Source organism: Ornithinibacillus californiensis (assembly GCF_001038485.1).
In the GTDB taxonomy this organism is placed as follows: domain Bacteria; phylum Bacillota; class Bacilli; order Bacillales; family Amphibacillaceae; genus Ornithinibacillus; species Ornithinibacillus californiensis.
Genome location: NZ_LDUE01000021.1, coordinates 57,672 through 115,342, shown reverse-complemented (window position 1 = coordinate 115,342; position 57,671 = coordinate 57,672). Strand labels below are relative to the sequence as shown.

The window sequence follows — 57,671 nt, the reverse complement described above, 5'->3', positions numbered from 1 at the left end:
GTTGATGTTACCAATGGTGTATTCACATATAAGAAAATTATTCACAAACCAACGGTCGCTCTAAAAGAAGGAGCAACGGAAAAGGAATATGAATTGCTCAAGAAATTAGTTCATAAAGCAGAAAAGTCTTGTATGATTTCTCGCGCATTAGAAGGCAATGTGGAGTTAGAGCTGGAAGAAAATATTTTATAAATATTTGGGGGACACTACGTATCAATCGTAGTGTCCCTTCTAGGTTACAATTTGTCACTTTCGTTGGGTTTCCTCCCTTGACACATGATAAAAAGCATTGTATCTTATTAAAGTCATAGTATTTTTATCGGAATAATATATTTTAATAGCGGTACAATGATGGAATGCATATAGTAGTAAAAAATAACAGGGGGAATTAACATGAACTGGATGGTCATTTTAAATATTATCGCTCTACTTGCGATAATCGGTTTATTAATTACAATGCAACGCAAGCATGTTTCCTTTACGAAACGAGTATTTACAGGTTTAGGTTTAGGTATTGTGCTAGGTGCAGTTCTACAATGGATCTATGGAAGTGGATCGGAAACATTAGTAGAAACTACAGGATGGTACAATATTGTTGGTCGTGGCTATATTAGCTTCTTAATGATGATTGTCGTTCCGCTAGTAATGGTATCTATTATCCAAGCAATTACTAACTTGGAAAAAACAGCTCAGCTTGGTAAAATGGCAGGCTGGATTATTGGTATTTTAATCGCAACTACAATGGTTGCTGCATTAATTGGTGTCGGGGCTGCAACTCTATTTGATTTAAATGCAGAACAAATTACTGCAGGGGAAGCAGAACAAGCACGTGCTGAATCATTAGAGGAAAGATATTCTACAAGTGTAGAAAATGTTTCCACACCGCAACGTATATTAAACTTTATTCCATCAAATATTTTCTTAGATATGACAGGAGCGCGTTCAACATCCGTTATCGCGGTTGTAATCTTCTCTATTTTTGTAGGGATTGCAGTAATTGGATTACGTAGAAAGAATCCAGAACAAGCTGAAACCTTTACAAAAATGGTTAACGCAGTGTACGGCGTTGTCATGCGTATCGTTACGTTAGTTCTACGTTTAACACCGTATGGTATTTTAGCCCTGATGGCAAATACGGTTGCAAGCACAGACTTTGCTGGAATCTTAGAGCTTGGTAAATTTGTATTAGCTTCTTATGTTGCTTTAGGTGTGATGTTTATCATTCAACTAATCTTAGTAGGCGTATTCGGTTTAAACCCAATGACCTACTTAAGAAAAGTAATCCCTGTATTAAGCTTTGCATTCACATCTCGTTCTAGTGCCGGAACGATTCCTTTGAATATCTCAGCACAGAAAAATGCTGTCGGTGTAGAAGAGGGTGTTGCAAATATGTCTGCATCCTTTGGTGCGACAATGGGTCAAAATGGTTGTGCAGGAATCTACCCAGCAATGTTAGCAGTTATGATTGCACCATCTGTAGGTATAGATCCATTAACTTGGGAATTCTTAGTTCCACTAGTACTAATCATTGGATTTAGTTCATTTGGTATTGCTGGTGTTGGTGGTGGAGCAACATTTGCTGCACTAATCGTTCTTTCGTCTATGGGGTTACCAGTTGGTTTAGCTGGTCTTTTAATCTCAATTGAAGCGTTTATTGATATGGGACGTACCGCATTGAATGTTAATGGTGCAATGGTTTCCGGTACACTAACTTCTCGTATTTTAGGTACGTTTAACTCGAAAATATTTAACGATAAAACTGCTATTGAAGAAGGTAGTTCTATATAAAAGCAAAAAGCCGTTCCTGACTGCCAGGAACGGCTTTTTTTGTTGAAAAGTAGTAGGGATTTTAGCTTTAACATCAAACTTGTTGCTCTGTACCTTTTTTAGCCCACACTAAAATTAGAATAGCGCTAATCCAAGAGATTATTGGAATAGTAAATATTAGATAATAATAGCCCGAATTACTAATTCCAAATATTTTTGCTTCTACATCCACAAAGTTTATAGCCCAAGTCGATGTACCGATAATTAAAGTATTTATAAGGAAGGTAGCTATAATACTAAGTAACTTTTGATTGGTCTTATTGAATATCCATACCGATAATAAAGTCGAGATAAACAGTGAGGATAGAATGATTGTGAAATACATGAAAACAGCCCCTTTATTTTTCATTAAACTATCTTACTAATTGTTATAGTTAATCTAACAAGTTACTGATGTTAATCTCATGAAGTTGTTTCTCACCGTTTTCTATCCATTCAATTTGTATTAATTGATTCTGAAGGATTTCTTTTAATTCGTGCTTACTTAAGTCTTCATATTTAAATAGAACATAGTGATAAGCGGTATTTTCGCCTTGATGATATCCTGCTCGGTAGGAGCGGATTTTTCCATCATATTGGTCGACTTCCATAACAAGATTTGGAATAGTAATCTCGATACTATTCATGAGCCAATTCTTCTCTACATCCACGTTGACTTCTAATTTCCGTAGTTTATCAGTAGTGAGGTTATTTTCTTGAATAAACTCCTGTTGTATGGACTCAGTTAATTCCGCTTCACTAATTTCAGACAAAGTTACAGTTGCATGGAATGTTGGGTTTGCGGTTACGTTCACTATAAACAGAATACTGTAAATGAGAGTGGAAAATAGCAAAATAGAAAAAATGATTTTACTTCTAGATATGGTAAACATAAATATCCCCCCAAACATCCAGCTAACTCCATCTTACTAAAGTATAGGGAATATTCAAATAGTTTCATCGGATTAAATTCATGACTAAATCCAAATTTTGGTCCATAGCAGCAGTATCGTAATCTTGAAATGGACAACCGATACGCTGAACGCGCTCTACTACGTTTTCTATCGTAAACATTTCAGGTCTTAGATCCTCGGTAACTTCCTCCCAGTATAGTGGAGTAGCGACAGTTCCATCCGTAGTTTTTCTAGTGGAGTATGGCGCGATTAATGTTTTATCCTTACCATGTTGTACATAATCAATATACAACCTACCTTGGCGTTTATTCTTCATTCGTTCTGTTGTGAACAAATCTGGATGCTGGTTTTCAACGGTATAAGCAATTGCCTGTGTAAACACTCCCGTATCCTCATAAGTCATACTTCCTTCTGGGATTGGAATGTGAATTTGAAGCCCTTTATTTCCAGACGTTTTAACGAGTGATCGTAGTTGAAGATCATCTAGTAACTGTTTGATGATAAGTCCAGCTGTTATTGCCCATGAAAATTCATCTCTGCCTGGTGGGTCAAGGTCAAAGACAATTTCCTTAGGTTGATTGCTGTTCACATGTTGAAATGGGACATGGAATTCAAGTGCCCCATGATTGGCAAACCAGAGCAACGTTTCAATGGAATCACAAACGATTAGCTTTTCTTCCCCCTTACCAATTCCTTTGATAAATTCTGGTGCATAAGAGGGGAGGTGCTTTTGAAAAAATGACTCTTCGTTCACACCATCTGGACAACGGATGGTCGTTAATGCACGGTTATTTAAGAATGGTAGCATATAAGGAGAAATCTCCCGAATGTAGGCTAAGAAATTTCCCTTTGTTAATGGAACATCTGGCCAATACAACTTATCGGTATTGGCAAAATCGATAATCTCTGGCAGCATTGCTAAATCTAACTGAAGCCGTTCTTTCGTGCATTCCTCTGGTTTGAGCTCGGGCGCTATTCGCTCAAATTCTGGCTCTCTTAGCTCTCCTTGGTAAATATCCAACGTATGAATAGCTGCGCATATAGCTGGTGGAAGTGAGTAATGAACGCCTTTCTTTTCACCATTAGCAATAAACAGTTTCTTGACCGTGTCAAAATCATCATCATTTAGGCCATGCTTACATTTTCCGATAGTATATTGTTCTTGTTCATCATACACTTGAACAGTAAAATAACCATTTTTACTGTCATATGCTGTCAAAAATCCATGAATTAATCGCCAGTTTTTAATTTTGTACCAGTCTTGATGGGCTTTTCCCGCACGATAAGAGCTTTTCTTTCGTTTGGCAATCATTCCTTCACCTTTATGGTCGAAGATAATCTTCCACAATTCATCCGCATTTTCAAAAGCTTCAATATATCCAATGCGATTCCACAAATCACGACGAATTTCTGCTTTGTCGAAGAATGATGTTAATTGCTTTTTTCGTTCCTCAAACGGCTTTTTGGACAAGTCTTTCCCGGATAATTGTAAAAGATCAAATGCCAGTAAGGTTGCTGGTCGGTTCGTTGCTGCTTTTTGGATGGAATCTTTATTTTTTAATCGGCCTCGCTTTTGAATACTAGAGAAATTTGATTGATATCGGTTATTTAATATAACGAGTTCACTATCGATGGTGACCGGTAGAAGTTTCTTTATGGATTCGGATTTTTCTCGACAGAAGGCTACGATTTCTGGGAATTGAGGCGTCAAATCGTTTTTATTTTTACTAATCAGCTTTATTTCCCTATTTTTCTCCCAATGGAGTACACAGCGGAACCCGTCATATTTGACTTCATACAGCCATTCTTTTCCTAATGGTATATCCTTACTGGCGATAGGCTTCATTACATCCATTATGTACAACTCCCTTCACCTATAAGATGGGTGAAAAACAGGTAAATTAATCAGGTATGGATTAAAAATTGTTAAGTTCGACAAACTATGGAAAAAGGGAGGTATCGTAATGCATACGATGTGGAAGGGTACCATTAGCTTCGGACTTGTAAATATCCCGGTTAAAATGCATGCAGCTACCGAGAATAAAGACGTTTCCTTAAGACAGCTCCATAAGGAATGTAAATCACCAATTAAATATGAAAAAGTATGCCCGGTTTGTGAAAAAGAAATTGGAACAGATGACATTGTAAAAGGATATGAGTACGCGAAAAATAAATTTGTCATCTTAGATGATGAGGATCTTGCTGAATTAAAGAAGGAGCAAGAGGACCGGGCTGTCGAAATCATTGATTTTGTAAAATTAGAGGACATTGACCCGATTTATTTTGAAAAAAGCTATTATTTGTCACCGAATGACGGTGGTGGTAAAGCATATGGCTTATTACGTGCTGCCCTTGAGGAAAGTGGTAAAATTGGCGTTGCTAAAATGATGATACGTTCTAAAGAGCAGCTTGCGGTTATTCGTATTTATAAAAATACGTTAATCGTCGAAACCATCCACTATCCAGATGAGGTGAGAGATGTAGCTGAGGTTCCGAATATACCAGAGAATGTGGAGATTGCGAAAAAGGAATTAGATACAGCAAAAATGTTAATTGACCAATTAACAACGGAATTTGATCCAGAAAAATATAAGGATGAATATCGTACAGCACTATTAGATCTAATTGAAGAAAAGAAAAATGCAGATCAAACAGCAACGGCAAAAGATAAACCTAAAGCAGATAATGTAACAGACTTAATGGGAGCATTACAAGCATCGTTAGAAAGAGCGAAAAAGGACAAACCAAAACCATCCCAACCGAAGAAGAGGAAAACGGCAGCTAAGAAGAAAGCAGCACAGTAAGCGAAATTTATAAACGATTACTCCAGTGATTAGAGTTTGTTTCTAATCACTTTTTTATTTGATAAATTACGTTAATTACCCAATCAACCCAAATACATACATTACAGTCCAGTATCAATCTTTCAATGCCTTTACATGTCGTTAACAACCACACTAAATCGTGTGGGACAATGCGTATTACTATTCCGAAGTGGGTAGAAAAGTAATACCACCGAAATTTAATGTAAAGGAATGAGCATCTTGGAGCGTAACGCATATTTTGATAATGCAAAAGTACTGTTAATTTTCTTAGTGGTATTCGGGCATGCAATCCAGCCGTTTATTGATGGCTCTGTTGGAATGCATACGTTATACACATGGATATACACGTTTCATATGCCAGCATTTATATTCTTAGCGGGCTTTTTCGCAAAAGGATTTGGAAATAAAGGATACATTTTAAAGTTAGCTAGAAAGCTATTACTGCCATATATAATTTTTCAATTAATTTACTCTTCCTATTATTACTTTATCGGGAAATCCAATTGGCTAACTGATATCTTTTATCCGCATTGGTCTTTATGGTTCTTAATTAGCTTATTTTGTTGGCATATTCTATTAATTTTATTTAAAAGATTTCCTGCCTATGCTAGTCTGACACTCGCAGTATTGCTAGGTATCTCTGTCGGTTATTTAGCAGCGGTAGGGCACTCGTTTAGCTTATCTAGGACATTTGTATTCTTTCCATTCTTCCTACTAGGTTATTGGTTAAAAGAAGAGCATTTAATGTTAGTTAAGCGTAGAACTGCAAAATTCATTTCAATAGGTGTTATGGGAATAATCGCTATTGCCATTTATATAGCTCCCGAGATTAATACGGGTTGGTTACTTGCCTCTAAATCGTATTTTGATCTAGGTATGCAAGAGTTTGGTGGGGTTGCTAGACTGCTTGTTTATGTCACGTCAACCTTAATGGCAGCAAGTGTACTTGCGTGGGTTCCGAGAAAACATTATAGTTTTACAAAATTAGGAGAAAGAACTCTATATGTTTATTTATTACACGGGTTTATTATCCAGTATTTCCGAGCGTATGATGTGTTTGAGGTTCTAACTCCATTTGACATCATTGGTCTTGCTGGTGTTTCTTTTATCATCGTTCTCTTGTTGTCCAGTAAACCAGTAATAACCTTTAGCCAACCATTTATTGAATGTAGATTTAGTTATTTGAAAAAGTTGGTAATGACTTCACGTAAAAGTGAAACTATTTCTTAAAAACATTCGTATATATAAGTAGCCCCCCTTTTTCTAGAAAGTATAAAAAAACCAAACCTGTGCCCCAGGTTTGGTTTTTTGCTTTCAGTTAGAAAATGATATGTGCAATTAGAACAATGATTGGTAGTGTAATGATTGTTCTTAGTAGGAAGATGATTGCTAAGTCTTTGAAGGATACTGGGACTTTGGATCCTAGTAAAAGTCCTCCAACTTCTGACATGTATATTAGCTGTGTTACGGATAGGGCGGCAATGATGAATCGCGTAATTTCTGCTTCAATCGATGCGCCGATTACTGCTGGTAGAAACATGTCTGCAAAACCTATGAGAATCGTTTCCGATGCCTCTGCTGCATATGGAACTTGCATTAGCTCTAGAATTGGAATAAATGGCATGCCTAACCATTGAAATACCGGTGTGTACTCGGCAATAATTAGTGCAACTAAACCAAATGCCATTACGACTGGCGCCACACCCATCCACATATCTAGTACGTTTTGGCTTCCTTCCTTCATAAACTGATAAAAGCTAGTTTCGCGTTTTGCTCGGTTAATCGCTTTTTCATAACCGAACGTGAAAGAATTATGACCCTCAGGAATTTCTTCCTTAATCCCAGTAGCCTGTTCATTTACATACGTATCGGCTTTCCGGGAAAGAGGTGGGATTCTAGGCATAATTAACGCAGCAACTAACCCAGCAATAAGAACTGTTACATAAAACGGGACGAACATAGACCCTAATCCAACCTCTGTAATGACCACCAATGAAAAGGTGATCGATACGACAGAGAAGGTTGTACCGATGACTGCTGCCTCACGTTTTGTATAATAGCCTTCTTCATATTGTTTACTTGTCAGTAACACACCGATTGTTCCATCACCGACCCATGATGCAAGTGCATCAATGGAAGATCTTCCTGGAAGCTTGAATAACGGGCGCATTAGTTTGGTTGTTAACGTGCCAAACAGTTCCATTAAGCCAAAGTTCATTAAAAGAGGAAGGAAAATACCAGCAAATAAGAAAACGGCGAAAAGGACATGTAATAGGCTATCTAATAATAATTGACCCGTGTCTTCACCATGAATTGCTTCTGGTCCAATTTTAAAATAAACCATAATGGCAAACACTGCAGCGAGTACTCTAGTAATCGTCCAAAACCAATTGACATAGAGTAGCTTTTGGAAAAATGGTGTTTTTGCTAATCCATGATAGCCAATTACTCTGGCTACTAGTGTTAGTAGAGCAGTAATTGTGATTATAATCATCATAATAAGAGACAACTGACTAGCAAGTTCAACTTGTACCCAATTTGCCAAAAGTGCTATTGGAATAGTAAAACCATCATCGGTTGAAACAGGAATAATAAATAGTAATATACCTAATAAAGAGGGAATAATAAATTTCAACTGTTCCCCAAATGTGTAAGAATTTCTCATGATAAGCCACCTTGTACATGTTTGTTATTAGTATGTAGAAAAATCTACATTTGAATCACTGTTAATTAGTATAATTATTGTATATATATTTGTCAAAGTGTATTTTTATTAACTTCATAGAATAATAGAGGTCATGATCTTCTGTTTGTATAGTACTTACTTAGAAAATGGTACTTTAATAATATGGGGATAGTAATTATTAACTAATTATATAGAAAAATGTTGTGTATATATTCTAAAAATTGTACTATATAGATGATACATAGAAAGAGGGGGAATAGGGCTGTATGAAAAACTACTTGCAAATGCATAAAGAAATACAAGAGAAGTTAGATCGAAAGCTTACCGTAAATGAAGTAACGTTTTTGCAATGGGTTTTTAGTCGCTATCTAGAAGAAAAAAAGGAGCAAACTGCCTAACTTTTTCTTACATAATATAAATATTCCCTAGGATAAAAGCGAAGTCTTGAGTGTTCAAGGCTTTTTTGTTTGTGATTATACAACTCGTACAAAAAACGTAAAAGACTTTCCTTTATAATACATATTCTTTTCGGTATGATAGAAAAAGACGACAATAGTAAAGAGGAGTGTCATAGGTGGCAGTTGAAAATGATAGAATTCTGCAGAAATTGATGCGTGAGCTACAACAAGCTAAACAAAACCAGCATAGCCAAGCGGATATGCTAAAACATATTGAAAATATAAGGTTACTATGTGACTTATTTCTACCAGCCGAGGATCAGCCTGCAGGTACAACAGAAGAGGCAACTAAAATTAGTGATGCAGAATTAAAAGCGATGATAGGTGAGTCAAAATCACCTAACCCACCGCAACAAACAACATTTAAAAAATCTATTGAGCTAGACGATGAAGAAGGAACTGGAGATTCTATTTTTGACTTCTAAGAGGGAGAGGATAAGGTTATGAAGATATTTCTAATACTTGGCGTAATTAATGGGTTTCTTGCGGTTGCACTCGGTGCATTTGGTGCCCATGGACTTGAAGGGAAGCTAACAGAAAAAGCACTAGGAACCTGGGAAAAGGCTGTTACATATCAAATGTTCCATACGGTTGCTTTATTAGCTACAGGAATAATTGGCTTGAAAATCCAGGCTAGTAGCTTGTCATGGGCTGGTTGGTTATTCTTTATCGGGATCATTCTATTTTCTGGAAGTCTTTATATCTATTCAACTACAATGATAAAAACATTTGCGATGATAACACCACTTGGTGGCGTGGCATTTTTAATTGGCTGGGTTTTACTCGGTTATACTATTATGAAGTTTTTATAAGAAGATCAGTAGAAAAGTAGCCAGTAAAATTAACAGTACGGACCGAAGTATTTGTTTTGCTCCATGGGCTTGGTTGCGCATATTCATAGCAATCAGGCCATCGAATATGAGACTTGCTGCAACTAAGTAAAGACATAGAATAATGAGCAAGAAAACTCCTTGTATTAAGGCGATAAGGCCAAAGACAAGTGCTAGCCCAATCGCAACAAGTTCACCTCGAATGAATTTTTCATATGGATGTCGCATAAAATCGCCTCAATCATTTCATTATGTAAAGGTAATTCTTAAATGTCTTAGTTAGTGCATAAAACCCGCCCCGGAAATATACTTCGCTTTCCGCGGGCGGCTGGTAAGCCTCCTCAGAGCTAAAGCTCTTGCGGGGTCTTACCTATGCCTATCCTCCCGCAGGAGTCTCCGTATATTTCCGGGGCTAATGTTGTATTCCTATCTTTTATTAGTTAAGTCAAGCCTCAAGCTTACATTATCTTGGATTGTATGTTGCCATGTTTGGATTGCTTCCGTATGGGTACTCGTAATTTAATTCTTCATCAAAGGTCACATAATCAAGGTAAACCATCAATAGTAAGTAACGCTTCCCTGTTTGCGGATCGCTAAGTATGATATGATCTCTACCAGCAGCTTCCACGACTCCTCGGAATATTTTTGCATTCCATTCAGAATTATTCTCAAACGTCATATAAACAGTAGCAACTTTTCCACGATTTAATCGCAATATATTCTCAATATACGATTGTTCGGATGGAAGCATTCCTGGAACATCAATAAATGGTGATTGTTGCTGTTGTTGCTGCTGAGCAGGCTGTTGCCCTTGTGGGAATCCAAATTGGCGATAATTAAATGGGTAATATGCTGGAGAGGATTGCGGGAAGTAGTAATACGGTTGTTGCCCGAAATTTGCATTGTGCTGTGACTTTCCTTGGTTGTCTGTCATTTTATATACCTCCTAAAAATAATAATCTAAAATACCGTTGGACAGTCTGAAGCAGTGGGGGAGTAGAAACAATGTGCTTTAAACCTGCCACTATTCCATTGATCGTACCATTGAGCAGGACATGTTCCTTCAGGTCTGAAAAACCATAGTGAGTTAGTCGCAGGATGGAATCGTTCCCCTTTTATCGTCCGACGAGCTAATCGCTTTTCTGAATCTCTAGCTCGCTGATAAAAATAGCCCTTTATAGTAGCTTCAAAGCCACCGGGTCTTTGAAATACCATATCATTAATACTACGTATATCTTTAAAATCTAAGCAGTCAGCTCTGACGCGGTTAACGCCTGTATTTCCGACCATTAGCATTCCTAGTTCGCCATCACCTTCCGCTTCAGCTCGGATTAATCGTGCGAGCAAATCAACATCCTTTTCGTTATGCGCTATTACCATTCGTACACCTCACTTTATCCAAGGTCTACTATGATTATATGTATGAGTGGGCGGAAAGTGATATGACTAGAGAAATTAATTAGGAAAAAATTTGTATCTGGTAGAAATAAAGGGGGACCCAGTGAAAGAAATTTAGTGGGTTTACATAATCTTTAGCAAGGAAACTAGAATCTTTAGCGTTTTATCATCAAACTTTAGCGATCACGTGGGAATCTTTAGCGATTTTTGACAAAACTTTAGTTTTTCATGCAATGTTGCATGAATAAGCATAAAAAAAGACTTCCTGTCGAAACAGAAAGTCTTCTACATTCGATTTAAACTTCCATAAACTTAGCAATTTCTTCTTTCTTCAATAGATTGCCGACAAAGAACTCACCAAACTCACCATAACGAGAGCTTACTTCATCAAAGCGCATTTCATAGACAATTTTCTTGAATTGAAGCGGCTCGTGAGCGAATAGGGTAACGCCCCATTCCCAGTCATCTAGACCGATAGAACCAGTAATGATTTGTTTTACTTTACCTGCATATTTACGGCCAGTTTTACTGTGCTCATAAAGTAATTTACCACGCACATCTTTTTCTAACGTATACCAGTTTTCTTCGCCAACACGACGTCGATCCATAGGATAGAAGCAAGCATGCTCCCATTTCGGTAAAATAGGTTTTAGACGAGCTTGCGTTTCTGGTAATGTTTCTGGATCAATTCCATCTTTTGCTGGGCGATATTTGGAAAGCTCAACAACAGAAACATAAGAATGCGCAGGAGTTAAGAACTCTGCAAATTTTGATTTGTTTAGTTCAGTTTCTAGTTCATTTAGTTCATCCATAGTAGGACGTAAGAACATGAACATTAAATCAGCTTTTTGTCCGACAATTTTGTACATCGCATGTGAACCATTTTTTGCTTCTTCAACAGCATCCCATTTTGCAATTAGCGCTTCAAAGCTTGCGATCGCTTCTTTTTGTTCTTCCGGTGTTACAGTCTTCCAGAAGTTCCAATCTATCGTACGGAAATCATGTAAGCTATACCAACCATCCATTGTTTCGACAGCTTCTACCATATGTATCTCTCCTTAAAAGTAATATCATTAACATAAGTTTACTATATCACAATTGAATTTCATAATCATGAAAGAGGTCTCCTCGCACAAATGAACAGAAATGTTGATATACCAAGGGTTTAGGGTGGGAATGGTTGGTTTGTCACCATATTGTCAATTCTAATAAGGTGTCGTTCTTTTTCATTACGCTACGAATTGTACTATCATAATAGTAGTAAACATTATAATCTGTGTAATTTTTCATCGTATTGATACATATTAAAGACATACAATAATTGGAGGTTTATAAATGAGTAATTTATTTGATGAGGTAAGATCCCAAGTTTCCGGCAAAAATAAATCGATAGTATTTCCAGAAGGGCTAGATGAGCGAATTCTAGAAGCTGCTAGTAAATTAGGAAAAGAAGGCGTATTAAATCCTATTATAGTTGGAAGTATGGAAGCTGTTCAGCAAAAAGCTGATGAAATTAATGTCGATTTAAGTGGGGTTACTTTGCTAGACCCTACTAGCTATGAAAAGTTTGACGAAATGGTTCAGCAATTTGTGGAACGACGTAACGGGAAAGCTACAGAAGAAGATGCTCGTCAATTGTTGTTGGATGAAAATTATTTTGGAACGATGCTAGTTTATATGAATGAAGCGGATGGATTAGTTAGTGGTGCTGCCCATTCAACTGCTGACACTGTTCGCCCAGCCCTGCAAATTATTAAGACAAAAGAGGGCGTGAAGCGAACATCAGGTGTGTTTATCATGGTACGTGACGATGAAAAATATGTCTTTGCGGATTGTGCGATAAATATTGCCCCAGATCATGAGACTCTCGCGGAAATTGCGATTGAATCTGCTGCTACAGCTAAATTATTTGGGGTGGACCCTAAAGTTGCTATGTTGAGCTTTTCTACCAAAGGCTCGGCAAAATCGGCTGAAACAGAAAAAGTAGTAGATGCACTGCAAATAGCGAAAGAGAAAGATACTTCCCTTGTAATTGATGGGGAATTTCAATTTGATGCTGCCTTTGTTCCAAGCGTTGCAGCAAAGAAAGCACCAGATGCTGTCATACAAGGCGATGCAAATGTATTTATCTTTCCAAGTCTAGAAGCGGGCAACATTGGTTATAAAATTGCCCAACGATTAGGTGGCTTTGAAGCAGTGGGCCCAATTTTACAAGGTTTGAATAAGCCAGTTAATGATTTGTCACGTGGATGTAGTGCGGAGGATGTATATAATTTAGCGTTGATTACTGCAGCACAGGCTGTGAAGTAATAGGAGGAAGCTTGCAATGGAAGTCTATTGCAGGCTTTTTTTATTAAAGGAACACTTGTTCTTATTTTGGTTATGTGTTAATCTGTTATTAGATATTCCTCTTCGTATTTTCCTCTACTAAAACCACAAAGGATGTGTAAAAATGTCTGTACTTTCTCTTATAAGAGAAGAGTTCAATTCTTACACACACCACGATCAACTGTTCAAAGAATTAATTCGAAACTTTTTTAAGGAATTTCTTGAAGTGTTTTTCCCTGAAGTCTATGAATACTTAGATTTCCATTCTGTAAAACCATTATCAGAAGAAGTATTTACTGATTTGCATGAAGGTGATGCGAGAAGATTGGATATAGTTATAGAGACAAAAATTAAGGGCCAAGATAGTTTAGTAATAATACATATTGAGCCCCAAAGTTCGAAACAAAATCATTTTCACGAGAGAATGTATCTATATTTTAGCCTCCTATATAATAAGTATCGAAAGCCCATTATTCCTATTGCAATCTATACCTATGAAGAAACGTTAGAACCGAATGAGTATAAAATGGAATTTCCATATTTCAAAGTATTGACATTTCATTTTCTTACGCTACATTTAAAGAAAAAGAATTGGCGAGAATATATAAGATCCGATAATCCTGTTGCGGCGGCTTTACTAAGTAAGATGGGCTACAATGAATATGAACGAATAGAGGTAAAAAAGGAATTTCTAAAAATGCTTGTTCGAATGGAACTAACACCAGCAAAGCAAAGGTTAATATATGGATTTTTTGAACGTTACCTAAAACTAAATGAAAAGGAGGAGGAAGTATTAATGGAAGAAATTAAACAGTTGGAAGATGCGGATAAGATCTTAGAGATTCCTATTTCTTATGAGGAGAAGGGAATACAGAAAGGAATACAGAAAGGAATACAGAAAGGAATACAGAAAGGCATACAAAAAGTTGCTTTAGAGATGCTTAAAGAGGGATTTCCTATTGATACGATATCTAAACTTACCCATTTAGAAAAACATGAAATTGAGGATATGAAAAAATCCTTATAGCATTCTATTCTCTTCAGCAAGATTATTCATTCTTCTTAGCTCTGTATTTCAATTGGAAATTCAACGGTTAGGGGGACGGATCTTGATGAATAAACACTTATTTCTTTTCGGAGGCGGCTCACCTTTTACGAGTGAGTTTGCTAGGAAGTTTGTCGGGTTATCCTTGGGTGGGAACATTGCCATACTGTACTTAGACGGTGGAGAACCAATTATCCCTAGGTATACTAATCTATTAGAGCTATATGGTCAGTATACGTTTACACACATACCGCTCCCATCGACATCTGTAGAGGAAGCAAGCAATCTAGTAGAAAATAGTACGGGAATTATTATCTGTGGAGGGGATTCCATAGGATATGCTGACCATATCGTGGATACACCAATCTCTGAAGCTGTACGAGTCGCATATGAAAAAGGAATTCCAATAGCAGGATTTTCCGCAGGTGCATTAATAAGTCCTGAGATTTGCGTTATCTCTGCTCGAGATAGTGGACGGATGGAATACCTGAAGAGAAAAGGCTTAGGTCTTATTCAAGATACATTAATTGCAGTACACTTTTCGCAATGGAACGAACAGGACCATTTGAAACAAATTACTGCTGAAATATCTACTACCTACAATTATGGAATTGATGAGAATACGGGACTTTACGTGAAAAACGGTATACTTGAGGAAATTGAAGGTGGCGGTGTCTACACGATCAAAAAAGGAAGCTTAATCCAAATTCATTAAGCTTCCTCCTGCATTTCTTTGAGGCTTTCATTTCTCTTCAACATCTGTTCATACCTTTTTTCAAACACATCTAGTTCATCTTCAGAGAACGGAATTTCGACTACCTCACCTAATTCCTGCAAAGTAGATAAGACGCGGTGTTTCATGTCATTTACTGTCATTGGATGTCCTGTAAGCTTCGACAAGGATGCCATTACATTTGGATTAACATTAGGATAGGTGAATTTCGTTTCTTCTTTTTTCTTACTAATATCATAAAATTGGCGTATTAACGAAGCACGCTCATAGCTATTTCCTTCTATATCTAGATAAATCTGTATTGCTGCTCCATCTCGAACTCTTCTCTGCGAAATGCCAGCAAATTTCTTTCCATCTATACTCAAATCATAATCACCAGGACAATAGGATTCGACAATCTCATAAGCCTCGATTTTATTTGTCACATCACGGAGCATATGTTGGACAAAGCTTACCATGACCTCGTAGCATTCATGAATGGATAAATGTTTTACACCAGGAAGAACGAGTGAGAGATTTAATACACCATCATCTAGCGCTACAGCAAGCCCTCCAGAGTTCCGAACAATAACATGGTATCCATGACTTGCTAATAGCCTCACACCCTCATCAATATAGGGGAGACGGGCATCTGGTATACCTAGCACAATCGTTTTTGGATGGACCCATAAACGCATGGTCGGTGGTGACTTCTCTAAACTAACTGAAGTTGCCAGTGCATCGTCTATGGCAAAAGCTGTTAGTGCGGTATTCGACACATGGTGAAAAATATTTTCATTTGTATGGTCAATGTAGCGAAATGTCGTATGGTGTATGATTTCCTGCCAATTTTTCATCTTGTACTCCTTTGTCAATTTCCGAAATATGTCTTTTTTCGTCTGACTATCTATTATATAATATAACAAAATCGCCTGATAGAAACGAGTTGAAACATTGTGGCTTACAAAGATGAACAACTACAAGAGGAAAAGGTGTTTAAAGACCCGGTACATCGATATGTTCATGTACGTGATCGTGTAATTTGGGACTTAATTGCAACACCTGAATTCCAACGCCTCCGCCGAATTAAACAACTAGGAACGACAAATATCACTTTTCACGGGGCTGAGCATAGCCGTTTTAATCATTCTCTAGGAGTCTATGAAATTGTCCGTCGCATCATTAATAACTTCCAAGATCGTCCACATTGGAATAATGATCAGCGCTTGCTTTGCATGTGTGCGGCATTACTTCATGATTTAGGACATGGTCCATTTTCGCATTCCTTTGAAAAAGTTTTCAAGCTAGATCATGAGTATTTCACGCAGGCAATTATTTTAGGGGATACCTTCGTTAATAAAGTATTAGAACGTGTGAGTCCGGGATTTGCTCAAGAAGTAGCGGATGTTATTGCGAAGACACATTCCAATAAGCTCGTAGTTAGCTTAATCTCCAGTCAAATTGACGCGGATCGTATGGATTATTTACAGCGTGATGCGTACTTTACAGGGGTAAGCTATGGGCATTTTGATATGGAACGGATTTTACGTGTTATGCGTCCAATTGAGGACCAAGTAGTTATTAAATCTTCAGGAATGCATGCGGTGGAAGATTATATCATGAGCCGTTATCAAATGTACTGGCAAGTATATTTCCATCCAGTAACTAGAAGCGCGGAAGTTATTCTAACGAAAATACTGCACCGTGCGAAGCATTTATATGAAGCTGATTATAACTTTAAGCTAAAGCCAATTCATTTTCTGTCCTTCTTTACCGGAGATGTATCGTTAGAAGAGTACTTAAAGCTAGATGAATCTATTGTCCATTATTATTTCCAACTTTGGCAGGAAGAAGATGACAAGATTCTAAGCGACCTATGTGAGCGATTCATGAATAGACGCTTATTTAAATATGTGGAATTTAATCCGAATAAACAAATAAGTGATTTAATGAGACTCATGCAGTTATTTAAAGATGCTGGAATTGACCCGGATTATTACCTTGTGGTGGATTCATCTTCGGATTTACCGTATGACTTTTACCGTCCAGGTGAGGAAGAAGAAAGACTTCCGATACACTTACTTATGCCAAATGGTTCCTTGAAGGAGCTCTCTAGACATTCCGATATTGTAGAATCCATCTCAGGAAAAAAACGAACAGATCATAAATTATATTTCCCGAAAGACTTTTTACAGAAAATTGATGATGAAAAAATCGTACAAGAAATCACTGGAATTTTATATGGCAAGGAGAGGGAATAAATGCTTGAAAATCATGCGAAGTTAATGCGGTTTTTCTCTGAAGCAAAAGAGGTAACTGGCAGAAAGAAACTGCAAAAAATGGTCTATATTTTGCAATCATTTGGTATTCCTTTTGAGGAAAAATTTCAATTTCACTTTTACGGTCCCTACTCAGAGGAGCTTATGCTGCGAGTAGAAGAGTTATGTAACCTTGGATTTATTCATGAAGAAAAAGAAGTAAAAAGCAATTATTTTCAATATCATTATACGTTAACAAATGAAGGTACAGATTTCTTAAACCAGTTTTCGGTCGAAATGCCAAACTGCTTGGAAAGCATCGAACTATTGCAAGGTAAAAGTTCACGTTTTCTCGAATTAGTTTCTACGATGTTATATTTTAAAGATTTACCAAAGGATGACGTGGAAGCGAAAGTCCTTGCGGTAAAGCCAAAGCAAAAGTATAGCGAAGAAGAAATGGCGGAAGCATGGAATTTAATCGGTGAATTAGCGGAGAGGCTACACTAGGTTCTGTAAACGTGATTTTAGTTGGTAAGCTATGCTACAATAGTGAAACAATGTAGTTTATGTTTAGGAGGCTTACTAATGAACGGAGATAATAAGAACCGATTTACCATTATTAAAGATGATTCTAATGACGGGCATGGTGGATATGGTGTCGGTGCCATTAGTTTAGAAAACATGTCATCAGTAATTGTGGACCCAAATGAAAATAAAGCTTATATCGATATGGGTGCAATGCATGCGCGTAGTGAAGTAGAACGCCGTGTGAAATTCCAACCGGAGCGAGATAAGGTTCCTGATGGAAAATTATATTGGATCGTTTGGGTAAATGTCGCTCGTAATGAAACTGGCCCATATTATGCGGGTGTCACTGGGTGTGAAATTGTAGTGGACCGACCAAACAAAATTGCATATAAATCAATGCCAGAGCACGTCAGAAATATGGAAAAGTCACTAAAAGGTCATATCATTGTAGAACATATGGATGAACACTCTAGACATCTATTACGAGATTTCTTAAAGGAATTCAAGCCAGAATTCTGGGAGAACTCTACAGATGAATTGAAGGATTCACTAGAATAGACAGAAGAGACTAGCAGCTAGAAGGGTTGTTAGTCTTTTTATTTGTAAAGCGGAATGAAACTTCCTGATGACTTAGTCGTATGAAATACAAATGGAAGGGGGCGAAAGTGATCAAATTAATAAAAGGTTTGCTAGTCATTTCTATGCTTATTTTTTCATAAATAGAGAATAAAAAACTAATAGAGAAAGTGACAATTTAGAAAAAGTGACCAAATTGTGTCTGAATAATGAAACTTCATTTAAAATCTTGTACTTTGCCTCAGAAATTTGTAAACTAATTATTACATGGGCTTACTCATGTATTACTAGGACAAAAAAGAAGCCGACTACTGCAAACTGGACACTTGCAGAGAGTCGGCTTCTTTTGTTTGTAGGACTTTTGGAGAAGATATCAACCGAAACTTAAAGTGTTTCAACCGAAAATTCAATAGCATCAACCGATTAATCAAGGGTATCAACCAAAAAACATGATCATCAACCGAAATAACAAAACATCAACCAAAATCCAAAGACTATCAACCAAATATTTAAATTATCAACCGAAAGTTACAGAACATCGACCGAAAGCCCCGCAAACAATTAATCCCAAAACACTTCAAACCACCGCTGGAACAATCCTTTTTCCTTTTCATCTTCTTGATGGTCTAAGTCATCCCCATAAAAATGATCCGAACAGTGGAAGTCGGGTTCCGTTCCTTCCTCGAAAAACATCACAGTACTCGTTGGGCAATGTGGAGTGGCCCGTAGTCCAGTCGCAGGATCAACCGGGACTGCGACCAGTTCTGCGGGTGCTTCAAAATGTTCCTTAGGCTTTCCACGGTGAGTGCTTTCCATAAATGTCGTCCAAATTTCCTTGGAATAAGAACGTTCTGGAACGGATGTAATCGTACGGTTGTCATCATATCCCGTCCATACACCTGTTACGAGGGAGGGGCTATATCCGATCATCCAACTGTCCGAATCAGTGGAACCAGTTTTACCTGCATAGGTGCGAGTTAATCGGTTGGCTACTGAAAGACCTGTAACCGATGTATGTCCATTCAATGACTCATCAAACATTCCTGTCATCAGTTGTGTAAGGATAAAGGCATTCTGTGGATCAAGTGTGAGTTCTTCTTTGTCTTTTCGTTCATAGACGGTCTTCCCCTCCCGATCTACGATTTTTTCAATCGTATGACCATCTATTTTGTAGCCACCATTTGCTAGCATGCCATACCCAGAAACCATTTCCTCCACGGAGACGGTTGCGGTACCGAGGGCTAGGGAAGGTACTGCTGGCAATTTACTCGTAATTCCAAATCGGCGAGCAGTTTTTACTAGCGTTTCTGCACCTAGATACATATTCGTTTTTACCGCATAGATATTATCGGATAACGCTATGGCTTGGGCTAACGTAATAGGTTCATCCGCGTAATACCCATTAAAGTTACTAGGTTGATAAACGTTTCCATCGCCAATCTCAAACACAGTTGGTTTGCTCATAAGCATCGTTGTTGCCGTATATCCATTTTGTAAAGCGGCATAGTACAAGAAAGGTTTGAATGTTGATCCAGGCATACGTTTTGCTTGGATAGCTCGATTAAAGGGACTCTCGCGGTATTCACGTCCACCAACCAAGGCTCGAATCGCGCCGTTAGTCGGATCGGCTGCTATAGCACCGACCTGCATGTCACTAGAGTCATTCATCGTTTTTGTAACGCTTTCTTCTAACTTTTTTTGCATATCAATATCTAAAGTGGTGTAAATTTGATACCCGCCAGATCGAACGGATTCTTGATCGACTTCAAGTCGATTGGCAGCTTCCGTTAATACGGTATCCTGAAAGTAGGGTCCAATCGTAAGTTGTTTCCTTTCTTTTGGGTCAGCAAAAGTGAGCTGTTTGCTACTAGCTAGCTGGTACTCTTCTTCCGTAATGACATTTTTCTCCTGCAAAATTGCTAAAATTTGCTGCTGTCGGTTCGTTGCTCTTTCCAGGTCGTTCAGAGGAGAATAGTAGGTTGGACCTTTAGGTATACCTGCAAGCATGGCCGCCTCAGCTATTGTTAATTCATCTGCAGATTTATTAAAAAAGTGATGACTAGCAGCTTCAATTCCATATGCACCATGGCCATAGTATACGGTGTTTAAGTAGCCTTCCAATATCTCTTCTTTTGAGTAATACATTTCTAACCGAATCGCATAAAAGGCCTCCTTCAGCTTCCTCGACCATGTTTTTTCGTGGGAAAGATACAGATTGCGGGCATACTGCTGAGTAAGGGTACTTGCACCTTCTTTTAAGGACATTGTTTTAATGTCTTTAAGAATAGCACCTAAAATTCGTTTGATATCAAATCCGTTATGATCAAAAAAACGTTGATCTTCAATCATTAGTGTTGCATCAATAATATTGGGTGACATTTTCTCTAGCCCGACCCATGAGCGATTCTCTACACCGTGCTCTTCACCAATTACTTTACCAGTTGTACTATAATAAACTGTTTTTTGATCGTTTAATAAACTAGGTGCACCTAATAGGAAGGCAAGGAAGTAGACGAATAAAATTGCCGAGACGAAAGATAAGGTTAGTCCAAAGGTTACTTTTAGGAGTATACGTTTTATTTTTTTAGATAGAGCTAATTTCGTCATTTTTACGGACCCCATTTATTTTTGTCGTAAACTGTCTATTATTATCATTATGGGAAAAGTGGTGGCGAAATAAACTTCTAATTATATATATTGAAATCAGCCATGGATTCTAGCTATAATAGTAAAATATGAGCAAATGATGGGGCGACAAAAAATGGAAAACGAAGTAATCATCCAATTACATACTGTTATTGATGATCATGGCAACAAGGAAACTAGTAGTAGCAAGCAGGTAGGAAATTACTACAGGAAGAATAATATCGACGTATTAGCCTTTGAGGAGAAGACAGAGGATGATTTTTCGATAAAAAGTATGATCACTATTCAGCCAGGTAAGGTGAATATTAAACGATCGGGATCGGTTTCCATGAATCAACAATTTCGTTCGGAAAAAGTGACTGAGAATGTCTACACCCATCCACATGGGCATCTACACATGGAAACGTACACGAAATCTATCCGATATCAAGCACTTGAAGATGGGCAAGAGGGACAGTTGGAAATTGACTATACCGTAAAACTGAACGGACAGGATGAACGTAATCACTCGCTAGTGTTGAATTATAAAAAGGAGGACGCAGAATGAACGTTTTAGCGCAAACAGAAAATAATTTAAAAGAACAGATACGTGCTGCAGTAGTAAAAGCTGAATTGGCTCAAGAGGCAGACATGCCAGATGTGATTTTAGAAAAACCAAAGGATAAATCGCATGGGGATTTTGCGACGAATATTGCGATGCAATTAGCTCGTATAGCGAAAAAAGCACCAAGACAAATAGCTGAGGATATCGTTGCTAATTTAGATGCATCCAAAGCTTCTGTAGAAAAAGTAGATATTGCAGGACCGGGGTTTATCAACTTCTTTATGAAAAATGACTTTTTAACAGATTTAATTCCTACGATTTTAGAAGCGGATGAAGCGTATGGAAAAACGGAACATGGCAAAGGATCCAAGGTTCAAGTGGAATTTGTTTCCGTTAATCCAACTGGAAATCTACATTTAGGTCATGCTCGTGGAGCGGCTTATGGTGATGTGCTCTGTAATGTGTTAGATGCAGCTGGCTACCAAGTCGAACGTGAATATTATATTAATGATGCAGGAAATCAAATTGATAACCTAGCTTTATCTGTCAATGCTCGCTATTTACAAGCATTGGGCCAAGATGTAGAAATGCCAGAGGACGGTTACCGTGGCCAAGATATTATCGAGATTGGAAAAGAGCTAGCAGCTGAACATGGAGACAAATATGCCAATCTTTCAGAAGAAGAGCGCCTAGCACACTTTAAAGAATATGGATTAGAACACACTTTAGGGAAAATTAAACACGACCTGAATGACTTTGGTGTTCACTTTGATAATTGGTTCTCAGAGAGAAGTCTATATAAGAATGATGAAATTGCGGATGTATTAGAGAAGCTAAAAGCAGGGGACTACATTTATGAGCGTGATGGAGCAACCTGGTTCCGATCGACGGATTTCGGTGACGATAAAGACCGTGTCTTAGTAAAAAATGATGGCGCCTTTACGTACCTGACTCCGGATATTGCTTACCATCAAAATAAATTAAACCGTGGCTTTGATAAATTAATTAATGTTTGGGGCGCCGACCACCATGGATACATCCCTAGAATGAAGGCGGCAATTCAGGCATTAGGATATGAAGCGGACCGTTTAGACGTTAAGATTATTCAAATGGTAAACCTATTTGATGGTGGCGAGAAGCTACGCATGAGTAAGCGTACAGGTAATGCGGTATCACTTCGAGAGCTAATGGATGAAGTTGGTATTGATGCGGTTCGTTATTTCTTCGTAGCACGCTCAAATGATTCTCAGCTTGACTTTGATGTGGAACTAGCACGATCACAGTCTAATGACAATCCAGTTTACTATGTACAATACGCACACGCTCGTATTTGTACGATGTTGAAGCAAGCAGAAGCGAAGGGGATAGAAGTAAAACAAACTTTTGATTCATCTCTACTAACTTCTGATAAAGAATTAGATCTTTTGAAGAAAATGGGGGATTACCCACAAGTAATCGTGGATGCAGCAGAAAAGCACGCACCACAAAAAATCACCCAATATGTCTTTGATCTAGCTTCTTTACTACACAGCTTCTATAATGCAGAAAAAGTGTTAGATACCGATAAACTAGAATTAACCAATGCACGTATCGCATTGATGAAGGCAGTGCGTACGACTATCGCGAACGCACTACGATTAATTGGTGTCAATGCACCGGAGAAAATGTAAACTTGTATCTATAGTTGAAACCTAGGGAATCCTAGGTTTCTTTCTATTTATAGAACTTTTTAATCATATTATCTACTAACCATATAATTCTTAAAAAACTGGTTGACTGAATAGTCATTCATAATTTATAGTAGTAGATGAACTACTCTTTTTTATTTTCGGAAAAATGCAATCGCTATCATTTTCACATCAAAGGTTATTCTTTGCAAGAAAAATAATACATTAGGAAAAAGGGACAGTCAGGAGGAGCAGCAGATGGAAAATGTTTTCTTGTTAGTCAATACATTACTTTTTATCGCTATCGCACTGTATGCATTTTATCTATTTGGTAGAGTCATAGCAACCCGGGTAGCCTATATCAGAATAGGAAAGAAATCAGAGTTTGATGGGGATATCAAAGAAAGGGTAAATCGGATTATAAAGATCGTATTCGGTCAATCCAAACTATTAAAGGATAAAAAATCCGGTACGATCCATGTCATGATGTTCTATGGATTTATTCTTGTGCAATTTGGTGCAATAGACTTTGTTGTAAAAGGAATTTCTCCAGGAAATCACTTACCATTTGGATTTTTATATCCTGGATTTACCTTCTTCCAGGAAATCGTTACGTTAACGATACTAGTAGCGGTTATTTGGGCATTTTACCGTCGCTATATTGAAAAGCTTGTCCGACTAAAGCGTGGATTTAAAGCAGGGCTAGTACTAATTTTCATTGGTACATTGATGCTTTCGGTATTGCTAGGAAATGGTATGTCCCTAATCTGGCACGGGGAAGGGGCAACATGGACAGAACCTGTAGCGAGTCTAATTGCAACCATCTTTGGATTCTTATCGCCAACAGCAGCCATGGTCATTTTCTTTGTAGCATGGTGGATTCATAACTTAACACTACTAACATTCTTAGTATATGTACCGCAATCCAAGCACGCACACTTAATTGCGGCACCAATTAACGTGTTTTTAAGTAAGCGTGTACCAGGTAAATTGAAGAAGCTAGATTTTGATATTGATGAAGATAGTGAAGAAGAAGTTGCGTTTGGCGTAGGGAAAGTAGAAGACTTCGAGCAAGTACAAATGATCGACTTTTATGCTTGCGTTGAATGTGGTCGCTGTACGGATGTTTGTCCTGCGTCTGGCACAGGGAAGATGCTATCACCAATGGATTTAATGGTTAAAATCCGTGACCATTTAACGGAAAAAGGTGCAGCGATTACTGGGAAATCACCTTGGGTCCCTGCATATGCATTCTCGAATACACAAGGAAACCAACTTGCTAAAGGTGCTAAAAGTGAAGCTGCTGCTACAATGGAAAGCTTCAGTTTAATTGGGGATGTCATTACAGAAGAGGAAATCAGTGCATGTACGACTTGCCGTAACTGTGAAGATGCATGTCCAGTAATGAACGAGCACGTAGATAAGATTATCGACTTAAGACGCTACCTAGTGATGACAGAAGGTAAAATGGATGCAGATGTACAACGTGCTGTAATGAATATTGAGCGTCAAGGTAACCCATGGGGATTATCGAAAAAAGACCGCATCAAATGGCGTGAAATTGATGAATCTGTATACATTCCAACTGTGAAAGAATTGAAAAAAGAAGGCAAAGACTTCGAATACTTATTCTGGGTAAGCTCGATGGGTTCATTCGATGCACGCAGTCAAAAGATTGCCATTGCTTTTGCTAAACTAATGAACCAAGCTGGTATTAGCTTTGCAATTCTAGGAAATAAAGAAATGAACTCTGGTGACACAGCACGACGTATCGGAAACGAATTTTTATTCCAAGAAATTGCAGAGAAAAATATAAAAGAATTTGAGAAAAACGAAGTGAAAAAAATCGTAACCATCGATCCGCACGCATACAATATCTTTAAGAATGAATATCCAGACTTCGGTTACGAGGCAGAAGTGTTACATCACACGCAAATGCTGTATGACCTAGTCATGGAAGGCAAATTGAAGCCATCAAGAGCGATCAATGAACGATTAACATATCATGATTCTTGCTACTTAGGAAGATACAATGGCGTTTATGACCCACCACGTGAAATCCTAAGCGCTATTCCAGGACTAGAACTAGTCGAAATGGAACGCAGTAAAGAAAATGCAATGTGCTGTGGAGCAGGTGGCGGTCTGATGTGGACAGAAGAAACAACTGGAACACGAATCAACGTTGCCCGTACAGAACAAGCACTTGCCGTACAACCAACGATGATCTCCAGTGCATGTCCATTTTGCCTAACCATGCTAAGCGATGGTACAAAAGCAAAAGAGGTAGAAGAAGACATTAGCACAATGGACGTTGCAGAAATCCTTGCACTATCCGTATTTGTTGAAGAAGAAGTAAAAACAGCGTAAGTTAAATAAGAGGGGTCCTTCAAAAGCACCCCTCTTATTTCAAGAAAACACACTGAGCGAGCGTTCAATCGTATGAGGCATAATGAAAATTAACATAAATTGTTTTAAAAAGATTAATAGGTTTTAGCTGTTCTATTAGTAAATGGCTCTGAGCGGGCCGAATACACGGAGACTCCCGCGGGAGAAGTGACCAGGGTGAGACCCCGCAAGAGCTTTAGCTCGAGGAGGCTTACCGGTCACCCGCAGGAAAGCGGAGTGTATTCGGATCGCGGGCTTGGCCTCACAACAAGTCTAAATAAAATTAATGATAATGAGAAAAAGAGGAGGAAAAGTAACATGAAAAAATCTGTAATCGTATCTGGGGCTAGAACCCCTTTCGGAAAATTCGGTGGAGGGCTAAAAGCTCTAACAGCTTCCCAATTAGGTGGTAAAGCAATCAAAGCAGCACTAGAACGCGCAGGAATGGATGGCACAGAAGTTGGCGAAGTTATCATGGGGAATGTATTGCAAGGTGGCCAAGGGCAATTACCATCTCGTCAAGCATCACGTGAAGCAGGTCTTCCTTGGGATGTAAAAACGGAAACAATCAATAAAGTATGTGCTTCCGGCCTTCGTAGTGTCACTCTAGCGGATATGTTAATTCGCCTAGGAGAAGAAGATGTCATCGTCGCAGGTGGAATGGAAAGCATGAGTAACGCACCGTATTTCTTACCTGATGCACGCTGGGGGAACCGTATGGGCGATAAACGCGTTGTCGACATGATGATTCATGATGGGCTAACATGTTCCTTTACAGGGGCACACATGGGTACTTACGGGAACTCTACAGCGGATGAATTTAGTTTAACTCGTGAAGCTCAAGATGAATGGTCGTATCGTAGTCATATGCGTGCGGTGAAAGCAATCGAAGAAGGAAAATTTAATGAAGAAATCGTTGCTGTTGAAATCCCACAGCGTAAAGGCGATCCTGTTTTAATCGACAAAGATGAAGCACCAAGAAAAGATACTAGTTTAGAAGTGTTAGCAAAGCTTAGACCTGCTTTTGATAAAGACGGCACAATAACTGCTGGTAACGCACCAGGAATTAATGACGGTGCAGCGGCATTTGTTATCATGTCTGACGAAAAAGCAGCTAGCCTTGGCAAAAAGCCATTAGCAACCATTCTTGGTCATGCGGAAGTTGCTGTAGAAGCAAAAGACTTCCCGAAAACACCTGGTATCGTAATTAATGCACTATTAGAAAAAACAGGTTATACAAAAGATGATATTGATTTATACGAAATTAACGAAGCATTCGCAGCTGTATCGCTAGCTAGCTCGGTAATTGCTGATCTTGATCCGGAAAAAGTAAACGTAAACGGTGGAGCGGTTGCACTTGGACACCCAATTGGGGCAAGTGGCTCTCGTATTATCCTAACACTAATTAATGAGCTAAAACGTCGTGGTGGTGGATTAGGAATCGCTGCAATCTGTAGTGGTGGCGGTCAAGGTGATGCGGTATTGATTGAGGTAGCAGGAGAGTAATTTTATTGGTTTGGTTGATATACTGGCGCAAATGGTTGATATTCCCAAAAAACGGTTGAAGTTTCGGGAGAACGGTTGATATATAATCAAAAACGGTTGAAGTTTCTGGATAACGGTTGATATATGGTCAAAAACGGTTGAAGTTTTTGGAAAACGGTTGATATATGGCCAAAAACGGTCGATGTTTCCTGAATAACGGTTGGCGTATAACACGACACGTCAAAAAAAATTGCCAGAAAAGCCCACTATAATCTATTAACCTACCAAACTACTTTTCTGGCTCCAAGTAAACACAGGAGGTGCAACACATGAAAACTGTAATGGTAATCGGTGCCGGACAAATGGGGGCAGGAATTGCTCAAGTCTGTGCACAGTCAGGGTACCAAGTATTTTTAAATGATATGAATGAAGCGGCTTTAGAAAAAGGAATGAAAAATATTGAGAAGCTCTTATCACGTGCTGTAGATAAGGGGCGTATGACAGAAACGGAAAAGGTAGACACGCTAGCTAGATTAACGCCATCCACTTCCCTACAAGATGCGCAAAACTGTGATTTAGTTATTGAAGCAGTCGTAGAAAATATGGACGTAAAAGAGAGTGTATTCAAGCAATTAGATGAGATTACACCAGCACATGCGATTCTTGCATCCAACACTTCTTCACTTCCTATCACAGAAATTGCAAGCGCTACCAATAGACCGGAACAAGTCATTGGAATGCATTTTATGAATCCAGTTCCTGTGATGAAACTAGTAGAGATCATTCGTGGGTTACAGACTAGTGATGAAACATATCAAGCAATTGAAGCAATGACACACAAGTTGAACAAGACTCCTGTTGAAGTGAATGATTTTCCAGGCTTTGTGTCCAACCGTATTTTAATGCCAATGATTAACGAAGCGATTTATACCTTATATGAAGGGGTAGCTTCGGTGGAAGACATTGATACCGTCATGAAACTTGGAATGAATCATCCGATGGGACCATTGCAACTAGCTGATTTTATTGGACTTGATACATGTTTATATATCATGGAAGTGTTGCATGAAGGTTTTGGAGACAGCAAATACCGTCCATGTCCTCTACTGCGAAAGTATGTCAAAGCGGGCTGGCTTGGTAAAAAATCTGGACGTGGATTTTATCAGTACGACTAGTACGACACAGCGTGACATCATAGGAGAGGGGGGCAAACCATGCATTTCAAGTTCACCGACGAACAGCAAATGATGCGGAAGATGGTTCAGGACTTTGCCCAAAAGGAAGTTTTGCCTGAAATAGAAAGAATGGAACAGGAAGAACGTTTTCCGATTGAACTTGTGCGGAAGATGGGCGAACTTGGTATTATGGGGATTCCAATTCCTGAAGAGTATCAAGGAGCTGGGATGGATTATATTTCGTACATTATTGCAATTAATGAACTTTCTAAAGTAAGTGCAGCATTAGGCGTCATTTTATCCGTACACACCTCTGTTGGTACCAATCCAATTCTTTTCTTTGGTACAGAGGAACAAAAGGAAAAATATGTACCGAAACTAGCAACAGGTGAGTATCTTGGTGCATTTGCTTTAACAGAACCGCAGGCAGGATCAGATGCAAAAGGCTTGAAGACATCCGCCAAGCTAGATGGGGATCACTATATCTTAAATGGCTCGAAAGTCTTTATTACCAATGGGGAAGCAGCGGATGTATATATTACATTTGCTAGAACTGCTCCAGGTGCGAATGGGATTAGTGCTTTTATTGTTGAAAAGGGTACGGAAGGCTTTATTATCGGAAAACAAGAAAAGAAAATGGGTCTCCATGGCTCAAGTACGGTTCAGCTGACATTTGAAGGTTGTCGAATTCCAAAAGAACAACTCCTTGGTAAAGAAGGCGATGGCTTTAAAATCGCCATGGCTAACCTGAATAAAGGAAGAGTTGGTATCGCGGCACAAGCGCTAGGGATTGCAGAAGCAGCCTTAGAGCATGCGGCTAACTATGCGAAAGAGCGAGAACAATTCGGCAAACCGATTGCTCATAACCAAGGGGTATCGTTTAAACTAGCGGACATGGCAACCGAAATTGAGGCTGCAAAACTATTAGTCTATCGAGCAGCATCGATGATTGAGAAGAATATACCTTGTGTGAAAGAGGCATCCATGGCGAAGATGTTTGCTTCCAACACAGCAATGAAGGCTGCGGTCGAAGCGGTACAGATTTTCGGTGGCTACGGCTATACGGAAGAATATCCAGTGGAACGACTATTCCGAGATGCGAAGATTACGCAGATCTATGAAGGAACAAATGAAATTCAACATATTGTAATTGCGAATAATTTACTGAAATAGGGGGCTAACAAAATGAACTTTCAACTAACCGAAGAACAAGAAATGCTACGTAAAATGGTCCAAGATTTTGCGAGAAAAGAAGTAGAACCCACTGCAGCGGAGCGTGACGAAGAAGAGCGCTTTGACAGAGCAATTTTTGATAAAATGGCAGAACTAGGTCTAACAGGAATTCCTTGGCCCGAAGAGTACGGCGGCATTGGTGCAGATTATGTGAGCTACGTGATTGCTGTAGAAGAACTATCTAGAGTATGTGCTTCAACTGGGGTTACTCTATCGGCTCACCTTTCCCTAGCTAGCTGGCCAATATATAAATACGGAAATGAAGCACAGAAGAAAAACTTCCTATATCGTTTAGCAACAGGGGAAGCGCTAGGAGCATATGCGTTATCCGAGCCTGGTGCAGGAAGTGATGTAGCTTCCATGAGAACAACAGCGAAATTAGATGGCGATCATTATATCCTCAATGGAAACAAAGTATGGATTACCAATGGTGGCGTTGCCGATATTTATGTCGTATTTGCCAAAACAGATGTGGATGCGCGCCATAAAGGAATTAGTGCCTTTATAGTGGAAAAAGGAACAGAAGGCTTTTCATTCGGTAAAAAAGAGAAAAAGCTAGGCATTCGTTCTTCACCAACAACGGAGCTAATTTTTGAAAATTGCCGCGTGCCAAAGGAAAACCTACTTGGTGCGGAAGGAGAAGGCTTTAAGGTTGCGATGACGACGTTAGATGGCGGTCGTAACGGTATCGCTGCACAAGCAGTTGGTATCGCTCAAGGAGCATTAGATGCCGCTGCTGGATATGCAAAAGAGCGCGAACAGTTCGGTAAACCAATTGCCCATAACCAAGGGATTTCTTTCAAACTAGCAGATATGGCAACAGAGATTGAAGCGGCTCGTCTATTAACCTATCAAGCAGCATGGTTAGAATCAGAAGGTCTACCATATGGTAAAGCATCTGCAATGTCCAAACTATTCGCTGGAGATATAGCAATGAAAGCTACCGTTGAAGCGGTTCAAGTATATGGTGGCTACGGTTATACAAAGGATTATCCGGTAGAGCGCTATATGCGTGATGCGAAAATCACACAAATCTATGAAGGAACACAAGAAGTTCAACGACTAGTAATTGGTCGAATGGTAACGAAGTAGAAAGGGAGTCTTTAGGATGCACCAGTTAGTAGAACGGATTGCTAAGAAGGATATCCGTGCTTTGGCACGAGCAATCACATTGGTTGAAAATGATCATGAAGATAAACTGCAAATTATGCAGGATGCCTATTCCATTAAAAAGAATGGCATGTTTATCGGGCTAACTGGTTCTCCTGGGGCAGGCAAGAGCTCCCTTGTAAACCGATTAATTTCTCACATACGTGCGGAAGGGAAAACTGTTGCAGTTATTGCCGTTGATCCAACGAGTCCGTTCAGTGGGGGAGCTTTACTCGGTGACCGGGTGCGAATGAATGAACATTTTACCGATGATGGGGTATATATACGTAGCATGGCAACCCGAGGTAGTCTAGGTGGTCTTGCTCGTGCCACAAAGGATGCCATCCGAATTTGTGATGCCTTTGGTTTTGATGTGATTATTGTTGAGACTGTTGGGGTTGGACAATCGGAGCTTGATATTATGAAAATCGTTGATACGACAGCTGTTGTCTTAACACCAAATAGTGGCGATGTCCTCCAGATTTTCAAAGCTGGAATTATGGAAATTGCGGACCTTTTCGTTATTAATAAAGCAGATCTTCCAGGTGTTGGGAAACTTAGGGCGTTACTCAGGGAGCTCGTTCATATCACAAGAACCGATGAGCATGAAACCGCAATTGTAAAAACAATTACGACGGAAGATGAAGGTATTGATACGCTTTGGGAAAAATTCAAGGAGCACCACACCTATTTATACAATACCGATGACGGAAAAAAGCGTAGAGAGATGCAACATGAGTTAGAAGTGCTGGAACTTATACGTGAGGAAATTTGGCGTGATGTAAACCAGTTTGTGCAAACACATCCGGATTTTTCTAATAAACAGATCCACACAGATCCTTACAAACTTGCAAGTGACTGGTATACGAAATGGAAAAAAGAAGGGAGATAGCCGTATGAAGGAAAATAAGGTTCTATCTTCTGTGAAAGATGAGGAATTGATTAAGAAAAGGCGCGATCAAATGATCAAAGGTGCCTTAACGTTGTTTAAAGAAAAAGGATTTCACCGTACAACGACGAGAGAAATTGCCAAAGAGTCTGGATTTAGTATAGGCACCCTTTATGAATACATTCGAACGAAAGAGGATGTGCTATACCTTGTCTGTGAATCGATTCATGGCGAGGTGGAAAAACGTCTAGAAGCGGTAGTTGATCTCAATCAGCCATCAACGGAGAATCTTGAAAATGTGATTACTTCTTTCTTCCGACTAATGGATGATATGCAGGAAGAAATTTTAATTTTATACCAAGAAGTGAAATCGTTAAGTAAAGAAACGAGAAGTGCTATTTTAGACAAGGAACGAGAGATGGCGGCCATGTTAGAAAAGGCCATCATTACGTGTCTCCCGCATGCGTTACCTAAACAAGATACAACGCTACTCGCAAATAACATCTTAATTCAAGGGCATATGTGGGGCTTTCGCAGATGGATGTTACAAAAGGAATTTACGTTAGAAGAATATATCGCTAAACAGCTTACCTTCACGTTCGCTGCGCTAGGGATTGAGTATAAACCGACTAAAATGGAGGGTTAGATGATGGTACAAGTAGCACCGATTAAAACAAAGCATCCTGTTCGCTTTGTTACCGCATCAAGTCTTTTTGATGGCCATGATGCATCGATTAATATCATGCGCCGAATTTTGCAAGCAAGTGGTGCAGAGGTCATTCACCTTGGCCACAATCGTTCGGTAGAAGAAGTCGTTCATGCCGCGATTCAGGAAGATGTGCAAGGAATTGCTATCTCTTCTTATCAAGGTGGGCATGTGGAATATTTTAAATATATGGTTGATTTACTGAAAGAATTAGGCGCAGACCATATTAAAGTTTTCGGTGGTGGCGGTGGAGTTATCATTCCGCGTGAAATCAAGGAACTGCACCAGTATGGAGTAACAAGAATCTTTTCTCCAGAAGACGGTCGCAAAAATGGCCTTCAAGGTATGATTAACTTCATGCTGGAAACGTGTGACTTTTTACCACCATTAAATATCGAGCAACAGTTAGAAAAGTTACAAGCAGGAGACCGTCAAGCGATGGCGAGACTCATTACGTTTGTAGAGAATGAAGAAATCTACGAGGTAGAAAAAAATAAGGTCCTGGATGCATTAGGAAAAATTGCTAATCCAAATATTCCTGTTCTTGGAATTACCGGAACAGGTGGTGCAGGGAAGAGTTCACTAACCGATGAAGTAATTCGTCGTTTCTTAAACGAGATACCTGAGCGAAAAGTAGCGATTATTTCCATTGATCCAACGAAGCGGAAGACCGGTGGTGCATTATTAGGCGACCGTATTCGGATGAACGCTATTTTTACAGACCGTGTCTATATGCGCTCTTTAGCAACAAGAGACTCGAGAAGTGAATTATCAAAAGCAATTGAGGATGTAATTAAGGTTACACGTGCTTCCGGTTATGATCTAATCGTGGTCGAAACGAGTGGGATTGGTCAGGGTGATGCCGCGATAACGGAAATTACCGACTTATCGATGTATGTCATGACGTCTGAATTTGGGGCACCGACTCAGCTAGAGAAAATTGATATGATTGATTTCGCAGACTTTATTGTTATAAATAAATATGAACAAAAAGGTTCAGAGGATGCGTTAAATCAAGTTCGTAAACAATATGAGCGCAGTCATATGTTATTCCATCAGGATAAAACAACTTTCCCAGTGTTTGGAACGATTGCTAGCCAGTTTAACGATAGTGGTACCAATGCGTTATTTGCCGCACTAGTAGATAAATTAAATGAAAACTACAACTGGAATGAACAGGTTGATTTTGACCGACATGCGATTTCCGAAAAACAAAACTTAATTATTACGAATGAACGTCGTCACTATTTGCGCGAGATTTCCAGTCATGTTCGTAACTATCATAAATTAGCAAAAGAACAAAGTGAAATCGCTAGAAGCCTATATCAGCTTCATGGTGCACTACAGCTGGTAGATGATGAGGGAGCATTAGCACCTTTGAAGACGACGTGTACAACATATGAGGCAAAACTTTCTCCTCAAGCAAAGCAATTATTGGAGTCTTGGGATCAAACGAAAGAGAGTTATACTGGCGATACGATAACGTTTAAGGTCCGAGACAAAGAGATAAAAATGGAGCTTACAACGGAATCACTTGCTGGCTTAAAAATTCCAAAGGTTGCTTTTCCGAAGTATGTAGACTGGGGAGACCGTTTGCTATGGCAGTTGAAGGAAAACGTGCCAGGAGCATTTCCGTTTACGGCAGGTGTTTTCCCATTCAAGCGTAAAGGGGAAGACCCAACACGCCAGTTTGCAGGAGAAGGAACACCAGAACGTACGAATCGTCGTTTCCACTATTTATCTAGAAATGATGATGCGAAGCGTTTATCTACGGCGTTCGACTCGGTAACCTTATATGGCGAAGATCCAGCATATCGCCCTGATATTTATGGGAAGATAGGCGAGAGTGGGGTAAACGTTTGTACGTTAGAGGATATGAAGAAGTTGTATAGTGGTTTTGATTTAACCGATCCACTCACATCTGTTTCAATGACCATCAACGGCCCAGCACCGATTATTCTGGCAATGTTCTTTAATACAGCAATTGACCAACAAGTAGATAAGTTCGAAGCGGAAAATGGACGTAAGCCAACAGCCGAAGAATATGAAACGATTAAGGCAGAGACATTGAAGGTTGTTCGTGGAACGGTTCAGGCAGATATTTTAAAAGAAGACCAAGGTCAAAATACATGTATCTTCTCAACAGAATTTGCCCTCCGGATGATGGGGGATATTCAAGAGTACTTTATTGAGCAGCAGGTCCGTAATTATTATTCCGTATCGATTTCTGGGTATCATATTGCCGAAGCGGGAGCAAATCCTATTACACAGCTAGCATTTACCCTGGCGAATGGCTTTACGTATGTTGAGTACTATCTAAGCCGTGGCATGGATATTAATAAATTTGCACCGAACTTATCGTTCTTCTTCTCAAATGGGTTAGATCCGGAATATACGGTTATTGGCCGTGTCGCACGCCGAATCTGGGCGATTACGATGCGTGATAAATATGGTGCAAATGAGCGAAGTCAAAAATTAAAATATCATATTCAAACATCTGGTCGCTCCCTGCACGCACAAGAAATTGATTTCAATGATATTCGAACAACATTACAAGCATTAATCGCCATCCAAGATAACACGAATTCCCTTCATACGAATGCATATGACGAGGCAATCACGACTCCAACCGAGGAATCGGTACGTCGAGCGATGGCAATTCAAATGATTATTAACCGAGAATTTGGTTTAACGAAAAACGAAAACTCCCTACAAGGTTCATTTATTGTTGATGAGCTCACAGACCTTGTCGAAGAAGCAGTTTTACAAGAATTCGAACGAATCAATGACCGAGGTGGCGTCTTAGGCGCAATGGAACGCCAATACCAACGAGGGAAAATCCAAGAGGAATCACTATACTACGAAGGGAAGAAACACTCAGGTGAACTACCAATTATCGGGGTAAACACCTACCTAAATCCAAACCCACCTTCAGAAGAAGAAATAGATTCCATGGAATTAGCCCGAGCAACCAAAGAAGAAAAAGAAACACAAATACAAAACCTTAAAAAATTCCAAGCACAGCACCAAGACAAAACCGAACCAGCACTAAAGAGCCTAAAACAAGTAGCCGCAACCGGCGGAAACATCTTCCAAGAACTAATGGAAACCGTCAAAGTAGCCTCCCTAGGCCAAATCACCAACGCCCTCTACGAAGTAGGCGGACAGTATAGAAGGAATATGTAGGGGATGGGTTTTGATATTTAGTTTTTGTAAAATGTAATCGTAAAGAAATATTTTCATTACACATTAGAAGCACTGAGCGGCCCGAATACACGGAGACTCCCGCGGGATTAGTGGCCTAGGTGAGACCCCACAGATGCACCTGCGTCTGCTAGCATCGCTTCGAAGTAGGCTTCCTCGGTGCAAGGCAGCAAGGAAGATTACTCAAGTAGTTGCCTGGCTCACCAGCCCCCCGCAGGAAAGCGGAGTGTATTCGGGCCGCGGATATTGCATGAAAATTAAATATCTGAAGGAAGTCTTAATATATCTTTTGAAAAACAAAGAAAATAAATTTGATAAATCCCATATACTTTGTTTATAATGTATGATAGCTTTTAAAAACATACATATTTTAATCACCAAGAGTAACCCTACCCTAGGAGGACTCAGATTACGAATAAAAACTGTATATTAAAGAAAAGGGAGTGCGGTATTGTGAGCTTGGAAAATCTTAGCCGCGAGGAAATCAAAAAAATGTCAATGCTAGAATTGGCACAGCAAATCTTGATAGAAGAAACAAAGGCATTAGACTTTAGAGATATCTATAACAAAATTGTAGAACTAAAAGAAATTACCAAAGCACAAAATGAAGAAGCACTAGCACAGTTCTATACCGATCTAAATGTGGATGGTAGATTTATTACGCTCGGAGCAAATATGTGGGGATTAAAACGTTGGTACCCATTCGAGCAAATAGATGAAGATATCCATAACGAACCGAAGAAGAAAAAGAAAAAGGCGAAGAAGAAAGTTGCCGACGATGATTTAGATATCGATGACGACGAACTAGACCTTGATTTAGATGACGATGATATTCTAGACGATGATGATTTCGATGATCTAGATGAAGACGATGATGAAGATTTTGACGATATCGATGACGAAGATTTTGATGACTTCGATGATGATGACGACGATGTCGAAGAAGATGAATTAGAAGATCTCACTGAAATTGATGAAGATGAAATCGATGAGGATCTTGAAGAAGAAAAATAATTGCCTGCTTGACTTTTAAAGGACAGGTTAGTACAATTTGTATTGGGCTCTTTAAATTTTTTATTCAAAGCGTTTCCCCTTTATTGGGGAGGCGCTTTTTGTGTTTTATACAAGCACATATTGGGAATCTAAACATTAGTGGCAGAAAAGAAGCAAATAAAAGCTTCGTTTTCTACATAACTAACCTGAATTGGTTCTTATTCTCACGTCTTATTCCACGGAGACTTTTGTGTTTTTACGGTTCTAATATGGAATTGTGCGCACAATAAACACAAACAGTGGGCGAACTTATTTTTTTATTCATCATATATAGAAAGAGGGATTGTCGTGGCTAAATATATTTTTGTCACAGGTGGCGTTGTGTCATCTTTAGGAAAAGGCATTACAGCAGCATCAATAGGAAGATTATTAAAGAACCGTGGGTTAAAAGTTACGATTCAAAAATTCGATCCATATATTAACGTTGATCCAGGAACAATGAGCCCATATCAACATGGGGAAGTGTTTGTGACCGATGATGGCGCAGAAACGGATTTGGATTTAGGGCATTATGAACGCTTTATTGATGAAAATTTAAATAAATATAGCAATATTACTACCGGTAAGGTGTACTCCAACGTTATTCGTAAAGAACGCCGTGGGGATTATTTAGGTGGAACCGTCCAGGTTATTCCACATATTACGAATGAAATTAAGGACCAAGTTTTCCGTGCAAGTGATGCAACAGGGGCAGATGTTGTTATAACTGAAATTGGTGGAACTGTTGGGGATATTGAATCACTTCCATTCCTTGAAGCAATTCGCCAAGTGAAAAGTGATATTGGAAAGCAAAACGTGATGTATATTCATTGTACATTAGTTCCATTTATTAAAGCAGCTGGTGAATTGAAAACCAAACCAACCCAGCACAGTGTAAAAGAATTACGTTCTTTAGGTATCCAGCCGGATGCCGTTGTATTACGTACAGAACATGAAATTAGTCAAGATATGAAAGATAAAATTGCTCTATTTTGTGATATTCGTGAAGAAGCGGTTATTGAAATGCGTGATGCATCCAACCTTTATGAAATTCCTCTATCTTTACAAGAGCAACACTTAGATCAAATCGTTTGTGATCATTTCGGTCTAGATGCAGGAGCTGCAAATATGACGGAATGGAAAGAGCTAGTTGATCGTGTTGGTAACTTATCGAAGAAAGTGACCATTGGACTTGTAGGTAAATACGTGGAATTACAGGATGCATATATTTCTGTAGTTGAATCGATGAAACACGCCGGGTTTGCTTTTGATGCAGAAATCGATGTCCATTGGATTAATTCAGAGAAATTAGATGTGACGATGATACAGGAAAAACTTTCACACGTGGATGGAATTATCGTACCTGGTGGTTTCGGTGACCGAGGTATTGAAGGGAAAATTGAAGCAATACGTTATGCACGTGAAAACAATATTCCTTTCCTAGGCATATGCTTGGGTATGCAATTAGCTACAGTAGAATTTGCTCGTAACGTACTAGGATATAAAGATGCACACTCTGCAGAAATAAATCCGAATACGACACATCCTATCATCGATTTACTTCCAGAGCAAAAAGATATCGAGGACCTAGGTGGGACGCTACGACTTGGCTTATATCCATGTAAGCTTAAAGAAGGTACAAAGACTAGAGCAGCTTATGAAGGTGCGGAAATGGTGGAAGAACGTCATCGCCATCGTTATGAGTTTAATAACGAGTACCGCGAAGAAATGGAAGCAAAAGGTTTTATTTTCTCAGGTACTAGTCCAGATGGTCGTTTAGTCGAAACAATTGAAATTAATGACCATCCTTGGTTTGTTGCATGTCAATTCCATCCAGAATTTAGATCCCGTCCTACAAGGCCACAAAGCTTATTCAAAGGCTTTATTGGCGCAGCTGTAGAACAAAGTAACTAGAATGCATTAACCATCTCAGTTAGATAAATAGTAGATTAGTCGCGAATTTACCATAAAGTGGTAGGATTCGCGACTTTTTTGTTATATTCAATTTATAGTTTTATGTTTTCGACAAGTGGGTATATAGAATAATGGTTATTATAGTGAATGCTATAGAGATAGATAATTCATAGAAACAAGGTTAACTGTTCATGCCAAAAATTGGCAAAGTTGTGTTCGCTAAAAAGAAGGATTTATTGTACTTTATATCGAATAGTTAACTTGAGGGGGGATATTGTCAAAATGAGAAGAAAGATTTTAATTGTTGATGATGAAGTAGGGATTCGCTTGCTATTAGAAGATCTCTTAGAAAGTGAAGGTTATGAGGTCGTCACCGCACAAACGGGGAAAGAAGCATTAAACATGATTGAATTACATACATTTGATTTAATCATGATTGATTATAAGTTGCCTGTTATGGATGGGATAGAAGTAGTAAAACAATTAAATAAAGAAAATAAAACAATATCTACCATTTTAATGAGTGGACTAGCAGAAAATATTAAGGATGAGACAGAAGGATTACCTAATTTAATCAAGGTTCTGTCCAAGCCTTTTAATGTTCTAGAAGTAAGAGATTATATAAATCAAGTACTTGCTGAGTAGTAGAAATATTTTAAATGTAACATTAACTCGATTACCTTGCGCCCTAGTATTTGACTTTGGTATTCTTATATTGTATTGACAAACATGAATCAATCTCTTTATATAAGATGAAGGAGGAAACGATATGCCATTAGTTTCAATGAAACAAATGCTAGAGGATGCAAAGAACAATGGATATGCAGTTGGACAATTCAATATAAATAACTTGGAGTACATACAAGCAATTCTGCAAGCTGCAGAAGAGGAAAAATCACCAGTTATTTTAGGTGTGTCTGAAGGTGCAGGGAAATATATGGGTGGCTTCAAAGTAGTGGTAGCGATGGTGAAATCACTGATGGAAGAGTATGGGACAACAGTTCCAGTTGCAATCCATTTAGACCATGGTTCAAGCTTTGAAAAATGTGCCCAAGCAATTCATGCAGGTTTTACTTCTGTTATGATTGATGCATCACATTCTCCAATAGAAGAAAATATTGCTCTTACAAAGAAAGTAGTAGAGCTTGCACATATTAATGGTGTTTCTGTTGAAGCAGAAGTAGGAACAGTTGGTGGAGAAGAAGACGGCGTTATCGGCGGAATCAATTATGCAGATCCACAAGAATGTTTACGTCTCGTAGAAGAAGCGGGAGTTGATTGCTTAGCACCAGCTTTAGGCTCTGTCCATGGACCATACCAAGGAGAACCAAACCTTGGCTTCAAGGAAATGGAAGAAATTCTTAACCTAACACAAGTTCCTTTAGTACTGCACGGTGGTACTGGGATTCCTACAAAAGATATTCAAAAGGCAGTTTCACTTGGTACTGCTAAAATCAATGTAAACACAGAGAATCAAATGGCGCAGGCAAAAGCGGTACGCCAAGTGTTAAATGAGAAAACAGAACTATATGATCCTCGTAAATATCTAGGACCAGGTACAGAAGCAATTAAGCAAACTGTAATTGGTAAAATGCGCGAGTTCGGATCATCTAACAAAGCTTAATAAAAATAATGCTAAGTGCCCTCTCTGTTTAACGTGTTTCTACGTATACTATATGTAGACCGAACAGATTGGGCTATTCCTGTAAAATGCACTTAATTCAAGTCAGAGGAGGAAGTCAAAAACATGAAATTTTTTATCGACACAGCAAATATTGATGAAATTCGGTCAGCTAATGCTTTAGGTATTCTAGCTGGTGTTACAACCAACCCTAGTCTTGTGGCAAAAGAAGGCGTTTCCTTTCACGATCGCTTGAAAGAAATCACGACAGAGGTAACAGTTGGTTCTGTCAGTGCAGAAGTTATTGCTGAAGATGCTGAAGGTATGATTGAAGAAGGGTTAGAGTTAGCAAAAATCGCACCAAATATCACCATTAAAGTTCCAATGACGTTAGAAGGATTAAAAGCAGTTAAAGCGTTCAGTGATAAAGGTATTAAAACAAATGTCACATTAATTTTTAATGCAAACCAAGCCCTTCTAGCGGCGAGAGCTGGAGCTACATATGTTTCACCATTCCTTGGGAGATTGGATGATATTGGTCAAGATGGTATGCAATTAATCGCAACCATCGCTGAAATCTTTGACCGTCATGGTATTGAAACAGAAATTATTGCTGCAAGCATTAGACATCCATTACACGTTACAGATGCAGCACTTCATGGTGCACATATTGCAACGGTTCCTTATCAGGTGTTAAGTCAGCTTGTGAAACATCCACTAACCGACCAAGGTATAGAGAAATTTTTGGCAGACTGGAATAAGGCAAATCAGTAGCATGGAATCCTTTAGTCTGACCAAACTATAAGTAAGATCAACAAACCAGTTGTACTCAAGTGAACAATGAGTATAGAAATATTTTAAATAAGTGGAGAATGTTCTATGGGGGACTGTCCCTCTAGAACGTTCTCACCTCAAAAGCGGGGTTTTAACATGCAGAAAATGATAGTTGAGGGCGGTCATGTCTTAAATGGTAAGGTACGCATCAGTGGAGCCAAAAACAGTGCAGTAGCACTCTTGCCAGCAGCTATACTAGCTGACTCAGAGGTTACGATCGAAGGACTGCCTGAGATTTCAGATGTATACACTCTTAGTGATTTATTAGAAGAAATTGGTGGAAGTGTTAGCTGGGATGGTCAAACAATTCATATTAATCCAGAAAACATGATTTCCATGCCACTTCCAAATGGTAAGGTGAAAAAGCTTCGAGCATCCTATTATTTCATGGGAGCCATGCTTGGTAAGTTTAAGAAGGCTGTTATTGGCCTACCAGGTGGATGCTTTTTAGGCCCTCGCCCAATTGATCAGCACATCAAAGGTTTCGAAGCACTAGGTGCAGAAGTAACCAATGAGCAAGGGGCGATTTACCTTCGAGCAAAAGAATTAACCGGTGCACGTATTTATTTGGATGTAGTAAGTGTAGGTGCAACCATTAATATTATGCTTGCTGCAGTCCGTGCAAAGGGAAAGACCATTATTGAAAATGCTGCAAAAGAACCAGAGATTATTGATGTTGCAACCTTGTTAACCAATATGGGTGCGAAGATTAAAGGCGTTGGAACAGATGTTATTCGTATCGAAGGAGTGCCATCACTACACGGTTGCAGGCACACGATTATTCCAGATCGAATTGAAGCAGGTACCTATGCAATTGCAGCAGCTGCCGCAGGAAATGAAGTAATCATTGATAATGTGATTCCACAGCATTTAGAATCATTACTCGCTAAACTACGCGAAATGGGTGTCACCGTAGAAGACTCAGACGACCAACTATATATCGCATCAAGAAGCCCACTCAAAAGCGTTGATATTAAGACGCTTGTATATCCTGGATTTCCAACAGACCTCCAGCAACCATTTACAAGCCTACTAACAAAAGCTCACAATACCGGTGTCGTATCCGATACGATATATTCAGCAAGGCTCAAACATATCGATGAGTTAAGAAGAATGAATGCTATTATCAAAGTAGAAGGCGGTTCCGTAATCGTATCCGGACCAGTTCAACTAGAAGGCGCACGAGTAAAAGCCAGTGACCTAAGAGCAGGCGCAGCCCTCGTCATCGCAGGCCTAATGGCCAACGGCATCACAGAAATAACCGGACTCGAACACATCGACCGAGGCTACGAAAACATGACACAAAAACTAAACAACCTCGGAGCCAACGTCTGGCGAGAAGACATGACAGAAGAAGAAGTAATACAATTCCAGAATTCGTGATCTGTTTGTATATTTGTCTTTTATCTTTCTGTAAGTGTGTAAAAGGTTATTAATGGAAAGTATATAGCACTAAGCGGTCCGAATACACGGAGACTCCCGCGGGAGAAGTGGCCAGGGTGAGACCCCACAGTGCGTAGCACGAGGAGGCTCACCGGTCACCCCGCAGGAAAGCGGAGTGTATTCGGACCGCGGTCTTGGCAAGAAGAGATAATTTTAGGTTACGCTTTAATAAATAAACCTTTATTGGGATGAGGTTATTTATTATAAGGGAGATGGAGAATTTGGAAAGAAGTTTAACAATGGAAATCGTACGCGTAACAGAAGCAGCAGCACTCGCATCCGCACGCTGGATGGGAAGAGGCAAAAAAGAAGAAGCAGACGACGCTGCAACCACTGCCATGCGCGACGTATTCGACACCATTCCAATGCGAGGAAAAGTCGTTATTGGAGAAGGCGAAATGGACGAAGCACCAATGCTTTACATAGGAGAAAAACTTGGTACTGGTACAGGCCCACTAGTAGATATCGCAGTAGACCCATTAGAAGGTACCAATATCGTTGCTAGTGGAACAACAAATGCCCTTACCGTAATTGCCATTGGTGACCATGGTAAAGTACTTCATGCACCAGACATGTACATGAATAAAATTGCTGTAGGTCCAGAAGCAGTAGGGAAAATTGATATTAACGCTCCGACCATTGATAACTTAAAGGCCGTAGCAGAAGCAAAAAATAAAGATATAGAAGATTTAGTTGTAATTTTATTAGATCGTCCACGTCATCAGAAAATAATCGATGAAATTCGAGAAGCAGGCGCAAGAATTAGATTAATCCAAGATGGTGACGTAGCGGCAGCCATCAATACAGCGTTTGATGAAACAGGTATTGATTTGTTTATGGGTATCGGTGGAGCACCAGAGGGTGTTATTGCTGCGATGGCATTAAAATGCTTAGGCGGAGAAATGCAAGGACAGCTTGTCCCACAAAATGATGAAGAAATTGCCCGTTGTCATAAAATGGGTATAACGGATATCGATAAAGTGTTTTATATGGATGACTTCTGTGGTGGAGATGACGCCATCTTTGCGGCGACTGGTGTAACAGATGGTGAACTACTTAAAGGAGTTCAGTTTAAAGGCTCCAAAGCGAAAACACAGACTGTCGTTATGCGCGCAAAAAGTGGTACCGTTCGTTTTATTGACGGGGAACATAGCTTAAAGAAAAAACCAAACTTAGTCATGAAGCCAGAGTAAGCTAGATTTTCTAAATAACAGGAAAACATTGGGTTTTAATTTACCAATGTTTTCCACTCCTCATAACTGCAATAAGCTCAGGTGCATAGGTAGACATGAAATATTAGCTTCAGGAAACGCTATCTACTTTTACTCCTATCAAATTATATCTTCCAAGCCTAAAAAAAGTATTGAATAATTCAATTAAAACGTTTAACATTGTAAATGTTTAAGATAAGTATTGTTTGGTTACTATACAAAATATATGAAAACCTAAATTTAAGGCAATCCTTTTCTAGAGAGATGCCGAAAAACTTCTATTCTAGCTTCTAACTATTCTTCCCTTCAAAAAAAGATTTCACATCAGGAAGTAATATATCATTGAATAATCAGATAAGCCTTATCAACTTTTTTCTCGTTATCAAAGATTCTTTGCTGTAGCATGTAGATTTTACATAAGCAGTAATGTTTCTATCAAAATAGTAAATATGTATATGGAATAGGCGTGGTGATTTTATGGCTGAATTAACATTAAGTAAGCTACAGGAATTAACGTTAAAAGAAATTTATGCACTAGCAAGAGAATACAAAGTATCTTACTATGCAAAGCTAACAAAGAAAGAATTAATCTTCTCCATTCTAAAGGCTCAAGCAGAAAAAGATGGTTTCCTTTTCATGGATGGTGTATTAGAAATTATTCCTTCAGAAGGATTTGGTTTCTTAAGACCAATCAACTACTCACCGAGTGCAGAAGATATTTATATTTCCGCATCACAAATTCGTAGGTTCGACCTGCGTAATGGTGATAAAGTATCCGGTAAAGTTCGCCCTCCAAAGGAAAATGAACGCTACTATGGTTTACTACATGTTGACGCAGTTAATGGCGAAGACCCTGACTCCTCGAAAGAACGTGTTCACTTCCCAGCATTAACAGCATTATATCCAGATCGTATCATGAAGCTTGAAACAGAATCGAAAAGTTTATCAACACGTATTATGGATTTAATGGCTCCAGTTGGATTTGGTCAACGTGGTTTAATCGTTGCACCACCAAAAGCTGGTAAAACGATGCTATTAAAAGAAATTGCTAACAGCATCTCTGTGAATCATCCAGAAGCGAAATTAATCATTCTGTTAGTGGACGAGCGTCCTGAGGAAGTAACTGATATTGAGCGCTCGGTACATCCAGATGTTGATGTTGTAAGCTCAACCTTTGATGAAGTACCAGAAAACCATATTAAAGTATCTGAACTAGTACTAGAACGTGCGATGCGTTTAGTAGAGCACAAACGTGACGTTATCGTGTTAATGGATAGTATCACTCGTTTAGCGCGTGCATACAACTTAGTAATTCCACCAAGTGGACGTACGCTTTCAGGTGGTATTGATCCAGCAGCATTCCACCGTCCAAAGCGTTTCTTCGGTGCAGCACGTAATATCGAAGAGGGTGGAAGCTTTACCATCCTAGCAACAGCGCTAGTGGACACTGGCTCACGTATGGATGATGTTATCTATGAGGAATTTAAAGGTACAGGTAATATGGAATTACATCTAGACCGTAACTTAGCGAACCGCAGAATCTTCCCTGCAATCGATATTTTACGTTCCGGAACACGTAAAGAAGAACTTCTAGTTGATAAACAACAACTTGATAAAATGTGGGCAATCCGCAAAACGATGCAAGATTCACCAGATTTCCTAGAACGATTCCTAAGAAAACTAAAAGCATCAGAAGGCAACCAAGAATTCTTACAAAAATTAGAAGAAGAAATGCAACGTAAACGTACCGGAAGATAGGGAAATAAAGGGATATACTATAACATATAGAGTCGTAGGAAATTAGGTATATCCTCTGAGCAGCCAGTATACACGAAGACTCTTGTGGGAGGATAGGCTTAGGTGAGACCCCACAGATGCACCTGCGTCTTCAAGTATCGCTTCGAAGTGGGCTTCCTCGGTGCAAGGCAGCAAGGAAGTTTACTCAAGTAGTAGCCTGGCTCACCAGCCGCCCAGCGGCAAGGTAGACACTGCGATGGTTTTTTCGAGCAGATGTCGCCCCTGTACTGGAAGTGAAAGCGTAGTGTATACTGGCTGCGGACCACGTGGGAAAATTTAATTTTTCCTAAATAAGAAATATGTCAATAAGCTATTGCAAATAATCCCGCAGATTGTTATAATTTTTTAGTGAGTTTAGAAAAGGTGCATACCTAATTGTGGCTCTTAAAATAACTCTGTTTCCAAAGGATTCAGGGCAGAAGGAGTGAAAGACATGAAACAAGGAATTCATCCTGAGTACAGAAAAGTAGTATTTCTTGATACTAGCTCAGAATACAAATTCTTAACCGGTTCTACTAAATATTCCGAAGAAACTATCGAGTGGGAAGATGGTAACACATACCCATTAATTCGTGTAGAGATTTCTTCAGAATCTCATCCATTCTACACAGGTAAGCAAAAAGCTGATACTGTTGGTGGACGTGTAGATCGATTCAAGAAGAAATATAATATGAAATAAGTTGGTTCTTAACCGCAATATGCGATAAGACCAAGTATACACATTCGGGTGAGTATACTCATTCCGATAGGAAACAGGCAAATCGTCTATGCTTTGCCTGTTTTTTATTTATTAAAATACCAATACTAGTGATAATGACTGCACTGATAATACTTATAAAACATAAACATAAACAATCGAAGAAACGAAGGGAGATCCCAAAACATGTATGTTATGAAGCAAAGCGGCTGGCTAGAAGTAATCTGTGGCAGCATGTTTTCAGGTAAATCCGAAGAACTAATCCGGAGAGTAAGACGAGCAACCTATGCACACCAAAAGGTACAAGTATTTAAACCAGCAATTGATAATCGATATGATGATGTTTCAGTTGTATCCCACAATGGTAATTCTGTTATGGCAACCCCCGTGGATTCTTCCGCAGATATTTTAGAACAGATTCTAGACGGAGTAGAAATCGTCGGTATCGATGAAGCACAGTTCTTTGACGAAGACATTGTGTACGTAGCCGAACAGCTAGCTGATCAAGGTATCCGTGTTATCGCAGCAGGTCTAGACCAAGACTTTCGCGGCGAGCCATTCGGTCCAATGCCGGAACTGATGGCCCTAGCTGAATCCGTAACAAAGCTAAATGCAATTTGTCCGATCTGCGGATCTCCCGCAAGCCGCACTCAACGACTAATCAACGGACAACCGGCATCCTATAACGACCCAATTATTATGGTCGGTGCATCCGAATCGTACGAACCAAGATGTCGTCATCATCATGACGTTCCTAACAGCCCAACAAGCGCCGGGATGAAAAAATTCATGAATGTTGGAAAGTAAGACCGGAAAGAGAGCATCCTTTTGTTAGGGTGCTTTTTTAGTATGATAGAGCATGTAACTGTGGAGGAAGGTGGCTATAGTAATAGAGCTAATAAAGTGTACCGACAGAACACTCCTCCATAAAACTACTACCTAAAAAAAGAATTTTGACCAGAGCCCCCGTCTATACTATAATTATACTGTTAATCTTAGTGAGGTGACCGTGATGATAGATCGTCTACAAACATTGGAAGATCGTTATAATAAATTAAATGAGTTATTAAGTGATCCGGAAATTATAAGTGATACGAAAAAGTTGCGAGAGTATTCAAAGGAGCAATCAGGGCTTGAGGATGTTGTGCAAGCTTATCGTGAATATAAAGATGTGACGGAAGAGCTAAAAGATGCGAAAGAAATGCTCGAGGATGACTTAGATAAAGAGATGAGTGACATGGTTAAGTCGGAAATTTCCGAACTTACTAAGTCAAAAGAAGCGTTAGAAGAAAAAATGAAAGTTCTCCTTTTACCGAAGGATCCGAATGATGATAAGGATGTATTCGTGGAAATTCGTGGCGCTGCGGGTGGAGATGAAGCTGCCTTATTTGCAGGTGACTTATACCGCATGTATTCACGCTATGTGGAGAGCCAAGGCTGGAAGACCGAAGTGATGGACGCACATACCACTGGTGTAGGTGGTTATAAGGAAATCATTTTCATGGTAAAAGGAAATGGTGCGTATTCTAAGCTAAAGTATGAAAACGGTGCTCACCGTGTACAACGCGTACCTGAAACAGAATCTGGTGGCCGAATTCATACTTCGACAGCAACAGTAGCCGTATTACCGGAGGCAGAAGAAGTTGAAGTAGAGCTTCATGATAAGGATATCCGTGTCGATTTATTTGCATCAAGTGGTCCAGGTGGGCAAAGTGTTAACACGACAATGTCTGCTGTTCGTTTAACCCACTTACCAACAGGTATTGTTGTTTCGATGCAAGATGAAAAGTCACAAATTAAGAACAAAGAAAAGGCGATGAAAATCCTTCGTGCACGTGTGTATGATAAATTCCAGCAGGAAGCACAAGCAGAATATGATGAACATCGTAAATCAGCTGTAGGTACCGGTGACCGTTCGGAACGTATTAGAACATACAACTTCCCACAAAACCGTGTGACAGACCACCGAATTGGACTTACCATCCAAAAGCTAGACCAGATTTTAGAGGGTAAGCTGAATGAGGTAATTGATGCGCTAATTTTAGAAGAACAAGCAAATAAATTAGAACAAATCGGTGAATAATATGACAAAAAAACAATACGAAGTCCTGAAATGGGCTTCTCTTTTTTTAGAAAAAAACAACCGAGAAACGAGAGTAGCAGAACTTCTGCTTCAGCACCACCTGGGCGTGTCAAAGACACAGTTCTATGCGGATATGCGCGAAGCTACTCCTGAGAGTGTAGTTGAAACGTTCGAAGCAGACATTAAAAACCATATTGAAACAGGTGTGCCGATTCAACATTTAATCGGACATGAAATCTTTTATGGAAGAAAATTTTCCGTAAATCGGCATGTTTTAATTCCTCGTCCCGAGACGGAAGAGCTTGTCCTCCACGTCATCAATTCTGCACCAAAGGATAAACCAATTACAATTGTTGATATTGGTACTGGTAGTGGAATTATTGCGATTACACTTGCTTTGGAGCTACCAAATGCAACGGTTTATGCAATCGATATATCAAGAGAAGCCTTAGATACTGCGAAGAAAAATGCGGAGGGCTTACAGGCTAATGTAACCTTCTTACAAGGCGATTTTCTAGAACCTTTTATAAACCAGGAATTAAAAGCAGACATTATCGTATCTAATCCACCTTATATCGCTGAAGCAGATCGGCCGGAGCTTTCGGATACAGTAGTAAACCATGACCCAGAACTAGCCTTGTTTGCAGAGGATAATGGATTAGCAGCCTATAAGCAAATTGTATCCCGGTTATCAGAAGTAACAAAGCAAGGAAGCATGGTAGCATTCGAAATAGGCCATCTACAAGGAGAAGCAGTAAAAACCTTACTACAGGAAAATTTTCCTGAAAGTACGGTAATTATTTTAAAAGATATAAGCGGTAAAGACCGTATAGTTTTTGCTGAAAAGCTGTGAATAGATAAGAGCGTCCCATTTGGTGGAACGCTCTTTCTATTTCTAATTAAAAATCCCTAATATCATCCCAACCATAAACAAGTTCTAGCAACTGCTTTCCACCAATCTCAATATCTTTCTCACCAATTAACTTTGCTCCAAGTGACTCATAGAAATATTTCGAGTTGTTGTCCTTTAACACCATAACAATCATGGAATAGATCCCAACATCTACTAAATCCCTAGCAATTGGTGCCACCAACTGTTTGCCAAGACCTTTTCTTTGATGGCTTTCCAAAAGATAAATAGCATACAACTCACCCTTGTAAGGAGGGTAATTACCAGTTCGCTCTTTCCCGCCACCTGCAAATCCTACTATTTCTCCTGATTCTGTTTCTGCTACATATACGGTATGATTTGGAATCATACTGGCCCAAACATCTTCTCGCCTATCCACACTCATATTTTTTAAGTAATCATCTGGAACAATGTTTTTATAGGTAGTTCGCCAGCTGTCCACTTGTACGATGGCAATTCTCCTTGCATCTGAAGCTGTTGCTTTTCTAATTTTCAATTGCAAATCCTCCTTTATAATATAAATTAATAGATTACTAGTTTAAAAACTTTCTCCCCTGTCCATACTGTGACTAAATCAATAAACGGGGGACGGTACTGATGAAGAAATTTGGATTTATAATTATTATTCTTATTATGATAGCACTTTCTTTACCAATCAAGGGACAAGGAAGTGAAAAAAATTTTGATGACTATGAAGTAATACCGGATGACGCGATTCGCTTACGTATTTTAGCAAACAGTGATAATGAGTCCGATCAAGAGATTAAACGTAAGGTGAGAGATAATGTCAATGCAGCAATTACAGAGTGGGTTGCTGAAATTACAGATATCGAAAAAGCTAGACAATTATTAGAAGATAGAGTTCCAGAGATTGGTGAAATTGTTAAGCAAACATTGAAAGAAGAGGGAGAAAATCGTGATTTTGATGTAGCCTACAATGATAGCGTGAGTTTTCCAACAAAAATCTATGGGAATTATCTATATCCTGCAGGAGAGTATGAAGCAATCCTTATTACAATTGGCGAAGGAGAAGGATCCAATTGGTGGTGTGTCTTATTTCCACCATTATGTTTCTTAGACTTTGCGAATGGAATCAGTGTTGCAGAAGCTAGTCCAGGTGGTTTTGAAGATGAAGGAACAGAAGAAACTGGATTAAAGATTAAGTTTTTCCTATTTGAATGGTTAGGTTTGTCATAGATTATTAAACCCATGCATAAAATGATAGAAAAGCGAGATTCTATAACAGTATCAATTTCTAATCATTGGGGTGAGAGAATGAAGTTATTACTAGCGAGTGATGTGACGGAAGAAAGAATGGATACGTTTCTAGCAACCACCGACCAGGTTAACAAGGAAGACTTAGTGAACGGTGGCTATGTGGTTGAGATAGGTGAAGAGATTAAAGGATGTTTTGTTCTATCAACAGTGGAGGATGGCGTCTTTTGGTTAAAGCAACTATACATTGCCAAAGAGTCAGCACAGAAATTACCGGTGTTACTAGAAACTATCATTGTCCTAGCGAAAACGAAAGAAGCGAAGAAGGTTTATGTACATAGCCATCAACCGGTAGTGGATATTTTGCTTGATGCATTACAATTCCATCCGCAAAAGGAAGCGTTGAACGTTATTAACCCTGCCCGTAAAGAAGGAAATTGGTGGGCATACGAGGTTTCCTAATTAGTTTTATACACATAATCCACAAGTGCTTGTGTACAAGTTGTGAAAAAACTGTCGATAAATCATTATTCCGTGGATTAGTTGTGGTTAAAGAGAATAAAATGAACGTTTGTTTGGAAAACTTGTGGATAAACTGCAGGTTTTCCTTTTTTTTATGTGGATAACTGTATTTTTTGCGTAACCCTCATCATTCGGATAAAATGAGAAAAGAAATGAGGGAGTTTATGGTGGAAACAAAACGTTGGAATATCGTGAACGGAAAAAATATAGAAGAAAAGATACAAGAAGCAGCTGCAATTCTGAAGACAGGTGAAGCAGTTGCATTCCCTACGGAGACAGTTTATGGATTAGGTGCTGATGCCACAAATTCAGCTGCAGTGGGTAAAATATTTCAAGCAAAAGGTCGTCCGCAAGACAATCCACTCATTGCCCATGTGGCGAATAAGGAACAACTATACAATCTAGTAACGGATGTTCCAGATTATGTGGACAAGTTAATTCGTTCATTTTCTCCAGGGCCGATTACTTATGTTTTGCCTAGCAACGGAACTTGTGCGGAAAATGTTACTGCTGGTTTATCGACGGTCGGAGTTCGCATCCCAAGTCATCCGGTAGCTCTAGCCTTATTAAAGGCGTGTAACATCCCAATCGCGGCACCGAGTGCAAATCTATCTGGAAAGCCAAGTCCGACAACAGCCGGCCATGTTTGGGAGGATCTTAACGGGAAAATTGCCGGTGTGGTAGATGGCGGTCCAACTGGGGTTGGTGTAGAATCAACCGTTATCGATTGTACACAGGATATTCCGGTTATCCTAAGACCAGGTGGAATCTCGAAGGAAGAATTGGAAGAAGTTGTTGGTAAGGTGATGATTGATCCAGCGCTTGAGCATGCAGAAAGTAAAGAAAAACCTAAAGCACCAGGTATGAAATATAAGCATTACGCTCCGGAGGTACCGATGTGGTTAATCCAGGGGGGCAGTGAACGAATGCAAGCTGTACACGATGAATTGGTAGCTGAAGGTAAGCGAGTTGGGGTGCTTGCTAATCGAAACACACTTGAAAAGCTAAATGTTTCAGAAGCAATTTCATTAGGAGAGTCGCCGGAAGAAGTTGCAGCCAATCTATATGATGGCCTAAGAAGATTCAGGCAAGAGGATGTGGATATCATTCTTTGTGATACGTATCAGGAAATCGGAATTGGACAGGCAATTATGAACCGATTGCGTAAAGCAGCAAGCAGATATGTGGAGAGGTAACCATCGTGGTTGCCCTTTTTTTGTGAGGAACTATCAACTAGAGATGAGTGGTCGTCACCCGTTATTGGGGAATTATCAACCGAAGGAGAGCAAGTATCAACCGTTTTGGAGAATTATCAACCGGAAAAGGGTAAACATCAACCGTTGTGGGGAATTATCAACCAAAAGAGAGCGAACATCAACCATAATGGGGAAATATCAACCAAAAGAGAACAATCATCAACCGTTCTGGAAAAACTCCAACCGAAAGAAAGCTCCCAACCTTCAACTACTATCCACAATCATAATCCCCCAAGGACAAGCATATAGTGTAGTAGCATGTCCAAGGGGGATAATACATGGGAGAATTTATTTCGATTTTAATAATGGCAATAGCAATAGGAATGGACGCATTTTCAGTAAGCCTTGGCTTGGGAATGCAGGAGATTAGGTTAAAACGAATTGCAACAATAGGGATAGTGATTGGGGTATTTCATATCATCATGCCATTGATAGGAATCTTGACGGGAAAGTTAATATCAGAGCAAATCGGGGATTGGACAACATTAGCAGGTGGACTTTTACTATTTGGTATCGGTGCACATATGTTGTTTTCCGCATTTAATCATGAAGCGGGAAGAGTTGTACAGACTGTAGGTTTTGGATTGGTGATTTTTGCACTAAGTGTCAGTATTGATAGCTTTTCTGTTGGGTTAAGTCTTGGGCTTTCCGGTGCGAAAACGGTCCTAACCATTTTATTATTTGGTGCGTCCAGTATGGTCCTCACCTGGGCTGGTATGTTAATCGGAAGAAAAGTACATGGATTTCTAGGGGCGTATAGTGAAATATTAGGCGGCAGTATCTTATGTGGATTTGGTCTTTATATAATATTCTAGTACTTCCTCTACATATGGAACGTTAGAGGGGTCTGTCCCCTAAAAAACAAACGAGTCTAAACGATGTTTGTATTTTAGGGGACAGACCCCTTTTACACTAATGATATTACGAAATTATACTATATCGACCGTGTCTCACTACCGTATTAGGCATTTCATAACCTAAAATCTTAGCTGCATCCTTTGATAATTCTACTAAAACGCTATTTTCTCTCACTTGAAATACTTTTCCTTCGTACTGCCCGTTACGTCTGTCAAAAAGTACCATGTCCCCTACGTTTGCTGTTTCAGTTTTGTTCATAAATTATTCCCCTCCCAAAGGATAATACCTAAATGAGACTTCTTTATATTGTATAAAGAAATTACCGAGTTATGTGAGGTTAAATGAATCAAAATTTATAAAATTAGTAAATTGGTAACTTAGGTATTTTAATTTATTATGTCTATAGTAATACTAATGGCGGAGAATTTCTATAAATTTATATCAATTTAGACAATTTAATAACTTTTAACTAGGTATTTTGTCATATAATGGTTTTGTTTCGTGATTCGAAATGTTCATTTATCATTCGCTTAATCGATTATCGAGGAACAATACAGTTTTTCTATCAACTAAGATTATTCTGTGTTATATTTTAGTTAGAATAGATTGCCTGGAATTGGAGGTTCATTCATGAAGATTTTGTTCGTATGTACGGGTAATACCTGCCGCAGCCCGATGGCAGAAGCTTTATTAAAAAGTAAGATGCCACATGCTGAGGTAAAATCTGCAGGGATTTTTGCTGCGAAAAATCAACGTGCTTCTCAACATGCCGTGGTTGCATTAGAGAAGAAGGGCATTAGCCTGGACCATCATTCTCAGCCAGTTGATGAAAAATTACTAAACTGGGCGGATGCTGTATTAACGATGACGACTGGACACAAGCAGTCACTGATGATGCAATATCCAAATTTTCAGGACAAGTATTTTACATTAAAAGAATTCGTCTCTGATTCCGATAAGAAAGTGTGGAATGAATTAAAATCACTTTATGCGGACTACGAATTAAAACGATCGACATTCATGGCGGAGCATCAACATAAGTTAAATAATGCCCAGCTAGAAGAGAATATTAGAGAACACTTAAAACCTGATATAGAGAGAATAATTCAATTAGAAAGTAGTCTAATCAATTATGACATCTCCGATCCTTTCGGGGGAGATTTACCAACCTATCAAAAGGCATTAGACGAAATAGAAAATTATATTACGCTTTTAATAAAAAAACTATAACTAAAAACTATAACTAGAGAGAAAAACCTGGGGGAATACAGATGAGCAAAAAATATCGCTTTGGACTAAGGATAAAGCTGGTAATGTTTACAACAATTTTAGCCATGATTACATACTCGACAAGTGCTTTATTTCTTTATCTACTTTATGACTATGTCGTAGAGTTTTGGCCAGTTTCGATGGAAGTTTATACCCTTACTATATTGTCACTAGGTATTATTTGGTCAGGAATACTAGCCTTCATAGCGGCACGTGTTATTACGAAACCTCTAAATCGATTAGCACAAGTTGCTTCTGAAGTAGCAGAAGGTAACTTGAATCAAGAGGTCACGATTCCTCGTTCTGACGATGAGATTCGTGCACTAAGCACTTCTTTTGATGCGATGTTAAAAAATCTAAAGGAAATGGTACATAATATAGATATACATTTTAATAATACGAATCAGTCTGTGGTTCAGTTGCGACAGGCTTCTAGTCTCGTATCCCAACACTCTGATTTAATTAGTGCATCTGTAGAAGATATTTCGAAAGGTGCAGAAAACTCTTCAGAGGCAATTCAACAAACAGTAGAGTCAGTGGAAGAAGCAACTGTATTAGCAGAAAAGGTTCAAGAAAAAGCTGGCCAATCAAAAGAAAAATCGATTACTATGCTAGAAACCTTGAACAAGAGTAAACAGGTTGTTCATCAACTAGTAGAAGGAATTCAAAAGCTAGCACAAGATCAAGAGCTGTCTCTAAAAGATGTCGACCATCTAAAGGACAATGCCTTACAAGTGGAATCGATTATTTCAATGGTTGGAGAAATCGCGGAACAAACGAACCTACTTGCTTTAAATGCCTCGATTGAAGCGGCAAGAGCAGGCGAGCACGGGAAAGGCTTTGCGGTTGTAGCAGATGAAATTCGCAAGTTAGCAGACCAAAGTGCTCAAGCTGTACAACGCATTTCTGAGCTTATTAAAGCAATCCAAGATGATGTAAATCTTGTTGTAAAAAAAATAAATGAAAATGTACAGATAGCAGTAAAAGAAGCGAATAATGGTGTGACAACAAATGAATCCATTGAGCAAATGTCTGGATCAGTGGAAGAAGTTGCTAGTGAAATCGAAGTTATTTTAACGATTGTTAATCAGCAACTTGCATCAATCCAAGCAACAGCATCTCAATCACAAGAGGTAGCAGCTATTGCCGAGGAAACCTCTGCAGGTGCTGAAGAAGTAAATGCTTCTATCCAAGAGCAATCAGCTTCCATTGATAAAGTGGAGGATTTAGTACATGATTTAGAAGAGCAAGCAAAGGGATTGAATAAGCAAATTCAAAAGTTTCGAGTGAAATAACGACAACGAAGAAGAGGAGCTGAAGGTAAATGAAAGTAATTATTTCAGGTGACCATGCAGGAATGACAATTCGTAATGAAGTGAAAAGCCTATTAGAAGAAATGGGTATTGAGTACGAGGATACCGGCTGTAGTTGTGAAACGTCGGTAGATTATCCGGATTATGCCCTTCCAGCAGCAGAGCGAGTGGCAAGTGGTGAATTTGACCGTGGCATTCTAATTTGCGGTACGGGAATTGGAATGTCGATTGCTGCTAACAAAGTAAAAGGCATTCGCTGTGCACTACTTTCCGATGTGTATAGCGCCAAACTAACTCGTATGCATAATGATGCAAATGTGATTGCAATGGGCGAACGAGTTATCGGTCCTGGTCTTGCAAGAGATATTGCAAAAGCTTGGTTAGAAACCGACTTTGAAGGCGGCAGGCATGAAAACCGTTTGAGTAAAATCAAAGCCTACGAAGACAAAAATCTATAAAAAAATGGGGCGAAGGATTCTTCCTTCGTCTTCTACTAAGTTTAGGTGATGACAATGCAGGTAGATAAGATTAAGAGCGATTTACAAGCTGTAATAACTGAGCTTCAACATGAAGACTTTTTAGTAAGCGATTCCATTTTTGTTATTGGGTGTTCAACTAGCGAAGTGGCTGGTGAACGAATTGGAACAGCAGGCAGTGAGGAAATTGCGTTTGAGATTTTTTCAAGTATAAAAAAGCTCCAAGAAAGCACTGGAATTAGGCTTGCTTTCCAATGTTGCGAGCACTTAAACCGAGCCCTAGTAGTGGAAAGGGAAACCGCTGAAAAATATCAATTAGAAGAAGTATCTGTTATTCCCGTACCAAAAGCTGGAGGTTCCATGGCATCGTATGCTTACAAAAATCTACAAGCACCAGTTGTCGTAGAACATATAAAAGCACATGCTGGAATAGATATTGGAGAAACCATGATTGGCATGCATCTAAAACATGTCGCCGTACCAATTCGCTTAAACCAACGCTACATTGGCGAAGCAAGAATTAACGTAGCAAGAACACGACCGAAGCTCATAGGCGGCAGACGCGCAAATTATGAAGTAACGGCCGATTCGAATGCATGTACATAAATATATATAATACAGGGAGGATTTACTGATGGAACATTTAAAAAACACAGACCACGAATTATTCGAAGCAATGGAAGCAGAAAAATCACGCCAACAAACAAAAATCGAACTAATTGCATCTGAAAACTTTGTCTCAGAATCAGTAATGGAAGCAATGGGCTCCGTACTAACCAATAAATATGCAGAAGGCTACCCAGGGAAGCGTTACTATGGTGGATGTGAACATGTAGATGTTGTAGAAAACCTAGCTCGTGACCGTGCCAAAGAATTATTTGGTGCAGAACACGCCAATGTTCAGCCACACTCTGGTGCACAAGCGAACATGGCCGTTTACTTCACCGTATTAGAGCCAGGGGATACTGTTCTAGGGATGAACCTTAATCATGGAGGACACCTGACCCACGGTAGCCCTGTTAACTTCAGTGGAACACTTTACAACTTCGTAGATTACGGAGTGGATCAAGAATCCGAACAATTAAATTATGATGTTGTATTAGAAAAAGCAAAAGAAGTGAAACCAAAATTAATTGTAGCAGGCGCAAGTGCATATTCTCGTACCATTGACTTTGCAAAATTCCGTGAAATTGCAGATGAGGTTGGCGCTTATTTAATGGTGGATATGGCTCATATCGCTGGACTTGTGGCGGCAGGTCTCCATCCAAACCCAGTACCATATGCAGATTTTGTAACGACGACGACTCACAAAACATTACGCGGGCCTCGTGGTGGGATGATTCTTTGCAAAGAAGAATATGCGAAGAAAATTGATAAATCAGTCTTTCCTGGAATGCAAGGAGGCCCTTTAATGCATATTATTGCTGCGAAAGCTACTGCATTCAAGGAAGCATTATCGGATGATTTTAAAGTATATTGTAAGCAAATTATCGCTAATGCAAGAGCACTTGGAGAAGCGCTTGTAGAAGAAGGCATCCGCGTTGTATCTGGTGGCACAGACAACCACTTATTACTTTTAGATGTAACACCACTTGAAATTACAGGTAAAGTTGCCGAACACGTGTTAGACGAAATTGGAATTACCGTGAACAAAAACACGATACCATTTGATACAACAAGTCCATTTGTAACAAGTGGTATCCGTATCGGAACACCAGCTGTTACAACTCGTGGTTTTAAAGAAGCTGAAATGCGTGAAATTGCTAGCATTAT

The 57,671-nt window shown here is 39.2% G+C and carries 56 protein-coding genes (2 of these 56 cut by a window edge); 44 read left to right on the top strand and 12 right to left on the bottom strand.

Annotation, left to right across the window (positions count from 1 at the left end; translation table 11 throughout):
• Together TE34_RS05580 and TE34_RS05575 are read left to right on the top strand one after the other, a co-directional pair.
• Window positions 1-192, top strand: partial view of an OsmC family protein gene (locus TE34_RS05580; protein ID WP_047983840.1) — the 3' portion only. The gene continues 249 nt to the left of window position 1, outside the view; only the last 192 of its 441 coding nucleotides appear in the window; its start codon lies beyond the left edge, outside the window; its stop codon occupies window positions 190-192.
• Window positions 193-393: 201 nt separating this feature from the next.
• A complete protein-coding gene (locus TE34_RS05575; protein WP_047983839.1) occupies window positions 394-1,788 on the top strand; it encodes an L-cystine transporter in 1,395 nt (464 codons plus the stop codon).
• Between the two features lie 73 nt (window positions 1,789-1,861).
• Here the strand turns inward: TE34_RS05575 and TE34_RS05570 are convergent, their stop codons facing one another.
• The 3 genes from TE34_RS05570 to TE34_RS05560 all read right to left on the bottom strand — a co-directional run bounded on the left by TE34_RS05570 (window position 1,862) and on the right by TE34_RS05560 (window position 4,575).
• Window positions 1,862-2,152, bottom strand: a complete 291-nt coding sequence (locus tag TE34_RS05570; RefSeq protein ID WP_047983838.1) for a hypothetical protein — start codon at window positions 2,150-2,152, stop codon at window positions 1,862-1,864.
• Between the two features lie 49 nt (window positions 2,153-2,201).
• Window positions 2,202-2,699 (bottom strand): hypothetical protein, encoded by a 498-nt coding sequence (locus TE34_RS05565; protein WP_047983837.1) that lies wholly within the window; start codon window positions 2,697-2,699, stop codon window positions 2,202-2,204.
• 64 nt (window positions 2,700-2,763) lie between these two features.
• Window positions 2,764-4,575, bottom strand: coding sequence for a DNA ligase D (locus TE34_RS05560; protein WP_047983836.1), 1,812 nt, complete (start codon window positions 4,573-4,575; stop codon window positions 2,764-2,766).
• Window positions 4,576-4,684: 109 nt separating this feature from the next.
• Here TE34_RS05560 and ku point away from each other — a divergent pair, with 109 nt between their 5' ends.
• Window positions 4,685-5,524 carry a non-homologous end joining protein Ku gene (gene ku / locus TE34_RS05555; RefSeq protein ID WP_047983835.1) on the top strand — a complete coding sequence of 280 codons (840 nt, stop codon included), beginning with the start codon at window positions 4,685-4,687 and terminating at the stop codon, window positions 5,522-5,524.
• A 240-nt stretch (window positions 5,525-5,764) separates the two neighbouring features.
• Window positions 5,765-6,775, top strand: a complete 1,011-nt coding sequence (locus tag TE34_RS05550) for an acyltransferase family protein (protein ID WP_047983834.1) — start codon at window positions 5,765-5,767, stop codon at window positions 6,773-6,775.
• A gap of 88 nt (window positions 6,776-6,863) precedes the next feature.
• Here the strand turns inward: TE34_RS05550 and TE34_RS05545 are convergent, their stop codons facing one another.
• A complete protein-coding gene (locus TE34_RS05545) occupies window positions 6,864-8,210 on the bottom strand; it encodes a YjiH family protein (protein ID WP_047983833.1) in 1,347 nt (448 codons plus the stop codon).
• Window positions 8,211-8,497: 287 nt separating this feature from the next.
• On the opposite strand from TE34_RS05545, the gene TE34_RS21605 reads away from it, so the two are divergent.
• The 3 genes from TE34_RS21605 (at window position 8,498) to TE34_RS05535 (ending at window position 9,501) form a co-directional block, all read left to right on the top strand.
• Window positions 8,498-8,629 carry a hypothetical protein gene (locus TE34_RS21605; protein ID WP_269083149.1) on the top strand — a complete coding sequence of 44 codons (132 nt, stop codon included), beginning with the start codon at window positions 8,498-8,500 and terminating at the stop codon, window positions 8,627-8,629.
• 176 nt (window positions 8,630-8,805) lie between these two features.
• Window positions 8,806-9,114: a YwdI family protein gene (locus tag TE34_RS05540; RefSeq protein ID WP_047983832.1), complete on the top strand. Its 309-nt coding sequence runs from the start codon at window positions 8,806-8,808 to the stop codon at window positions 9,112-9,114.
• 18 nt (window positions 9,115-9,132) lie between these two features.
• Entirely contained in the window at window positions 9,133-9,501 is a 369-nt protein-coding gene (locus tag TE34_RS05535; protein ID WP_047983831.1) for a DUF423 domain-containing protein, read from the top strand.
• Here the strand turns inward: TE34_RS05535 and TE34_RS05530 are convergent.
• The 4 genes from TE34_RS05530 to hemQ all read right to left on the bottom strand — a co-directional run bounded on the left by TE34_RS05530 (window position 9,496) and on the right by hemQ (window position 11,963).
• Window positions 9,496-9,747: a hypothetical protein gene (locus TE34_RS05530; RefSeq protein WP_047983830.1), complete on the bottom strand. Its 252-nt coding sequence runs from the start codon at window positions 9,745-9,747 to the stop codon at window positions 9,496-9,498. The genes TE34_RS05535 and TE34_RS05530 overlap by 6 nt on opposite strands.
• A 235-nt stretch (window positions 9,748-9,982) precedes the next feature.
• Complete coding sequence (gerQ, locus tag TE34_RS05525; RefSeq protein ID WP_047983829.1) at window positions 9,983-10,453, bottom strand: spore coat protein GerQ; 471 nt, start codon at window positions 10,451-10,453, stop codon at window positions 9,983-9,985.
• Window positions 10,454-10,479: 26 nt separating this feature from the next.
• A complete protein-coding gene (locus tag TE34_RS05520; protein ID WP_047983828.1) occupies window positions 10,480-10,899 on the bottom strand; it encodes a cell wall hydrolase in 420 nt (139 codons plus the stop codon).
• A gap of 314 nt (window positions 10,900-11,213) precedes the next feature.
• Window positions 11,214-11,963: a hydrogen peroxide-dependent heme synthase gene (gene hemQ, locus TE34_RS05515; RefSeq protein ID WP_047983827.1), complete on the bottom strand. Its 750-nt coding sequence runs from the start codon at window positions 11,961-11,963 to the stop codon at window positions 11,214-11,216.
• A gap of 289 nt (window positions 11,964-12,252) precedes the next feature.
• Here hemQ and pta point away from each other — a divergent pair, with 289 nt between their 5' ends.
• From pta to TE34_RS05500, 3 genes are all read left to right on the top strand, one after another.
• On the top strand, window positions 12,253-13,227 hold the full coding sequence (pta, locus tag TE34_RS05510; protein ID WP_047983826.1) for a phosphate acetyltransferase: 975 nt from the start codon (window positions 12,253-12,255) through the stop codon (window positions 13,225-13,227).
• 142 nt (window positions 13,228-13,369) lie between these two features.
• Window positions 13,370-14,272 carry an RpnC/YadD family protein gene (locus TE34_RS05505; protein ID WP_047983825.1) on the top strand — a complete coding sequence of 301 codons (903 nt, stop codon included), beginning with the start codon at window positions 13,370-13,372 and terminating at the stop codon, window positions 14,270-14,272.
• Window positions 14,273-14,357: 85 nt separating this feature from the next.
• Window positions 14,358-15,005, top strand: a complete 648-nt coding sequence (locus tag TE34_RS05500) for a Type 1 glutamine amidotransferase-like domain-containing protein (protein ID WP_047983824.1) — start codon at window positions 14,358-14,360, stop codon at window positions 15,003-15,005.
• Here TE34_RS05500 and TE34_RS05495 read toward each other — a convergent pair.
• Window positions 15,002-15,859: a lipoate--protein ligase family protein gene (locus TE34_RS05495; RefSeq protein ID WP_047983823.1), complete on the bottom strand. Its 858-nt coding sequence runs from the start codon at window positions 15,857-15,859 to the stop codon at window positions 15,002-15,004. The two genes, TE34_RS05500 and TE34_RS05495, sit on opposite strands and share 4 nt — an antisense overlap.
• A gap of 99 nt (window positions 15,860-15,958) precedes the next feature.
• Here TE34_RS05495 and TE34_RS05490 point away from each other — a divergent pair, with 99 nt between their 5' ends.
• From TE34_RS05490 to TE34_RS05480, 3 genes are all read left to right on the top strand, one after another.
• Window positions 15,959-17,263, top strand: a complete 1,305-nt coding sequence (locus tag TE34_RS05490) for an HD domain-containing protein (RefSeq protein WP_047983822.1) — start codon at window positions 15,959-15,961, stop codon at window positions 17,261-17,263.
• Window positions 17,264-17,767: a YwgA family protein gene (locus TE34_RS05485; RefSeq protein ID WP_047983821.1), complete on the top strand. Its 504-nt coding sequence runs from the start codon at window positions 17,264-17,266 to the stop codon at window positions 17,765-17,767.
• Between the two features lie 78 nt (window positions 17,768-17,845).
• Window positions 17,846-18,346, top strand: coding sequence for a YwhD family protein (locus TE34_RS05480; RefSeq protein ID WP_047983820.1), 501 nt, complete (start codon window positions 17,846-17,848; stop codon window positions 18,344-18,346).
• A 579-nt stretch (window positions 18,347-18,925) separates the two neighbouring features.
• Here the strand turns inward: TE34_RS05480 and TE34_RS05475 are convergent.
• A complete protein-coding gene (locus TE34_RS05475) occupies window positions 18,926-20,971 on the bottom strand; it encodes a transglycosylase domain-containing protein (protein WP_047983819.1) in 2,046 nt (681 codons plus the stop codon).
• 154 nt (window positions 20,972-21,125) lie between these two features.
• Here TE34_RS05475 and TE34_RS05470 point away from each other — a divergent pair, with 154 nt between their 5' ends.
• The 22 genes from TE34_RS05470 to prmC all read left to right on the top strand — a co-directional run bounded on the left by TE34_RS05470 (window position 21,126) and on the right by prmC (window position 48,932).
• Complete coding sequence (locus TE34_RS05470; RefSeq protein ID WP_047983818.1) at window positions 21,126-21,557, top strand: DUF1934 domain-containing protein; 432 nt, start codon at window positions 21,126-21,128, stop codon at window positions 21,555-21,557.
• Window positions 21,554-23,224 carry an arginine--tRNA ligase gene (argS, locus tag TE34_RS05465; protein WP_047983817.1) on the top strand — a complete coding sequence of 557 codons (1,671 nt, stop codon included), beginning with the start codon at window positions 21,554-21,556 and terminating at the stop codon, window positions 23,222-23,224. Before TE34_RS05470 ends, argS begins: the two co-directional genes overlap by 4 nt.
• Window positions 23,225-23,479: 255 nt before the next feature.
• The gene (locus TE34_RS05460) at window positions 23,480-25,588 is read left to right on the top strand and encodes a heterodisulfide reductase-related iron-sulfur binding cluster (protein WP_047983816.1); all 2,109 of its coding nucleotides are present in this window, start codon (window positions 23,480-23,482) and stop codon (window positions 25,586-25,588) included.
• A 336-nt stretch (window positions 25,589-25,924) separates the two neighbouring features.
• Window positions 25,925-27,112 (top strand): acetyl-CoA C-acetyltransferase, encoded by a 1,188-nt coding sequence (locus tag TE34_RS05455; protein ID WP_047983815.1) that lies wholly within the window; start codon window positions 25,925-25,927, stop codon window positions 27,110-27,112.
• A 308-nt stretch (window positions 27,113-27,420) separates the two neighbouring features.
• Window positions 27,421-28,266, top strand: a complete 846-nt coding sequence (locus TE34_RS05450) for a 3-hydroxybutyryl-CoA dehydrogenase (protein WP_047983814.1) — start codon at window positions 27,421-27,423, stop codon at window positions 28,264-28,266.
• A 39-nt stretch (window positions 28,267-28,305) separates the two neighbouring features.
• Complete coding sequence (locus tag TE34_RS05445) at window positions 28,306-29,439, top strand: acyl-CoA dehydrogenase (protein ID WP_047983813.1); 1,134 nt, start codon at window positions 28,306-28,308, stop codon at window positions 29,437-29,439.
• Between the two features lie 12 nt (window positions 29,440-29,451).
• On the top strand, window positions 29,452-30,591 hold the full coding sequence (locus TE34_RS05440; protein ID WP_047983812.1) for an acyl-CoA dehydrogenase: 1,140 nt from the start codon (window positions 29,452-29,454) through the stop codon (window positions 30,589-30,591).
• 16 nt (window positions 30,592-30,607) lie between these two features.
• Window positions 30,608-31,540: a methylmalonyl Co-A mutase-associated GTPase MeaB gene (gene meaB, locus TE34_RS05435; protein WP_047983811.1), complete on the top strand. Its 933-nt coding sequence runs from the start codon at window positions 30,608-30,610 to the stop codon at window positions 31,538-31,540.
• Window positions 31,541-31,544: 4 nt separating this feature from the next.
• Complete coding sequence (locus tag TE34_RS05430) at window positions 31,545-32,183, top strand: TetR/AcrR family transcriptional regulator (protein WP_047983810.1); 639 nt, start codon at window positions 31,545-31,547, stop codon at window positions 32,181-32,183.
• Window positions 32,184-32,186: 3 nt separating this feature from the next.
• Window positions 32,187-35,429: a fused isobutyryl-CoA mutase/GTPase IcmF gene (icmF, locus tag TE34_RS05425; RefSeq protein WP_047983943.1), complete on the top strand. Its 3,243-nt coding sequence runs from the start codon at window positions 32,187-32,189 to the stop codon at window positions 35,427-35,429.
• Between the two features lie 471 nt (window positions 35,430-35,900).
• Complete coding sequence (rpoE, locus tag TE34_RS05420; protein WP_047983809.1) at window positions 35,901-36,461, top strand: DNA-directed RNA polymerase subunit delta; 561 nt, start codon at window positions 35,901-35,903, stop codon at window positions 36,459-36,461.
• 327 nt (window positions 36,462-36,788) lie between these two features.
• Window positions 36,789-38,393 (top strand): CTP synthase, encoded by a 1,605-nt coding sequence (locus TE34_RS05415; RefSeq protein WP_047983808.1) that lies wholly within the window; start codon window positions 36,789-36,791, stop codon window positions 38,391-38,393.
• A gap of 282 nt (window positions 38,394-38,675) precedes the next feature.
• Complete coding sequence (locus TE34_RS05410) at window positions 38,676-39,038, top strand: response regulator (RefSeq protein WP_047983807.1); 363 nt, start codon at window positions 38,676-38,678, stop codon at window positions 39,036-39,038.
• Between the two features lie 124 nt (window positions 39,039-39,162).
• The gene (locus tag TE34_RS05405; RefSeq protein WP_047983806.1) at window positions 39,163-40,017 is read left to right on the top strand and encodes a class II fructose-bisphosphate aldolase; all 855 of its coding nucleotides are present in this window, start codon (window positions 39,163-39,165) and stop codon (window positions 40,015-40,017) included.
• Between the two features lie 123 nt (window positions 40,018-40,140).
• Window positions 40,141-40,788 (top strand): fructose-6-phosphate aldolase, encoded by a 648-nt coding sequence (gene fsa / locus TE34_RS05400; protein ID WP_047983805.1) that lies wholly within the window; start codon window positions 40,141-40,143, stop codon window positions 40,786-40,788.
• A 156-nt stretch (window positions 40,789-40,944) separates the two neighbouring features.
• On the top strand, window positions 40,945-42,231 hold the full coding sequence (locus tag TE34_RS05395; protein ID WP_047983804.1) for a UDP-N-acetylglucosamine 1-carboxyvinyltransferase: 1,287 nt from the start codon (window positions 40,945-40,947) through the stop codon (window positions 42,229-42,231).
• 281 nt (window positions 42,232-42,512) lie between these two features.
• Window positions 42,513-43,484, top strand: coding sequence for a class II fructose-bisphosphatase (gene glpX / locus TE34_RS05390; RefSeq protein ID WP_047983803.1), 972 nt, complete (start codon window positions 42,513-42,515; stop codon window positions 43,482-43,484).
• Window positions 43,485-43,979: 495 nt separating this feature from the next.
• Entirely contained in the window at window positions 43,980-45,260 is a 1,281-nt protein-coding gene (gene rho, locus TE34_RS05385) for a transcription termination factor Rho (RefSeq protein WP_047983802.1), read from the top strand.
• Between the two features lie 472 nt (window positions 45,261-45,732).
• The gene (locus tag TE34_RS05380; RefSeq protein ID WP_047983801.1) at window positions 45,733-45,978 is read left to right on the top strand and encodes a type B 50S ribosomal protein L31; all 246 of its coding nucleotides are present in this window, start codon (window positions 45,733-45,735) and stop codon (window positions 45,976-45,978) included.
• A 204-nt stretch (window positions 45,979-46,182) separates the two neighbouring features.
• Window positions 46,183-46,803, top strand: coding sequence for a thymidine kinase (locus TE34_RS05375; protein WP_047983800.1), 621 nt, complete (start codon window positions 46,183-46,185; stop codon window positions 46,801-46,803).
• A 205-nt stretch (window positions 46,804-47,008) separates the two neighbouring features.
• The gene (gene prfA / locus TE34_RS05370; RefSeq protein WP_047983799.1) at window positions 47,009-48,079 is read left to right on the top strand and encodes a peptide chain release factor 1; all 1,071 of its coding nucleotides are present in this window, start codon (window positions 47,009-47,011) and stop codon (window positions 48,077-48,079) included.
• 1 nt (window position 48,080) lies between these two features.
• Complete coding sequence (gene prmC / locus TE34_RS05365; protein WP_047983798.1) at window positions 48,081-48,932, top strand: peptide chain release factor N(5)-glutamine methyltransferase; 852 nt, start codon at window positions 48,081-48,083, stop codon at window positions 48,930-48,932.
• 46 nt (window positions 48,933-48,978) lie between these two features.
• Here prmC and TE34_RS05360 read toward each other — a convergent pair whose 3' ends face one another.
• Window positions 48,979-49,485, bottom strand: coding sequence for a GNAT family N-acetyltransferase (locus TE34_RS05360; RefSeq protein ID WP_047983797.1), 507 nt, complete (start codon window positions 49,483-49,485; stop codon window positions 48,979-48,981).
• A gap of 101 nt (window positions 49,486-49,586) precedes the next feature.
• Here TE34_RS05360 and spoIIR point away from each other — a divergent pair, with 101 nt between their 5' ends.
• The 4 genes from spoIIR to TE34_RS05340 all read left to right on the top strand — a co-directional run bounded on the left by spoIIR (window position 49,587) and on the right by TE34_RS05340 (window position 52,797).
• Window positions 49,587-50,186, top strand: a complete 600-nt coding sequence (gene spoIIR, locus TE34_RS05355) for a stage II sporulation protein R (protein WP_047983796.1) — start codon at window positions 49,587-49,589, stop codon at window positions 50,184-50,186.
• 78 nt (window positions 50,187-50,264) lie between these two features.
• Window positions 50,265-50,666 (top strand): GNAT family N-acetyltransferase, encoded by a 402-nt coding sequence (locus tag TE34_RS05350; RefSeq protein ID WP_047983795.1) that lies wholly within the window; start codon window positions 50,265-50,267, stop codon window positions 50,664-50,666.
• A 227-nt stretch (window positions 50,667-50,893) separates the two neighbouring features.
• On the top strand, window positions 50,894-51,922 hold the full coding sequence (locus TE34_RS05345) for an L-threonylcarbamoyladenylate synthase (protein WP_047983942.1): 1,029 nt from the start codon (window positions 50,894-50,896) through the stop codon (window positions 51,920-51,922).
• Between the two features lie 338 nt (window positions 51,923-52,260).
• Window positions 52,261-52,797, top strand: a complete 537-nt coding sequence (locus TE34_RS05340; RefSeq protein ID WP_047983794.1) for a manganese efflux pump MntP — start codon at window positions 52,261-52,263, stop codon at window positions 52,795-52,797.
• A gap of 106 nt (window positions 52,798-52,903) precedes the next feature.
• Here TE34_RS05340 and TE34_RS05335 read toward each other — a convergent pair whose 3' ends face one another.
• Entirely contained in the window at window positions 52,904-53,098 is a 195-nt protein-coding gene (locus TE34_RS05335) for a DUF2187 family protein (protein ID WP_047983793.1), read from the bottom strand.
• Between the two features lie 372 nt (window positions 53,099-53,470).
• On the opposite strand from TE34_RS05335, the gene TE34_RS05330 reads away from it, so the two are divergent.
• The 5 genes in view from TE34_RS05330 to TE34_RS05310 are tightly spaced (at most 54 nt apart) and all read left to right on the top strand, a layout consistent with a single transcriptional unit that may run on beyond the window.
• Window positions 53,471-54,070 (top strand): low molecular weight protein arginine phosphatase, encoded by a 600-nt coding sequence (locus TE34_RS05330; protein ID WP_047983792.1) that lies wholly within the window; start codon window positions 53,471-53,473, stop codon window positions 54,068-54,070.
• A gap of 41 nt (window positions 54,071-54,111) precedes the next feature.
• Window positions 54,112-55,404: a methyl-accepting chemotaxis protein gene (locus tag TE34_RS05325; RefSeq protein ID WP_047983791.1), complete on the top strand. Its 1,293-nt coding sequence runs from the start codon at window positions 54,112-54,114 to the stop codon at window positions 55,402-55,404.
• Window positions 55,405-55,433: 29 nt separating this feature from the next.
• Window positions 55,434-55,880, top strand: coding sequence for a ribose 5-phosphate isomerase B (rpiB, locus tag TE34_RS05320; RefSeq protein WP_047983790.1), 447 nt, complete (start codon window positions 55,434-55,436; stop codon window positions 55,878-55,880).
• Window positions 55,881-55,934: 54 nt separating this feature from the next.
• Window positions 55,935-56,504, top strand: coding sequence for a TIGR01440 family protein (locus tag TE34_RS05315; protein ID WP_407944351.1), 570 nt, complete (start codon window positions 55,935-55,937; stop codon window positions 56,502-56,504).
• Window positions 56,505-56,532: 28 nt separating this feature from the next.
• A protein-coding gene (locus TE34_RS05310) for a serine hydroxymethyltransferase (RefSeq protein WP_047983788.1) crosses the window boundary here: on the top strand, window positions 56,533-57,671 show its 5' portion. Its footprint extends 97 nt past the window's final position; only the first 1,139 of its 1,236 coding nucleotides appear in the window; the start codon lies at window positions 56,533-56,535; the stop codon falls past the right edge of the window.

Excerpts from the sequence above, each read along its gene's own strand:
- TE34_RS05560 (WP_047983836.1), bottom strand. The coding sequence starts at position 4,575 with ATGGATGTAATGAAGCCTATCGCCAGTAAGGATATACCATTAGGAAAA.
- TE34_RS05430 (WP_047983810.1), top strand. The coding sequence starts at position 31,545 with ATGAAGGAAAATAAGGTTCTATCTTCTGTGAAAGATGAGGAATTGATT.
- gerQ (WP_047983829.1), bottom strand. The coding sequence starts at position 10,453 with ATGACAGACAACCAAGGAAAGTCACAGCACAATGCAAATTTCGGGCAA.
- TE34_RS05485 (WP_047983821.1), top strand. The coding sequence starts at position 17,264 with ATGCTTGAAAATCATGCGAAGTTAATGCGGTTTTTCTCTGAAGCAAAA.
- TE34_RS05450 (WP_047983814.1), top strand. The coding sequence starts at position 27,421 with ATGAAAACTGTAATGGTAATCGGTGCCGGACAAATGGGGGCAGGAATT.
- TE34_RS05530 (WP_047983830.1), bottom strand. The coding sequence starts at position 9,747 with ATGCGACATCCATATGAAAAATTCATTCGAGGTGAACTTGTTGCGATT.
- TE34_RS05475 (WP_047983819.1), bottom strand. The coding sequence starts at position 20,971 with ATGACGAAATTAGCTCTATCTAAAAAAATAAAACGTATACTCCTAAAA.
- TE34_RS05545 (WP_047983833.1), bottom strand. The coding sequence starts at position 8,210 with ATGAGAAATTCTTACACATTTGGGGAACAGTTGAAATTTATTATTCCC.
- TE34_RS05500 (WP_047983824.1), top strand. The coding sequence starts at position 14,358 with ATGAATAAACACTTATTTCTTTTCGGAGGCGGCTCACCTTTTACGAGT.
- TE34_RS05520 (WP_047983828.1), bottom strand. The coding sequence starts at position 10,899 with ATGGTAATAGCGCATAACGAAAAGGATGTTGATTTGCTCGCACGATTA.
- TE34_RS05570 (WP_047983838.1), bottom strand. The coding sequence starts at position 2,152 with ATGTATTTCACAATCATTCTATCCTCACTGTTTATCTCGACTTTATTA.
- argS (WP_047983817.1), top strand. The coding sequence starts at position 21,554 with ATGAACGTTTTAGCGCAAACAGAAAATAATTTAAAAGAACAGATACGT.
- TE34_RS05410 (WP_047983807.1), top strand. The coding sequence starts at position 38,676 with ATGAGAAGAAAGATTTTAATTGTTGATGATGAAGTAGGGATTCGCTTG.
- TE34_RS21605 (WP_269083149.1), top strand. The coding sequence starts at position 8,498 with ATGAAAAACTACTTGCAAATGCATAAAGAAATACAAGAGAAGTTAGAT.
- TE34_RS05535 (WP_047983831.1), top strand. The coding sequence starts at position 9,133 with ATGAAGATATTTCTAATACTTGGCGTAATTAATGGGTTTCTTGCGGTT.
- TE34_RS05565 (WP_047983837.1), bottom strand. The coding sequence starts at position 2,699 with ATGTTTACCATATCTAGAAGTAAAATCATTTTTTCTATTTTGCTATTT.
- meaB (WP_047983811.1), top strand. The coding sequence starts at position 30,608 with ATGCACCAGTTAGTAGAACGGATTGCTAAGAAGGATATCCGTGCTTTG.
- TE34_RS05460 (WP_047983816.1), top strand. The coding sequence starts at position 23,480 with ATGGAAAATGTTTTCTTGTTAGTCAATACATTACTTTTTATCGCTATC.
- fsa (WP_047983805.1), top strand. The coding sequence starts at position 40,141 with ATGAAATTTTTTATCGACACAGCAAATATTGATGAAATTCGGTCAGCT.
- TE34_RS05335 (WP_047983793.1), bottom strand. The coding sequence starts at position 53,098 with ATGAACAAAACTGAAACAGCAAACGTAGGGGACATGGTACTTTTTGAC.
- TE34_RS05380 (WP_047983801.1), top strand. The coding sequence starts at position 45,733 with ATGAAACAAGGAATTCATCCTGAGTACAGAAAAGTAGTATTTCTTGAT.
- TE34_RS05315 (WP_407944351.1), top strand. The coding sequence starts at position 55,935 with ATGCAGGTAGATAAGATTAAGAGCGATTTACAAGCTGTAATAACTGAG.
- rpiB (WP_047983790.1), top strand. The coding sequence starts at position 55,434 with ATGAAAGTAATTATTTCAGGTGACCATGCAGGAATGACAATTCGTAAT.
- TE34_RS05340 (WP_047983794.1), top strand. The coding sequence starts at position 52,261 with ATGGGAGAATTTATTTCGATTTTAATAATGGCAATAGCAATAGGAATG.
- TE34_RS05445 (WP_047983813.1), top strand. The coding sequence starts at position 28,306 with ATGCATTTCAAGTTCACCGACGAACAGCAAATGATGCGGAAGATGGTT.
- TE34_RS05350 (WP_047983795.1), top strand. The coding sequence starts at position 50,265 with ATGAAGTTATTACTAGCGAGTGATGTGACGGAAGAAAGAATGGATACG.
- spoIIR (WP_047983796.1), top strand. The coding sequence starts at position 49,587 with ATGAAGAAATTTGGATTTATAATTATTATTCTTATTATGATAGCACTT.
- TE34_RS05505 (WP_047983825.1), top strand. The coding sequence starts at position 13,370 with ATGTCTGTACTTTCTCTTATAAGAGAAGAGTTCAATTCTTACACACAC.
- TE34_RS05375 (WP_047983800.1), top strand. The coding sequence starts at position 46,183 with ATGTATGTTATGAAGCAAAGCGGCTGGCTAGAAGTAATCTGTGGCAGC.
- TE34_RS05470 (WP_047983818.1), top strand. The coding sequence starts at position 21,126 with ATGGAAAACGAAGTAATCATCCAATTACATACTGTTATTGATGATCAT.
- TE34_RS05405 (WP_047983806.1), top strand. The coding sequence starts at position 39,163 with ATGCCATTAGTTTCAATGAAACAAATGCTAGAGGATGCAAAGAACAAT.
- prfA (WP_047983799.1), top strand. The coding sequence starts at position 47,009 with ATGATAGATCGTCTACAAACATTGGAAGATCGTTATAATAAATTAAAT.
- ku (WP_047983835.1), top strand. The coding sequence starts at position 4,685 with ATGCATACGATGTGGAAGGGTACCATTAGCTTCGGACTTGTAAATATC.
- TE34_RS05440 (WP_047983812.1), top strand. The coding sequence starts at position 29,452 with ATGAACTTTCAACTAACCGAAGAACAAGAAATGCTACGTAAAATGGTC.
- hemQ (WP_047983827.1), bottom strand. The coding sequence starts at position 11,963 with ATGGTAGAAGCTGTCGAAACAATGGATGGTTGGTATAGCTTACATGAT.
- icmF (WP_047983943.1), top strand. The coding sequence starts at position 32,187 with ATGGTACAAGTAGCACCGATTAAAACAAAGCATCCTGTTCGCTTTGTT.
- TE34_RS05330 (WP_047983792.1), top strand. The coding sequence starts at position 53,471 with ATGAAGATTTTGTTCGTATGTACGGGTAATACCTGCCGCAGCCCGATG.
- rho (WP_047983802.1), top strand. The coding sequence starts at position 43,980 with ATGGCTGAATTAACATTAAGTAAGCTACAGGAATTAACGTTAAAAGAA.
- TE34_RS05455 (WP_047983815.1), top strand. The coding sequence starts at position 25,925 with ATGAAAAAATCTGTAATCGTATCTGGGGCTAGAACCCCTTTCGGAAAA.
- TE34_RS05480 (WP_047983820.1), top strand. The coding sequence starts at position 17,846 with ATGAACGGAGATAATAAGAACCGATTTACCATTATTAAAGATGATTCT.
- TE34_RS05575 (WP_047983839.1), top strand. The coding sequence starts at position 394 with ATGAACTGGATGGTCATTTTAAATATTATCGCTCTACTTGCGATAATC.
- prmC (WP_047983798.1), top strand. The coding sequence starts at position 48,081 with ATGACAAAAAAACAATACGAAGTCCTGAAATGGGCTTCTCTTTTTTTA.
- pta (WP_047983826.1), top strand. The coding sequence starts at position 12,253 with ATGAGTAATTTATTTGATGAGGTAAGATCCCAAGTTTCCGGCAAAAAT.
- TE34_RS05325 (WP_047983791.1), top strand. The coding sequence starts at position 54,112 with ATGAGCAAAAAATATCGCTTTGGACTAAGGATAAAGCTGGTAATGTTT.
- TE34_RS05395 (WP_047983804.1), top strand. The coding sequence starts at position 40,945 with ATGCAGAAAATGATAGTTGAGGGCGGTCATGTCTTAAATGGTAAGGTA.
- TE34_RS05495 (WP_047983823.1), bottom strand. The coding sequence starts at position 15,859 with ATGAAAAATTGGCAGGAAATCATACACCATACGACATTTCGCTACATT.